Source organism: Merdibacter massiliensis (assembly GCF_900155395.1).
Lineage (GTDB): Bacteria > Bacillota_I > Bacilli_A > Erysipelotrichales > Erysipelotrichaceae > Merdibacter > Merdibacter massiliensis.
In genome coordinates, this window is record NZ_LT699711.1 from 1 (window position 1) to 57,671 (window position 57,671).

At 47.5% G+C, this 57,671-nt stretch carries 52 protein-coding genes and 2 pseudogenes (1 of these 54 running past the window's edge); 7 read left to right on the forward strand and 47 right to left on the reverse strand.

What is annotated here, in order from left to right:
• Positions 1 to 446: 446 nt before the first annotated feature.
• The 13 genes and pseudogenes from BQ9859_RS02050 to BQ9859_RS02110 form a co-directional block, all read right to left on the reverse strand.
• Entirely contained in the window at positions 447 to 587 is a 141-nt protein-coding gene (locus BQ9859_RS02050; protein ID WP_015574377.1) for a Maff2 family mobile element protein, read from the reverse strand.
• Between the two features lie 67 nt (positions 588 to 654).
• Positions 655 to 2,148 (reverse strand): annotated as a pseudogene (locus BQ9859_RS02055) (VirD4-like conjugal transfer protein, CD1115 family); the annotation flags it as partial.
• Between the two features lie 85 nt (positions 2,149 to 2,233).
• A complete protein-coding gene (locus BQ9859_RS02060) occupies positions 2,234 to 4,135 on the reverse strand; it encodes an AAA family ATPase (protein ID WP_075876638.1) in 1,902 nt (633 codons plus the stop codon).
• Positions 4,136 to 4,149: 14 nt separating this feature from the next.
• Positions 4,150 to 5,580 (reverse strand): MobQ family relaxase, encoded by a 1,431-nt coding sequence (gene mobQ / locus BQ9859_RS02065; protein ID WP_075876675.1) that lies wholly within the window; start codon positions 5,578 to 5,580, stop codon positions 4,150 to 4,152.
• A 116-nt stretch (positions 5,581 to 5,696) separates the two neighbouring features.
• Entirely contained in the window at positions 5,697 to 6,002 is a 306-nt protein-coding gene (locus tag BQ9859_RS02070; protein WP_002584968.1) for a DUF3847 domain-containing protein, read from the reverse strand.
• 121 nt (positions 6,003 to 6,123) lie between these two features.
• A complete protein-coding gene (locus BQ9859_RS02075) occupies positions 6,124 to 6,957 on the reverse strand; it encodes a methyltransferase domain-containing protein (RefSeq protein ID WP_002584969.1) in 834 nt (277 codons plus the stop codon).
• Between the two features lie 185 nt (positions 6,958 to 7,142).
• Positions 7,143 to 7,439 carry a P-loop NTPase family protein gene (locus BQ9859_RS02080; RefSeq protein WP_070087571.1) on the reverse strand — a complete coding sequence of 99 codons (297 nt, stop codon included), beginning with the start codon at positions 7,437 to 7,439 and terminating at the stop codon, positions 7,143 to 7,145.
• Between the two features lie 133 nt (positions 7,440 to 7,572).
• Entirely contained in the window at positions 7,573 to 7,767 is a 195-nt protein-coding gene (locus tag BQ9859_RS02085; RefSeq protein ID WP_022030172.1) for a transposon-encoded TnpW family protein, read from the reverse strand.
• A gap of 78 nt (positions 7,768 to 7,845) precedes the next feature.
• Complete coding sequence (locus BQ9859_RS02090; RefSeq protein WP_202613435.1) at positions 7,846 to 9,696, reverse strand: recombinase family protein; 1,851 nt, start codon at positions 9,694 to 9,696, stop codon at positions 7,846 to 7,848.
• Positions 9,697 to 9,743: 47 nt separating this feature from the next.
• On the reverse strand, positions 9,744 to 10,052 hold the full coding sequence (locus BQ9859_RS02095) for a hypothetical protein (protein ID WP_054352683.1): 309 nt from the start codon (positions 10,050 to 10,052) through the stop codon (positions 9,744 to 9,746).
• Positions 10,049 to 10,522: a PcfB family protein gene (locus tag BQ9859_RS02100; protein ID WP_002604484.1), complete on the reverse strand. Its 474-nt coding sequence runs from the start codon at positions 10,520 to 10,522 to the stop codon at positions 10,049 to 10,051. Before BQ9859_RS02100 ends, BQ9859_RS02095 begins: the two co-directional genes overlap by 4 nt.
• 36 nt (positions 10,523 to 10,558) lie before the next feature.
• A complete protein-coding gene (locus tag BQ9859_RS02105) occupies positions 10,559 to 11,503 on the reverse strand; it encodes a DUF6017 domain-containing protein (RefSeq protein WP_002604485.1) in 945 nt (314 codons plus the stop codon).
• 128 nt (positions 11,504 to 11,631) lie between these two features.
• Positions 11,632 to 11,850, reverse strand: a complete 219-nt coding sequence (locus BQ9859_RS02110; RefSeq protein WP_002604486.1) for a hypothetical protein — start codon at positions 11,848 to 11,850, stop codon at positions 11,632 to 11,634.
• Positions 11,851 to 11,927: 77 nt separating this feature from the next.
• On the opposite strand from BQ9859_RS02110, the gene BQ9859_RS02115 reads away from it, so the two are divergent.
• The 4 genes from BQ9859_RS02115 (at position 11,928) to BQ9859_RS02130 (ending at position 15,207) form a co-directional block, all read left to right on the forward strand.
• Positions 11,928 to 13,466: a DUF4368 domain-containing protein gene (locus BQ9859_RS02115; protein WP_235846373.1), complete on the forward strand. Its 1,539-nt coding sequence runs from the start codon at positions 11,928 to 11,930 to the stop codon at positions 13,464 to 13,466.
• 103 nt (positions 13,467 to 13,569) lie between these two features.
• A complete protein-coding gene (locus BQ9859_RS02120) occupies positions 13,570 to 14,271 on the forward strand; it encodes an SdpI family protein (RefSeq protein ID WP_083662610.1) in 702 nt (233 codons plus the stop codon).
• Positions 14,272 to 14,644: 373 nt separating this feature from the next.
• On the forward strand, positions 14,645 to 14,989 hold the full coding sequence (locus tag BQ9859_RS02125) for a DUF6442 family protein (RefSeq protein WP_075876642.1): 345 nt from the start codon (positions 14,645 to 14,647) through the stop codon (positions 14,987 to 14,989).
• Positions 14,990 to 15,000: 11 nt separating this feature from the next.
• A complete protein-coding gene (locus BQ9859_RS02130; protein ID WP_075876644.1) occupies positions 15,001 to 15,207 on the forward strand; it encodes a helix-turn-helix transcriptional regulator in 207 nt (68 codons plus the stop codon).
• Between the two features lie 280 nt (positions 15,208 to 15,487).
• Here BQ9859_RS02130 and BQ9859_RS02135 read toward each other — a convergent pair whose 3' ends face one another.
• The 6 genes from BQ9859_RS02135 to BQ9859_RS02160 form a co-directional block, all read right to left on the reverse strand.
• The gene (locus BQ9859_RS02135) at positions 15,488 to 15,946 is read right to left on the reverse strand and encodes a helix-turn-helix domain-containing protein (RefSeq protein WP_075876645.1); all 459 of its coding nucleotides are present in this window, start codon (positions 15,944 to 15,946) and stop codon (positions 15,488 to 15,490) included.
• Between the two features lie 470 nt (positions 15,947 to 16,416).
• The gene (locus tag BQ9859_RS02140; protein WP_075876647.1) at positions 16,417 to 16,974 is read right to left on the reverse strand and encodes a hypothetical protein; all 558 of its coding nucleotides are present in this window, start codon (positions 16,972 to 16,974) and stop codon (positions 16,417 to 16,419) included.
• A 404-nt stretch (positions 16,975 to 17,378) separates the two neighbouring features.
• The gene (locus BQ9859_RS02145; protein WP_075876649.1) at positions 17,379 to 17,684 is read right to left on the reverse strand and encodes an AlwI family type II restriction endonuclease; all 306 of its coding nucleotides are present in this window, start codon (positions 17,682 to 17,684) and stop codon (positions 17,379 to 17,381) included.
• Between the two features lie 119 nt (positions 17,685 to 17,803).
• Entirely contained in the window at positions 17,804 to 18,301 is a 498-nt protein-coding gene (locus BQ9859_RS02150; RefSeq protein ID WP_075876650.1) for an antitoxin, read from the reverse strand.
• Positions 18,298 to 19,155 carry a DUF3990 domain-containing protein gene (locus BQ9859_RS02155; RefSeq protein ID WP_075876652.1) on the reverse strand — a complete coding sequence of 286 codons (858 nt, stop codon included), beginning with the start codon at positions 19,153 to 19,155 and terminating at the stop codon, positions 18,298 to 18,300. The genes BQ9859_RS02150 and BQ9859_RS02155 overlap by 4 nt, the downstream gene beginning before the upstream one ends.
• A 318-nt stretch (positions 19,156 to 19,473) precedes the next feature.
• On the reverse strand, positions 19,474 to 20,745 hold the full coding sequence (locus tag BQ9859_RS02160; protein ID WP_075876654.1) for an ATP-binding protein: 1,272 nt from the start codon (positions 20,743 to 20,745) through the stop codon (positions 19,474 to 19,476).
• A 464-nt stretch (positions 20,746 to 21,209) separates the two neighbouring features.
• Here BQ9859_RS02160 and BQ9859_RS02165 point away from each other — a divergent pair, with 464 nt between their 5' ends.
• Positions 21,210 to 22,493, forward strand: coding sequence for an ATP-binding protein (locus BQ9859_RS02165; protein ID WP_075876656.1), 1,284 nt, complete (start codon positions 21,210 to 21,212; stop codon positions 22,491 to 22,493).
• A gap of 240 nt (positions 22,494 to 22,733) precedes the next feature.
• Here the strand turns inward: BQ9859_RS02165 and BQ9859_RS12550 are convergent, their stop codons facing one another.
• The 4 genes from BQ9859_RS12550 to BQ9859_RS02180 all read right to left on the reverse strand — a co-directional run bounded on the left by BQ9859_RS12550 (position 22,734) and on the right by BQ9859_RS02180 (position 28,765).
• Complete coding sequence (locus BQ9859_RS12550; protein WP_202613436.1) at positions 22,734 to 23,552, reverse strand: ATP-binding protein; 819 nt, start codon at positions 23,550 to 23,552, stop codon at positions 22,734 to 22,736.
• Positions 23,552 to 24,112, reverse strand: a complete 561-nt coding sequence (locus BQ9859_RS12555) for an AlbA family DNA-binding domain-containing protein (RefSeq protein WP_202613437.1) — start codon at positions 24,110 to 24,112, stop codon at positions 23,552 to 23,554. Before BQ9859_RS12555 ends, BQ9859_RS12550 begins: the two co-directional genes overlap by 1 nt.
• A gap of 141 nt (positions 24,113 to 24,253) precedes the next feature.
• A complete protein-coding gene (locus BQ9859_RS02175; RefSeq protein WP_075876657.1) occupies positions 24,254 to 27,244 on the reverse strand; it encodes a TOTE conflict system archaeo-eukaryotic primase domain-containing protein in 2,991 nt (996 codons plus the stop codon).
• A gap of 309 nt (positions 27,245 to 27,553) precedes the next feature.
• Positions 27,554 to 28,765: a tyrosine-type recombinase/integrase gene (locus BQ9859_RS02180; protein WP_002576318.1), complete on the reverse strand. Its 1,212-nt coding sequence runs from the start codon at positions 28,763 to 28,765 to the stop codon at positions 27,554 to 27,556.
• Between the two features lie 181 nt (positions 28,766 to 28,946).
• Here BQ9859_RS02180 and BQ9859_RS02185 point away from each other — a divergent pair, with 181 nt between their 5' ends.
• Positions 28,947 to 30,530, forward strand: coding sequence for an IS1182 family transposase (locus tag BQ9859_RS02185; protein ID WP_075876680.1), 1,584 nt, complete (start codon positions 28,947 to 28,949; stop codon positions 30,528 to 30,530).
• Between the two features lie 189 nt (positions 30,531 to 30,719).
• Here BQ9859_RS02185 and BQ9859_RS02190 read toward each other — a convergent pair whose 3' ends face one another.
• From BQ9859_RS02190 to BQ9859_RS12840, 8 genes are all read right to left on the reverse strand, one after another.
• Complete coding sequence (locus tag BQ9859_RS02190) at positions 30,720 to 31,940, reverse strand: tyrosine-type recombinase/integrase (protein ID WP_004800214.1); 1,221 nt, start codon at positions 31,938 to 31,940, stop codon at positions 30,720 to 30,722.
• Positions 31,941 to 32,015: 75 nt separating this feature from the next.
• Positions 32,016 to 32,246, reverse strand: a complete 231-nt coding sequence (locus tag BQ9859_RS02195) for a hypothetical protein (protein ID WP_002576320.1) — start codon at positions 32,244 to 32,246, stop codon at positions 32,016 to 32,018.
• A 476-nt stretch (positions 32,247 to 32,722) separates the two neighbouring features.
• Entirely contained in the window at positions 32,723 to 33,193 is a 471-nt protein-coding gene (locus BQ9859_RS02200) for an RNA polymerase subunit sigma-73 (RefSeq protein WP_002576321.1), read from the reverse strand.
• Positions 33,194 to 33,360: 167 nt separating this feature from the next.
• The gene (gene bcrD, locus BQ9859_RS02205) at positions 33,361 to 34,188 is read right to left on the reverse strand and encodes a bacitracin resistance undecaprenyl-diphosphatase BcrD (RefSeq protein ID WP_002576322.1); all 828 of its coding nucleotides are present in this window, start codon (positions 34,186 to 34,188) and stop codon (positions 33,361 to 33,363) included.
• Complete coding sequence (locus BQ9859_RS02210) at positions 34,188 to 34,937, reverse strand: ABC transporter permease (RefSeq protein ID WP_002576323.1); 750 nt, start codon at positions 34,935 to 34,937, stop codon at positions 34,188 to 34,190. Before BQ9859_RS02210 ends, bcrD begins: the two co-directional genes overlap by 1 nt.
• On the reverse strand, positions 34,930 to 35,847 hold the full coding sequence (bcrA, locus tag BQ9859_RS02215) for a bacitracin ABC transporter ATP-binding protein BcrA (protein ID WP_002576324.1): 918 nt from the start codon (positions 35,845 to 35,847) through the stop codon (positions 34,930 to 34,932). Before bcrA ends, BQ9859_RS02210 begins: the two co-directional genes overlap by 8 nt.
• A gap of 180 nt (positions 35,848 to 36,027) precedes the next feature.
• Positions 36,028 to 36,642 (reverse strand): bacitracin resistance transcriptional activator BcrR, encoded by a 615-nt coding sequence (gene bcrR, locus BQ9859_RS02220; RefSeq protein ID WP_075876659.1) that lies wholly within the window; start codon positions 36,640 to 36,642, stop codon positions 36,028 to 36,030.
• Positions 36,632 to 36,829, reverse strand: coding sequence for a helix-turn-helix domain-containing protein (locus BQ9859_RS12840; protein ID WP_009246557.1), 198 nt, complete (start codon positions 36,827 to 36,829; stop codon positions 36,632 to 36,634). Before BQ9859_RS12840 ends, bcrR begins: the two co-directional genes overlap by 11 nt.
• Before the next feature lie 165 nt (positions 36,830 to 36,994).
• On the opposite strand from BQ9859_RS12840, the gene BQ9859_RS02230 reads away from it, so the two are divergent.
• The gene (locus BQ9859_RS02230) at positions 36,995 to 37,348 is read left to right on the forward strand and encodes a helix-turn-helix domain-containing protein (protein ID WP_002576326.1); all 354 of its coding nucleotides are present in this window, start codon (positions 36,995 to 36,997) and stop codon (positions 37,346 to 37,348) included.
• Between the two features lie 80 nt (positions 37,349 to 37,428).
• Here the strand turns inward: BQ9859_RS02230 and BQ9859_RS02235 are convergent, their stop codons facing one another.
• The 16 genes and pseudogenes from BQ9859_RS02235 to BQ9859_RS02315 all read right to left on the reverse strand — a co-directional run.
• Entirely contained in the window at positions 37,429 to 37,725 is a 297-nt protein-coding gene (locus BQ9859_RS02235; protein WP_002576327.1) for a hypothetical protein, read from the reverse strand.
• 250 nt (positions 37,726 to 37,975) lie between these two features.
• Positions 37,976 to 39,388 carry a relaxase/mobilization nuclease domain-containing protein gene (locus BQ9859_RS02240; RefSeq protein ID WP_002576328.1) on the reverse strand — a complete coding sequence of 471 codons (1,413 nt, stop codon included), beginning with the start codon at positions 39,386 to 39,388 and terminating at the stop codon, positions 37,976 to 37,978.
• Positions 39,389 to 39,446: 58 nt separating this feature from the next.
• Positions 39,447 to 39,797, reverse strand: a complete 351-nt coding sequence (locus tag BQ9859_RS02245; protein WP_002576329.1) for a hypothetical protein — start codon at positions 39,795 to 39,797, stop codon at positions 39,447 to 39,449.
• Positions 39,794 to 40,642, reverse strand: a complete 849-nt coding sequence (locus BQ9859_RS02250; protein WP_002576330.1) for a nucleotidyl transferase AbiEii/AbiGii toxin family protein — start codon at positions 40,640 to 40,642, stop codon at positions 39,794 to 39,796. The genes BQ9859_RS02245 and BQ9859_RS02250 overlap by 4 nt, the downstream gene beginning before the upstream one ends.
• Complete coding sequence (locus tag BQ9859_RS02255) at positions 40,639 to 41,232, reverse strand: type IV toxin-antitoxin system AbiEi family antitoxin domain-containing protein (RefSeq protein WP_002576331.1); 594 nt, start codon at positions 41,230 to 41,232, stop codon at positions 40,639 to 40,641. The genes BQ9859_RS02250 and BQ9859_RS02255 overlap by 4 nt, the downstream gene beginning before the upstream one ends.
• Before the next feature lie 103 nt (positions 41,233 to 41,335).
• Positions 41,336 to 41,635: a CD1845 family protein gene (locus tag BQ9859_RS02260; RefSeq protein WP_026649250.1), complete on the reverse strand. Its 300-nt coding sequence runs from the start codon at positions 41,633 to 41,635 to the stop codon at positions 41,336 to 41,338.
• Positions 41,636 to 41,643: 8 nt separating this feature from the next.
• Positions 41,644 to 41,949 carry a hypothetical protein gene (locus tag BQ9859_RS02265; protein WP_002576333.1) on the reverse strand — a complete coding sequence of 102 codons (306 nt, stop codon included), beginning with the start codon at positions 41,947 to 41,949 and terminating at the stop codon, positions 41,644 to 41,646.
• 142 nt (positions 41,950 to 42,091) lie between these two features.
• The gene (locus BQ9859_RS02270) at positions 42,092 to 42,436 is read right to left on the reverse strand and encodes a plasmid mobilization protein (protein WP_002576334.1); all 345 of its coding nucleotides are present in this window, start codon (positions 42,434 to 42,436) and stop codon (positions 42,092 to 42,094) included.
• Positions 42,433 to 43,509, reverse strand: coding sequence for a DUF3849 domain-containing protein (locus BQ9859_RS12900; RefSeq protein WP_002576335.1), 1,077 nt, complete (start codon positions 43,507 to 43,509; stop codon positions 42,433 to 42,435). The genes BQ9859_RS02270 and BQ9859_RS12900 overlap by 4 nt, the downstream gene beginning before the upstream one ends.
• A 1-nt stretch (position 43,510) precedes the next feature.
• Positions 43,511 to 50,358, reverse strand: a pseudogene (locus BQ9859_RS12690) (SNF2-related protein); the annotation flags it as partial.
• A gap of 868 nt (positions 50,359 to 51,226) precedes the next feature.
• Positions 51,227 to 51,442, reverse strand: a complete 216-nt coding sequence (locus tag BQ9859_RS02285; protein WP_002576339.1) for a transposon-transfer assisting family protein — start codon at positions 51,440 to 51,442, stop codon at positions 51,227 to 51,229.
• Position 51,443: 1 nt separating this feature from the next.
• On the reverse strand, positions 51,444 to 54,392 hold the full coding sequence (locus BQ9859_RS02290; protein ID WP_002576340.1) for an LPD16 domain-containing protein: 2,949 nt from the start codon (positions 54,390 to 54,392) through the stop codon (positions 51,444 to 51,446).
• A 2-nt stretch (positions 54,393 to 54,394) separates the two neighbouring features.
• Positions 54,395 to 54,676 carry a hypothetical protein gene (locus tag BQ9859_RS02295; RefSeq protein ID WP_002576341.1) on the reverse strand — a complete coding sequence of 94 codons (282 nt, stop codon included), beginning with the start codon at positions 54,674 to 54,676 and terminating at the stop codon, positions 54,395 to 54,397.
• Positions 54,673 to 56,772, reverse strand: a complete 2,100-nt coding sequence (locus tag BQ9859_RS02300) for a type IA DNA topoisomerase (RefSeq protein ID WP_075876661.1) — start codon at positions 56,770 to 56,772, stop codon at positions 54,673 to 54,675. The genes BQ9859_RS02295 and BQ9859_RS02300 overlap by 4 nt, the downstream gene beginning before the upstream one ends.
• Positions 56,753 to 57,445, reverse strand: a complete 693-nt coding sequence (locus BQ9859_RS02305) for a hypothetical protein (protein ID WP_002576343.1) — start codon at positions 57,443 to 57,445, stop codon at positions 56,753 to 56,755. The genes BQ9859_RS02300 and BQ9859_RS02305 overlap by 20 nt, the downstream gene beginning before the upstream one ends.
• Before the next feature lie 193 nt (positions 57,446 to 57,638).
• A protein-coding gene (locus tag BQ9859_RS02315) for a DUF4366 domain-containing protein (RefSeq protein ID WP_075876662.1) crosses the window boundary here: on the reverse strand, positions 57,639 to 57,671 show its 3' portion. The gene runs 750 nt beyond the window's last position; the window shows 33 of its 783 coding nt (coding positions 751-783); its start codon lies off the right edge, out of view; the stop codon is at positions 57,639 to 57,641.

The following is a 57,671-nucleotide window of genomic DNA, read 5'->3' on the forward strand; positions in this document are numbered from 1 at the left end:
ACCCAAGTTTCCAATCTGTATCAATTTGAAAATTGACATTTTCAAAAATGTTATCATAGCTGGATGGATAGGCAAAGGTAAGGTTCTCGACTCGGATCATCGACATATCGCATTCCTCCTTTATTCCGGGGATAAAGAACATAAAATAAGAGCTGCAAGAAAGTCAATTCTTGCAGCTCGTCACAGCATAATAGTACCACTCCTATCAAGAGTGATACGCCTACGATATATCGAGTGAATAGACTTTTAACTTTCTTGCAATGGGTACAATGGTACTGTAAAACACAGTATCACTGTATATTCCAATTTATTTGCAAGAAAAGTTAATCATCTTTCCACCTCACTCATTTTTTCTAAAGTGTATCATAAATGGGTTAAAAAATCAAGTAAAAACAGATTTATACAGAATAGCAGCGGCTGTCATTGGAATTTGTTGTTCTGTTACTTTATGGTACATGAGCATTCGCGCCGGGGTTATCGTTGCCGTACCCCTCCATGAGGTTAATGCCGCCCCAAATGCCAAGTCCTGCGCCAAGCGCGATTACCAAAGTCTGCAATACGTCAACTGCGCTGTTGAAAAAATCCATATAAACCTCGCTTTCTGCCGCTAAAACGGCTCAAAAAATGTTGTTGGAAATAAAAATGCCGCCGTTTTTATTCGGCGGCTGCGTCCTCGTCGGACAAATCTATTTCGTATATGTCAAAGGGTTCGTCGGGCTTTACGATTGCCGGACGGGTGGACATATACCGTTCAACGTCAAAAGCGTTTTTCTTGTCGAAGTCGGAAAGGTATTTGTAGTTCGGGTGCTGCGTTATATCGTACTTATCGCTGAAAAAGGGGCGCACGCCGCGCAACTGCAAAATACATTTTCCTCCGTCCATAACTGCGATTTCGTCCTGTGTCATCAACTCCTTTCCCAATTTCTGATAATTGAGGCCATGAGAAACCTGCGTGCCGCGATTTTCGGAAGTGTTGAAACTGTCGATTGTTTCACGTCCCAAGTTCTCCGAAATATCCTTTGCATTTTTCCCGCGCCCTCCCAAAAACAAGGTGCTGTCGGCATTGTCAAGTATGATTTCTGCCGCGTCCTTGTAAATGGCTTTTAGCTGGCTCTGCGATTGCAGAATGATAGAAGCCGAGATTTCCCGGCTGCGGATTGTGGCAATCAATTTTTCAAACTGCGGGATTTGTCCAATGTTTGCAAACTCGTCTAACAGGCAGCGAACATGAACCGGCAGCTTGCCGCCGTATTCGTCGTCGGCCTTGTCGCACAAGAGATTAAATAACTGCGATTGCAGCATAGCGATAACAAAATTAAACGTGCTGTCCGTATCGCTCATAATCAAAAACAAAGCTGTTTTTCTGTCGCCTAACGTGTCAAGTTCTAATTCGTCGTAGGACATAAGATCGCGCAATTCCTTTATATCAAAAGGAGCGAGCCTCGCACCGCAAGAAATGAGGATTGATTTTGCGGTTTTGCCCGCCGCCAATTTATATTTTCGGTACTGCTTCACCGCGAAATGGTCGGGGTCGCGTTCTTCCAAGTCGGCAAACAGCAAATCGACGGGGCTTTGATATTCCTCGTCGTCCTCGCGGGCTTCGCTGGCGTTGATAAGTTCCAACAGGGTAATAAAGTTCATTTCCTCGGCGGGGGCTTCGTACCAGATGTAGCCCACCAACGCGCAATACAAAAGCCGTTCTGCCTTTACCCAAAAATCCTCCGCGCTTTTTTCTCCCTCACCTTTGGTATTCGCTATCAACGTATTTACCAGCTTCAAAATATCTTTCTCGCTGCGGATATACACAAAGGGGTTGTAGTGCATAGATTTTTTGAAGTTAATCGTATTCAGTACCTTAATGCGGTAGCCCGCCCGTTGCAGCAGCTTCCCGCACTCAATCAAAACCGTACCTTTCGGGTCGGTTAAGACGTAAGAGGAATGAAGCTGCATTAGATTAGGTTTGACAAAAAATCTTGTTTTTCCGCTGCCGCTGCCGCCGATCACGACGACGTTCTTATTTCTCGCGTACTTCGGCTGCTTCGGGCGGCTGTTCATGGTAAGCCGTTCCGTCTGCGTCAAAATGATGTTGTTTTGGAAATCCGGGTCTATGTAGGGCTTTATATCTTCGGCGTTTCCCCATGAAGCGTTTTGTCAAGTGCTTTTTTGAGTTATTGACGCAAATTCTTGTGAAAGTGCGAAAGTGCAAAGTGCAAAGGGTCTGCGTTTTGCACTTTCAGATTGCGGGTTCGGGTGGCTGCTTCTTCTTGATGAAGTTATACCATTGACCGCCGACACGCCTTGCGCCTAAAATACCGCCCATGTTGCGCTTGGCGTTCTGTACCGTCCTCTCGGATATTCCGGCTTCGGCTGCGGCCTTTACAATGTCCTCGCTGGCAAGTTCTTTCCCGTCTGCAAGCAGGTCAAGTATCAGCTTCTCGGCTTGCTCGGTCTTGGTGGCGGTGTTCCCGCCCGCGCCGGATAGCAGCTCGTCGGCGGTTATGTCATATTCGCCTATCCATGAAAAGCCTGTTTCCGGGTCAAGGCAAAAGGCAACGGGCTTGCCCTCCGGCGCAAGGGAAGATTTGTCATGGACGATAACGCGCACATTCGGCTCCCGCTTCACGCGCCCGATCAGCAGGACGCTCCTTGCTGCGGCGCGGAAGTCAATAGAACCTAAGCCCCGGTATGCGCTCTGTCCTCCGGCGGCTTTGTTCAAGTGTCCGATAAGGATAACGGCGCACCCGGTACGCTCGGCAACATCGGCAAGGCGGCGGAACATGGGGCGCACTTCGTTTGCCCTGTTCATGTCGGTCTTTTCGCCCATGTACGCCTGTATGGGGTCAAGGATAATCAACCGCGCCCCGTTCTGCGTGATTGCCTTTTCTATGCGCTCGTCGGAGAGGGTAAGCTCCCGTTTGGCTTCATCAATCACAAGCACGCGGTCAAGGTCGGCTTCGGCTTCTATCAAGCGGGGCTTGACGGTATCGCCCAGCCCGTCCTCGGCGGTCTGGTAAATCACTTGGAATGGCGGCAAGGGCTTCATTCCCGGCAGCGTTCCCCCGGTGGTGCAGGCGGCGGCAAGGCGTAGGGCAAAGGTGGTCTTGCCCTCGCCGGGGTTGCCTTGCACAATGGTTACTTTCCCAAAAGGGATATACGGCTCCCATAGCCATTCAACGGTCTGTGTGTCAACCTCGCTCATGCGGATAATCTCGACGGTTTCTTCCTGCGGCGGTTCTTTCAATCCGTAAACCGCTTCCCGGATATACTTCCCGTCTGTGATTTCTGCCCGGTGCTGCAATACCTCGTTCCAGTCCTTGTAAAGCGGCACAAGGCGGTGGACGGTCAAGCCCTCCGGCACAAGCTCCGCAAGGCGGCTGCAAGCGTCGTTTCCGGCTTGGTCGCTGTCAAGGCAGAGGTAAACGATCTTGATGTTCGGGCGGTCAGAGAGGAAACGCAACAGGGCTTTTTCTCCCACGCCGCCCAATGACAGGTAGCTTTGCTTCTGCCAATCCTTTTTGAACAGGCAGAGGAAAGAGAGCAAGTCAACGGGGGCTTCAAAGACAAACAATCTTTCGCCCTCGCCCCGGTAACAGAAGTTAAAGGCTTTGTCGCTGCCTTTCACATCAAGCCGGAAGTTTCCCGCCGTTCCCTTGCTGTGGGCGTAGCGCGGTATTTCGTCCTCGTCCCGCCCCACAAATACGGCGTTGTGGTGGGCTGCGTCCTCATAAATATCGCCGCGGGCAAAGAAAAAGCCCGTCACATCTTCATCAATGCGGCGGGCTGCTGTAAGGTAGTTCCTCGCTGTTCGGTTGTCGCTGTTTGGGGGTGGTAGCCGAAAGTCGGAAAGGGACGTGGGGCAAGGTCTGTCCGGCGGCGGTGCGGCTCCCTTTTCTCCTGTGAGAAGTTCCACGGCTTCGGTGAAGCTCTTGCCGAAAAACTCCATGACAAAATCAATGGGGCCGCCGCCCTTGCTCTGGCTGTGGCGATACCACTTGTTGCCCCGGACGGTCAAGCTGTCGTGCCGTTTCCATCGGTATTCCTGTCCGGCGCGTTCCAGCGGTTCCCCCTGCGATTGCAGGAACAAAACAAGGTCGGCTTGGTTCGCCCGGTCTATCTGTTCTTGGGTGTAGTACAAAAAACTCACTCCTTTCATCGGTCTATGTCGTGCCGCTTTGTGCGGGTCTGTGTCTGCTCCGGCTGGTCGGCGCGGTGGGCTTCCTCGTACTTGTCGCGCTTGTTTGTCCAGCCGTTTTGCAGCTTTTTCAGCTCATCGTGAACGGGCTTGTACTCGGTGTAGTTCTTCCCGTATTCAATCAGCTTTTGCAGCTTCTTCATGCGTTCCTCGGCGGTTTTCATTCCTGCCCGGATAGTGTCGGCCTGTTCGCTGACAGAGGAAAGGGCTGCGTCCAGCTCATCAAGGGTAGAGATACCATGCTCGGTCAGATAGTTGACCGCTGCCGCTATGGTTTTCAGTTCATCGGCTGTGTGCTGTTGTTGCCAACGCTGCGAATACTTCCGGCTCTTTTCTCTCTGAACGCTCAAATACTTCATCAGCAGATTTGCAAGGCCGGGGGATTGTTGCGGCTGTTCCGGGGCGGTTTCCCACGCTTTGAACAGGTCGGCAATCCATTCTTTGAGCTTTCCAATCTGCGCTCGGATTTCCCGTATAAGGCGGTTTGCCTTTTGGATATTCCGGTTCAGTTCGCCTTTCTCGGTGGCAATACCTTTCTTCTCCATCTGGCAAGCCGCCACGCCCATGTGGACGGTGGGTATCTCGCCAATGCCGCGCTCGGCGTTGCTGCGGTGGTCGATACGCTCCGGGCTTCCGGCTCGTTCAAGGTAGGCGTTTGAAATATCCGCCCATGCCTTACGCCACAAGAGGGCGTTGCCCTTGTCGTTCCAGCCGGTCAGGTCAACTTTGTGCGTCTTGTATCTGCCGCTTGGCAAGCGGATACGCTCGCCGTTTTCATCAAGGTCATATTCCTTTTGGGACTTTGCCGCCCATGCGCCGCGCTCGTCAAGGGGGCGCATGGTAAGCATGATGTGACAATGGGGATTGCCCTTGCCGGTGTCGTGAATGGCATAATCAACGCACATTCCTCTGGAAACAAATTGAGAGGAACAGTATTCCCGGACAAGCCGGATCTGTTCCTCTCTGGATAACTCTATGGGGAGCGCCGCGTCAATCTCTCTGGCAAGCTGGGCGTTCCCGGCTTTCTCGTAAAGCTCCACGCTGTTCCACAAGGTTGAACGGTCAGAGAAAGAGGGCGGGGCGTGGGGTGGCAGCATAATTTCCGTATGGACAACACCGCCTTTGCGGGTGTAGTCGTGTGTCATTCCGTCCCACTCATTTGTCAGCTTTTCGCCGCTTCGGTAGGCGGCTGCGGCAACGGCTGATTTGCCCTTGCCCCGGCTGACAATGCTGATATTACAATGATAGATGGCTATGGGTATCACCTCCCGGATAAAATGAAAACCCGCAAAAATGGTACAGACGCCAAAGGCGGGTATACTGTTTTTGTGGGTGTGCAGGGATAGCCGCGTAAGCGGCGCAAGGGGTGCAGCCCCTTGTTGCGGCAAAGCCGCCAATGTCGGTCAGAGAGGGAAGCAAGCGGCTTTCTCTCTGTGCCGACAAGCCCTCGGCAGAGCGCACGCACCCGTAAGGGTGTATAAGTGCGCCCTTTGTACCAAAGGGATTATTCGCTTTTCCCGCCCTCGGTGCGTTTTTTCAGATAGCCCCGCGCTTCCTCGCTCGTCAGGGCAAGCCGGAGAAAGGCGGCGGCTTCTTCGTCGGTCATGGTCTTTGCTTCTGGCACAATGCTCTCAAAGACCGCACCCCGGACGATCAGCCGATGGCTGCGCGTCCTGCGTTCCTCTTGGGATAACTTTTGCCGCAACACCTTTTCCCGATTTTCAAGCTGCCGGATTTTCTTCTTCCCGTCCTCAATCTCGGCTTGCAATTCCTCGCGTTTTTTTCTCTCGGTTTCGTCATGGGTGGTCACTCCTTTCTACCTGTCGGCACAGAAAAAGGACAGTCGATTTCCTCGGCTGTCCTTTTGATTAGGGTGTTTGGTTTACTCCGTTCTGCTCAATAAATGGGAATATTAAATATCAATACGCCCTTTAATACATTCCTATTAAAACATCAGCTTCGATTGTCAAATGTGTGAGAGTACGCCAATCAACGCAATCTTTTTCAACGCAAAAGAGAAGCGGCGTCATTTCAATAAACGACATTCTTTGTTCTGATGACAACTGTACGGTGGCTGAAACCGTTTCTCTTGAAATGGTTTTAAGATATTTCTCAAAATATTCAACGACAGACTCATTTGAATAATCTGGATTTTTCAAGTGTGCTTGCACTTTAGTCCTGATTTCCCTCAAATGATTTTTCGTAGGAATTACTTTCACAACATATCCGTTAGGAGATAGCAATCGCTGAAATTCTTTGTAGTGTGCAGGCGAAAATATGTCTAAAATACAATCCATACTTCCGTCTTTCAAAGGGATTTTTGATAAGTCAGTAACAAACCACTTCACTGCTTTGCGCTTGTCTTTTTTTGATGCAATCTGTATTGCCTCCCTTGACAAGTCAAAGGCAAAGATGTTTCGTTCTGTTCTTTGCTGTATCTGCCTTGCATAGAAACCCTCGCCGCAACCAACATCTAAAATGTTTCTTATAGATGGCGTATCAGAAATAAACTGTATGATTTTCTCCAACACAACATCATACATGCCATACTCCAAAATTTGGTGCCGGTTGTCAAAAGACCGCTTGCTGTAGTTGGTTTTGGGCGATGATTTTAACAACAAATTTACATACCCATATCTTGAAATATCAAAGCAATGTCCATGTCTACAAATTAGGCTATTGCCTTGTATATCCATTGATTTTGTGCAAATTGGGCATTGAAAATAAACCTTGCTGTCTGCAAAGCGTGATAAATTATTATTCATTTGTTTTTCCTCCGTAATTACATCTCTGCTTCAATAAGCGAGTTATGCAATACGGATAACCGCAACATAACTCGCGGTTTTATCTTAATCTCATAAATGTAACCATTGTGTTGTCCTCCAATCAATTCCGCAGTATTACTCTGCTTTTAGAAAAAGTATAGCACAAAACTATGAACATTTCAACTCTATTTCAGCCTGTCGGCGACGTTGCTCTCTCTGGCATACCGCCGCGCCGCTTCCCGCCGTTCCTCGCTGTATGGGGCGGTCAGACGGAAAGAGAAGCGGCCTTTCTCAATGTCAAACTCCATGCAGCCCGTTTCCGGGTCTGCGTCGGTCTGGCGGCACACATCGGGGTGCTGCTCGGCATAGGCGGCAAGCCGCTTCTTCAAGTCGGTGTTGTGGGTACGGATATGGATCAACGGGTCTTTCTCATCAAACCAGATGTCTGTGACCTTTTTTTGCTTGGGAAGCCCTGTTCGCATAAACTCTCCTTTCTGCGCCCTCGTTTGGAGAGAGGGGCATTTTTGAGGGAATTTTCCCGGCTCTTGACTTGGGGAAAATGGGGATTTTCAAATAGAAACCGCCCCGGCGAACCATTCTTCGTCCGGGCGGTTCCTATCGCGTGATTTTCGTTTTTTCCGGCTCTTGACCGTCCTGCAAGCTGTCGGCAAGTATCACTTTGAGCAGCTTGTCGCGGAATGTTTCTGTGCCGCTGTGGTTGAAAAACAACTCCGCAACGATGGTCTGTCCGTCCCTCTGTGTCGTGATAACACTGTCGGGGGATTGAGGTGTCCCGTTCTGTTCTGCCATAGGCGGCTCCTTTCTCTGGGTGCAAAAGAGGGATTTCCCGTAGCCCGGAAAATCCCTCTTGGTTGTCAGTATTCGGTTTTACTGTGCGGGTGCTGCGGCGGCTTCCTGTGCCTTTTTCTTTGCCCGGTATTCCCGTGCTTTCATACGGTCATACTCCCGTCGCTTTTCAAGGTTTCGCGCCCGGTACTCCCTTGAATACTGCCGGTGGTAGGCGCGGCTCTTTTTCTTTTTGGCTTCTTCGATTTCCTCCCGCATTTGCCGGATTTCCTGCTCGGTCGGCTCTGCAAGCTGCGTTACTTCGTTCTCAAACCTGCCGATATAGTTGAAATATATGCTGATGTGCTGGATTGCGTATCTCGCCCTTTTCTGGTCGCGCTCATGCACTTCAATCCTGCTGATAAACTCGTTGAGAATGGCGGGGGTGAGGTCGGTAAAGGCGGCATGGCGTTCCGTCAGCTTCAAAAACTTCTGCGCCCGCCCTCCCGCGTTCTCATAAGCGGATAGCTGCTCTTGGAGTCCCGCAAGCTCCGTTTTCAGTGTGTAGTATTCTTCCGAATATTTCTTCGACATTTGCTCATAGCGGTCTTGCGGGATAGCGCCGAGGGCGTTGTCCTCATAGAGTTTATTCAGAACCTTGTCAATCTGTTCAAGGCGCGTTGTGATTTGCGGGATACGTTTCTGCTGCTTCTTGGTCTGGTCGGTCTGCTGCATGGCAAGGTTCTTTTTCACTAAGGCTTCAAACTCCGCCCGGTTGCTGATAGAGTAGTCCTCGATTTTCTTCAGCACTTCCGCGACGGTCTGCATAAGCAAGTCAGCGTCAATGATGTGTGGGGAATGGCACTTGGGGTTTTTGGCTTTCCCCTTGTGGTACTCGCTGCAATAGGCAACGTGCCGCTTGCTGCCGTATCTGTAATCTATGCGGATGTGCATTTTTGCGCCGCAATCCTTACAGAAAAGCAAGCCCGACAAAGGGTGGATTTCCCCGTCCCCGTTGGGGCGTCTGACGGGCGCGTTTTCCAAAATCCGCTGTGCGGTTTCAAAGTCGGCGCGGTCAATAATCGGCTCATGCACATTTTCGGTTATCTGCCATTGGCTCCGGTCTACATAGTGGTTCCGCTTGTCCCGGAAATGCTTTGAAGTCTTGAAGTTGACTACATCGCCGCAATACTCCTGCCGCGTAAGGATATGGGTCAAGGTGGCTTTGTTCCACTTGTAGCGGTTATCCTCATTGAGCGCCTTATTTTTACACGTTCCCCGTCCCCGGTCTTTCATGTAGAATGTGGGAGTAGGGATTTGCTCGTTTTTCAGATATACGGCAATTTGGTTGCGGTTCTTCCCGCCGATAAACAAACGGAAAATAAGGCGCACAACCTCGGCGGCTTCCTCGTCGATTATCCAAAAATCCTTGTTGTCCGGGTCTTTGACATAGCCGTAGGGGGCTTCGGTGGCAATCGGCTTTCCGCTCATGCCTTTGGTCTTAATGCCCGTTTTCACTTTCTTGCTGATGTCCTTTGCGTACCACTCCGACATGATGTTGATAAAGGGCGCAAACTCCAATGTGTCGGGCTTCTCGCTGTCAATGCCGTTGTTGACCGCGATAAAGCGCACGTTGTTCCGTCTGAATATCTCCATAGCGTTGCCGACTTGGAGATAGTCGCGCCCCCAGCGCGTCAGGTCTTTCATAATGCAAACGCCGACTTTTCCGTTTTCAACGTCCTCCATCATGCGGGAGTAGGCAGAACGGTCAAAAAATCTGCCGCTTTCATCATCGTCGATGTAGTGCCGGATATTCGTCAACCGCTGCCCTCTGGCGTAGTTCTCCAAAAAGATTTTCTGGTTCTGTATGCTGTTGCTCTCGCCGCCGTCCCTGTCCTCGTCCCCTACGGAAAGGCGGGAGTAAAGGGCTGTGATTTTGTTGTAATCATTCATGTGCATATCCTCCTGTGCGTCCATGTAGGTGTCCTTTACACTTAAGATTATGCACTCCATCGGGCAGAGCCGTACTCCGCGCCCTTGCGGTATTTCTTCGCGTTTTTCCCTTTGACATAGACTATCAAGCGGATAATCACCGCACCGACAATGCCGACAAGCAAATCCAACGGGTAAACGCTCGGCAAGGCGTTTTCAAAGGCTGCGGAAAATCCTTGTGTGATATTCAGTATCTTTGCAGAAATATCCGCGCCGGGGGCAAGCCGCACCGCCTGTCCGACTTTATCAAAGAGATAGACAAAGAACACATAGGGGATATTCGGAAGTATCAGCTTTTTGTAGTTGATCTGCTTCATATCTCGCGCCCCCTGTCCATTTTCTTTACCTTGTCGCGGGCGGCGTTAAGCTGCTTCGCCTTGTCCTTTGCAGCGGCAAGGGCTTTGCGGATAGAGGGCTTTTTCTCCCGGTTCAGCTTCTTTGCGGAAAACTCTTGAAACGCTGCGGTCATAACGTCCGCGTCCCGGCCTTTGAAAAACACAAGGTAACGGGTCTGCTCGCCCTTAACCTTTTTTAGCGAAAAATCTATGTTGTATTTCTTCGCCGTACTCTCAAAGGCTTTAATATTGCTGTCGGTGATCTCGATGTTGGAAACACCCGCGTTCTGCTTCATAAGCTGCCGCATGGTCTGTTTCCCATGCGCGGGTTTGCTTTTCTGCTCCAAAAACTTTTGGATTGCTTTCTGTAACGCCTGTTCGGTAAGCCGCGCCGCGCCTTTTCCCACTTTGACGTATAGGGCAATCGTTTTTTGGGTTACTTCCTCCTGCAAGGTATCAACTCCTTTCCCGGTAAAGTGCGGCTATGCTCATTCGCCGCCGTATAAGTCGTGATTGACAAGGGCGGTATAGTAGCTGTCAATGGTACTCGGCGCGTTGAACAGCACCGCTTTTAGATACTGCTTGATGTTGCGCACTTTGGTTGTGTTCTCCCTCATGCAATCCAAAACAAACTCAATATGGCTGCTGTTCAGCTTCAAAAACTTGGATTTCACCAATTCGGCGGGGTAGTCGTCCCCGGCAATACGGATTGTCTTTCGGGCTGTGCAGACGGTTTCCAGCATAAGGTCAACAATCTCGTCCAAACGGTCTTTGTCAATTTTGCAGTTTTGAATGAGATGGTCGTATTCGATATTGTCCTTGATAATCTCCCTGTAAATCTCTACTGCGCTATTGCTTTTCGCTTCCGTTCTTTTCCTTTCCGGCGGCGTAGCCGCTTCGCCATGCGCAAAGGGCAAGGGGTTTAGGGAATGGAAAGGAATGGAATCGGTACTTGATAAATCAGTAATTGATTGTTCTTTACTTAATATATCTTTATTTAATTGCGTTGGATTTTCCAACGTAGGTTTTTCCTGCGTAGGTTTTTCCAACGTTGGATTATCCAATGTTGGATTTTCCAATGTAGGTAAATCCAATATAGGCGGCTGTCCGCCGCTGGTAGCTGCTTCCGGCTCTCGCGGCTGCGGCTGCTCGTATATGACGTAATCTGCGCCCCGCAAGCGTCCCTTTTCGTCGCGCTCCCGGCTGCGCACGATATATCCGGCTTTTTCGAGTTCCTTTACCGCTTCGCGGATTGCGTCGATCTTCTCCCGGTTGATATGGGATAAGCCCGCAAGGGTATAATCCCAATCTTCGGGCAGCGAAAGCATTTGCGACAACAAGCCCTTTGCCTTTAAGGACAATTCCTTGTTTCGCAAGTGGTGGTTGCTCATAACGGTATATCCCGTATTTCGCTCCACTCTGAAAACTGCCATATTTCCTCACTTCCTCTCTTGGTATGCGTGGACAATTAGAAAGCCGTTTTCGGCTGTTTTGGTATTGCAATATGCCCTTTGCCGTTTTCGCGTCTGCAAAGCCGCATGGCACAAGGGCTTTTGCCCGTCTATTTGTCCATGCTGGCGTGCGTTTTCCGCGTCCTTTTGCCGGGGCAATAGGGACACTCTTTGAAAACGCAAAACTCATATTTCCACCCGGGGCGGTAGAAACGGCAAGTGCCGCAATCTTCATCATCTCCGGCACAACCGGATTGATAGCGGTCAAATCCCGGCTTCTGCTGCATGAGCAATTCAAACGCCCGCTGCTTGCCCTTTGTGAAATACATTCCGGCTGCACCTCCTTTCCTGCGGGCATAAAAAAACGGCGTTACTTTCTCCCCCAAAGGGGTTAAGGTAACGCCGTTTGTGTGCGTATTCAGTTTTTAACACATTCCCTGTCTATCCGCTGTCCGCAAAACCATTGATTTTATTAGCTTTTTGCCGCTATCGCTATCACACCTCATTATTTGAACGCCCGGATTTTCAGCGCATGATAGACGATGTGGAAGCCGGAAAAGTAAACTGCATTGTCACGAAAGACCTTTCCCGTTTCGGGCGGGAACATGTGATGATGGACTACTATCTGGAATTTCTGTTCCCGGAAAAACGGGTGCGCTACATCGCCGTTGCGGAGAATGAGGACACAGAGAAAGGGCTTTCCGATTTTGTCCCGTTCAAAAACCTGTTCAATGAATGGTTTGCGAAAGATACAAGCCGCAAGGTAAAGGCCGCTTTCAAAGCAAAGTTTGCCACAGGACAGCGTATCGGCGCTTATGCTCCCATCGGGTACAGGAAACACCCGGAAATCAAAAACAAGCTGATAATCGACGAGGAAACCCGCTGGATAGTGGAGAAGATTTTTGACCTCGCCATTCATGGCAGAGGGGCGGCCAGTATCACAAGAATACTGATTGCGGAAAAGGTTCCCACGCCGGGATTTATCAACTTCCAGCGTGACGGGACTTTCGCAAACATCTATGCGGGTGCGCCAGAGGAAAAAAGCTACGCATGGACGATAGCGCAGGTCAAGAGCATTATGAAAGACGAAACCTATATCGGCCATACCATCCACTACCGGGAAACAAACATTTCCTTTAAGAACAAGCGGAGGATACGCAAGCCCCAAAGTGAATGGGTGCGGGTGGAGAACACGCAGGAGCCGATTATCAGCGAACAGGTTTTCCGGCAGGTACAGGAGCAGATAGCAAACCGCCGCAGAAAATGCAAGGACGGTACAACACAGATTTTTTCCGGATTGGTAAAATGTTCGGATTGCGGCTGGTCGTTGTCCTATGGGGAGAACAGGCAGAACAGCAAGCCTTACGGCCATTATCATTGTAGCAAGTACGGACAGGGCACACGCCAATGCTCCATGCATTATATCCGCTATGATGTGCTTTACGCCTATGTCCTCTCCCGTCTGCAATACTGGTCGGGGCTGGTACAGCATGATGAAGAACGGCTTTTGAAGCGGCTGTTAAATGCCAATGACAAGGGACAGGCCGCCGCAAGAAAGAAGCAAGCCGCAGAGTTGAACAAAGCGGAGAAGCGGAAAGCCGAAGTCGATACCCTGTTTGCCCGGATGTATGAGGACTGGGCGGCGGGGCGTATCACAGAATACAACTTCTCTATGCTGTCCGGGAAGTACCAGAGCGAACAGGCTGAACTGGACACAAAGATTGAACAGCTTCAATCCGCTATCGCCACTGAAAGCCAGAACGCCGCAGACGCAGAAAAATGGATTGCCTTGATGAAAGAGTGCGTCAATCCAACAGAACTGACCGCCGAACTTTTGAATACGCTGATTGAAAAAATCGTTGTCCATGAAGCGGTCAAAGGTGAGGACGGAAGCCGGGAACAGGAGGTAGAAATCTTCTACCGCTTTATCGGCAAAATTGATTAAATGACACCAATATTTTTAACTATGTGATACCGGCATCTCTATTCCAGATGCAGACGTTCTTATTCATATTGCAGATCTTTTAGAAGTTTCAGTTTATCAGTTATTGGATTTAAATGAAACAAGCTTAAAGGAAGAGTCTTTATCCAATGAACTAGAAAAATTAAACCAACTGCTTGCTGAAAATAACAAAAAAGAAAAACTAATCAAGGAAGCATATAAAAAAAGAAGTATGATCATCTCTCTATCCTTCTTATCCTTGATTCTTGCTCTAACGATTAAAAATGAGATAATCTCTATTTTATCGATAGCAATATGTTTGCTTTTATCAATAATCATATTATATCGAAATTTGGCATTGTTTACTTCTTTAACAACCAATGATATAAGGATACATGTTATGCGTATCACAACAATTTTCAACATATCTATTTTTCTTATCTGCACGATTCTTTCTTTATTGATAGGATTGGATTTTTTGAGATTAAGTGTAGCGAGTGAAAAAATTTTTGCAATGTCCATCATCTCTTGTGTAATTCTATTTAGTGGCATTATTTCTCCCAAATTGCCATTTACCAAGCATACTGGCTTGCGCTTGCCTTGGACCATCCAAGATGAAGACACATGGAATCTTGCCCATCAAATCATAAGATATATCTCTTTTCCGATTGTTATCTTATATCTTGCCGCTACATTTAGTTTTGAAAACTTTGAAGCAGTAACTTTGGGTGTGATAATCATCTGGATAGGAATTCCAGGCCTGCTATCTCTCATTTATTATTGTAAAAAAACAATTGGTCATATTTAGATTTATTTAAGAGGAATGAACACTCTAAGACGTTCATCGTTACTATTTACTAATCTAGAGATATCAAATCAATTGAGAACTCTTTTTTAAACAAAGAAAGGCGCATTCCAAATAAAAATAATTCAAGATAATGAATTAGTATTCAGCAGTTTGATTTAGTATCGTACTATAATTAAGAAAATTGCTGTTATCACAACGTAGATTATCCTTTTTCAGCAAGTATTTAGAAAGCTATTAAATTGCAAACATAACGAAACCATCAGTATAATTGACAAGAAAGCTTAGCAAAAAAGGGAAAATTTTATTGACAAGAAAACTTGGCAATAGTATAATTTTATTGACAAGAAAGCTTGGCAAAAAAAAGGAGGTTTTTATGAATAAAGAAGATATTCTAGAAAGAAGCAGGGAAGAAAATCGCAATGGAGACGAGTTTGAAAAAGCAAAAAAAGAAACAGCTCTTAATAACAGTTATTTTATTGCTGCCTTTTGTTTATTTTCATTAGCTATAACTTGTTATTTAGGCATTACAACTGGAAATATAATCATTCTATCAAAACAATTTAATTTAGCAGACATATTATGGTCTATTTTCTTTTTAACAAGTGCTGTAGAATATAGTACGAAATTTGTATATCTAAAACAAAAAAAGCATTTGTTCTTAGCTTTATTTTGGATATGCAGTCTGGTTATATGCCTGATTTCTATAGCTAGATCATAAGTGATAGAACCATGAACAAGCCATTGATTCTAAAAAATAATTTAAAAGAAGCAAGAAACGAAAAAGGTTTCTCACAACAAGAATTAGCAAAACTGGTTGGTGTTTCAAGAAATACAATTAGCTCTATTGAAACAGGACAGTTCAACCCTACTGCTAAACTAGCACTTATTCTATGTATTGCACTTGATAAAAAGTTTGAAGAATTGTTTTATTTTTAAATCATAAAATAGTTGAAAAATAATCTATATTTGAGTTAGAGAAAAGTATCGCAGAAACAACATGTCCCTCCTTACTGGTAAACCAGCAAGGAGATTTTTTTTAAAATTTAGTTATGAATTCAAGGTTTTTCTCAAACTATTCATTCACATTTTAAATTTATTTTATCACTTCCTAGTCGTATATTTAAATAACCGAATACCACACAACTGTCTGCTTTCTTATCTTCTCTAATCATAAATATTAAACTATAAAAGATGATTTTTTTACATTATACAAATGTTATTTTCTTAAATATTTCCCAACGACAAAGAGACCTACCAACATCTCCGCAACAGATAATCCCAGCAGCAATCCAGAAAGAAAATCTTTAAAATCAGATCCACCAAAAGCATAAGACAATGCCTGTAAAGCAACACTCATTATAATCAACAAGATGCCATACTGCAGATTTTTTTGTTTTTCAAGTTCTTGTGTTCTTCTTATCAGTTCCAATATTTGTTCTTCCATAAACGAGGGAACACTGTTCTCTGAAACTTTACCATCCATTAGTTCAGCAATAGTTATACCAAGTTCCTCACATAAAGTTCTGACGACTGAATAATCCGGCATGCATTTCCCGGTTTCCCATTTCGAGATAGTTTTGTTAGAAACTCCTAATTTTTCTGCAAGCTGTTCTTGTGTAAAGTTCTTTTCTTTTCTTCTTAGTGCAATAAATTTTCCAATCAATATCTGATCCATAGATGAACCTCCATATATTTTATATAAATATAATATAGTCTTCTTAACTATTATAAAATCCATTATTTGTAGAATGAAAGTAGAAATCCTATTAACTATAAAAAAAGTAATAGTTTAGAACTATCATAATATGATTTAATTATAAGTTCTTTAATAGATACTAGCTATATTTCTTTAACGTATTCTATATTTTTCATTCTAAAAGAAGTATCTAAACTTCTCATAAAGTCTGAACACTTCTCTAATCTTCTCACAATAATTAATACTAACAATAATATCAATTTGTTTTTTTATCTCTATATAAATTCATTCAAAATATTCATAATAACTATCCTCTTTACTAAAAAAACAACTAATAATAGATTTTAAGCTATTATTATAATCTTGTATCTATTATCTATATAATTCACTAGCTACTATTAAGATAAATATTTATTAAATAATATCCGAACAATAAATTAAATTTTAATTCAATTCTTTTTCATTAATTCTAAAAAAGTTTTTTTAGTATTTATTCTTTTTTCTATCAATTCAAGATCATCACTAGGTATTTTAACTCGCTTTAGTATTTTTTCATCTTCATAAACAAACTCATATGAATCAGCTATTTTTTTATAATTGAATACAGATTTATAAACTCTATTGTTTGACTTAGTCCTAATATTTATTTCGTCAACATAATACCACCTACGTATTTTTACATACACAGAGATAAATGAACAATAAACTGCTTCTATACCTAGTGTTACATATGATAATGTAACCATCTCTAAAAAAACATAATCTTGCTTTAATTTGAAGATATACATAATCAAGAAACCAACTAGATAAATGATAATTAAGAAGTAATTGATATAGTTTGAAATATATGAATTATCAATAGGCCTTATTTGCATTTTCTTATCCAAAAATTTGATATTGCCAAAAGCCACTATAGCATTTGATACATACTGCCCTACAGCTAAAAATAATAATAAGAATAATCCTATATTTTTTATCTTTTCTGCGATAATACCATTAATTGGCAATGTATATATATGATTGTTAAATAAAAATATCAAATGTATAGAAAATAAAATGATAATTAATATATTACTTTTAATCTTATTTTTTTTAACGAATTCTTCATCTGATAAAGTTATGTAGGAATAAAAACAATTTTTTCCTCCGTTTTTCTGTTTGTAATAAATGATGCAACTAATGGTATGATTATACTTGCAACAAACTCATAAAACACCTTATCTAATTCATTCATATACCCGCCATATTTCTTAATTCATATACAATATTATTTTATTAAATAAATTACTATATCAAAAATACTTTTAGTTAATTTTATATTAACATATATCTTATTAAGTAAATTCTTTAAATATTCGAATAATACTATAGTATATGTTATGAAAACTATTTATTATTTGGAAAATTTTGATTAGATATCTATATGTTTTACACCATTACGAACCAAATATGCTCTCTCTGAAACGATAGTATTGATATGTTGTTTCCATTCTGGAGCATTTAATTGATCTCTCTTTATTTCACATTCCATTATTAAATCTCTCAGATGTTCTGGCTTAGCTCGATTCCCTTCAAACATCGCTACAAAGTATTTCTGAAATTGTTCCAAGGTAAATGGAACAATATTTAGTCGTTGTTTTATATCATCTTTCGTATACCAAATACCATGCCTAAATGTTTCAGCTGTATTAGTATCAATTTTGATAGTAATGAACATTTTGAGAGCTCCGAAACCTTATATAATAAGGCTTTTAATGTCTTTTTGTCGCTTACTTGTTGCATTCCCAAAACCTTTCAGAACAACTCAAATAGTTATCAAAATAATTTATACAACACTTAATTCTTCAATCTTTTTATTCTTCTGAGTATTTTTACCCCCTCTTTAGTCAATTGGTCACTATCTTTATCTAATACTAATGATTTTGCTTCTAAGATCCTATCTATTGCATTCATTGGATCTAGGGAATGATATGCAAAGAATAAATGCCTAAGCTCTGTACCTTTTATAATCTTATAAGCATTTTTACTATCAATTTGATAAACATATGATAGATATCTATAAATATACCCTATCCAATACATCTCATTAATTGAAAACTTTATTTTTCCATAACTGGTTTTACCATATTCTATATCAAGTTCTTCAAAAATTTCTTCAATTGTCATGCTTTCGTTTATAAAGGTTAAATTATCCATTCTAGAAACAAATTTAGAATTCATAAATCGGCGGATAAATATATTTGAACTACATTCTTCTCTAGTAACAGATTGTTCAAAAATTTTACCTTGTATATCACATAGTAACAAACCTACTTGATCCATTTCTCTTTTCATAATATTTCGTCAATATATTGACCTCGCCCCCTATACTGTCTTCGAGCCATTTTAATTTTAGTATCTCCAACTTTACTATCCTCTAATCTTTTGATTTGATACTTTTCTTTTTCTTTACCACATAAATAGCATCTTTCAACAATTTTTACCTGACTCAACGCTCTCTCTGTTTTAAAAACATATTGAAATCCTAAATTAGTAGCTGCCAAACAATGTATACATTGTTCATCAGTAATTTCACCTTCAATAAAACTATCTATAATTCTAAACATCCTGTTATCAGCAATTGGTGCTACTAAATAATCTATGTCTTCTAATTTGTTAATTAACTTTTTGATAATCGAATGATCTTCATAACCACTTAGCTTTCCTCTAAAATATGCTATTGTCAGCATCCATTCTTGATTGACTTTATATTCAATGCTAGAAAGGTTTTGTGGATTAAAACTTAATATATAAACGCTAGATGTATCAAATCCACTTACAAATAATGATGACTGCTCAAAACTTTCACCGCAGTAAAATCCTTTACCAAAATCATTATTGTTTTTTGAATGCTCAATATCAATATTACCCTCTATAATGTTCTTGGCGCCATGGTATAATACTAATTTATTCTCATTTGCTAAATCTTCATAATAAAGTTGTGCTTTAATCTCATTTATAAAGATATTATTATTTAATGCAAAAGTATATATTTTTTCGATATTATTTTCATTTGTATCCATTTTGCCAGTTTCCCATCTTGCTACCGTAATCGCATCAACATCTATTTTTTCAGCAAATTGTTTTTGAGATAAATTAAGTATCTCTCTAATTAATTTAACATCCTCATCTATTCTATAATTCACCATAGATTCGATATCACCTCACAACTTTATTATAGCATACGCTAGTAACAAGTTAAATATAAACTTTTTATTATCATACGCTAGTAAGAAGTTTTTTATACTCTTTACAGTCTGCATTTTTAAAAAGAAAAAGAAGTATCTAAACACTCACTGTGTCTAAATACTTCTCTAATCTTCTCACAACAATTATTACTAACGTTTTGAAAACTACGAAACCAAGATAAAATAAGGATTTTTGAGCTATTTTGTTGCATACTTATTGCATTGCCAAAACATTTTATTACAACATGATACTATTCTTTAATTAGAATAGCAGGAGTTTTAAAAGATCTCAACTCTGTTTAGCAAGAAGTCAATTAAACTGCAATGATAAATTCCATGATTATCATAATAATTATGAGATATATCATTTCTAATGATAATTTTTTTAAAGAAGTCATTTGTTAGTTTCAATGAATTCAATTCAGAATTTATTTTTTCTTCTTCATCCATTCTTAATGCTGATTGAATATATATTCTTTTATCACCATCATTTACCACAAAGTCTACTTCTTTTACAGCTGTAGTTCTATTTGCACGATCATATACAACTCCTACATCAACTGAGTAACCTCTTTTGATCAACTCAATATATATAATATTTTCCATTAAATGACCAGGATCAAATTGTCTAAAATTAAGTCTAGCATTTCTAAGCCCAACATCTGTAAAATAATATTTATTCGGATATTTAAAATATGATTTCCCTTTTATATCATATCTTTTTGCTATTAAAATCAAAAAAGCATTAACAGAATGATTGATATAATGACTAACAAGAATATTATCTATTTTTTCTTTCTTCTCATGAGAAATTGCATTTGCAACTTTTGTAGGATTTGTTAAAGATGAGATTTGTGAAGATAAGTAATCAAGGATTTCTTCTAATATATCTTCTCTTTCTATACCATTTCTTTCCTTAATATCTTTAATATAAACTTCTTCATAAAGTGATAGCAAATATTTTTTCTTAGCATTATCATCTTTTAATTGCGTTAACCTTGGCATTCCGCCATAGAGCATATATTCTTCTAAACAATTTCTTTCATCTCCACCTCTATATGAGTAATATTCTTCAAAAGATAGAGGATAAACATGAATTTGGGTTGATCGTCCTCTAAATTCAGTTAAGATATCACTTGCTAACATTCTAGAATTTGAACCTGTAACATATACATCCAGATTTTTATATGATTTTAATTCATTTAACATATCATAAACAGTTACTTCCATATCGCCATTTTCTTTGTCAACAGTTTTCATGCTCATTTGAATTTCATCAATAAACACATAATACTTGCTGGCATCATCTGTTATGATTGATTCAACATAATCACATAAAAGAATAGGATTACGATATTTATAATATTTTCTTTGATCCAATGAAATAGTAATAATATTTTCGTCTGATACTCCTGTTGATAATAGATAATCTTTAAATAATTCAAATAGAAGAACTGATTTCCCACATCTTCTAAGACCTGTTATCACTTTTACTTGTCCATCCCACATACTAGATTTAATTTCTTCTAAATAAAAATCTCGGTTAATCATATTCTACCTCCATCTGTAATCAATAACGTTTGTACTTATAGATATAATATACTTTTTACCTTATAAAAACAATTATTATCTATAAGTATAAACAAATATGTTTTAACTTATAGATCTATTATATACACTTTTCAAAAATATATTCATAAATGATTGATATTTTATTTAGACGGAATAAAATATCATTAAAAAAGATCCAAGATTAGTCTTGAACCTTTCTTCGTATTCGTTTTGATTAAAGTTTTGAGAACTCCTAGGTACGATAAAATAAGGATTTTAGAGTGGTTTTGTTACATACTTGTTGCATTGGCAAAACTTCTTAAAATAATCCATATCAATTCTCATCAATATCTTTCACAAGTATTATTACAAATGTGTTAACTAATTTTCAGCAAATATGTTAACTAAAAATTGACAAATATGTTAACTATCATTTATCATTTTATTAGATAGAGGATTTACTAATGAAAGAATACAAACCAAGGATAGCAGACGAACAATTAAAACTAAAGCTAGAAGCATTTGGTGCTACGTTGATTGTAGGTCCAAAAGGCTGCGGAAAAACAACAACAGCCAAGCAGCAAGCAAAAAGTTTTATAGAATTTCAAGATGAAGACGAAAGAGAGAACTATTTACTAATCGCAAATACGCATCCATCTGATTTGTTGATAGGAGATAAACCTCGATTATTCGATGAGTGGCAAGATGCTCCAAAAATATGGGGAGCAATTAGAAAAGATGTCGATGATTCAGGAGAAGTTGGCCAATATATATTAACAGGGTCAAGTTCAGAAAGAATTGATACTCCTCATACCGGAACACTTAGAATATCTAGAATTAAGATGTATCCTATGAGTCTTTATGAAAGTAAAGAATCAAATGGTGCAGTTTCGCTTCAAAAACTATTTGATGATCCTAATTCATTTTCTGGATGTCATTCCGATTTAACAATTGATGGCATAAAATTTGCAATATGTAGAGGTGGATGGCCAGCGAGCTTAAAAGGTAAGACTGATAAAGCAAAACTGGAAATTGCAAAAGATTTATTTAATCAAACTTGTAATGTAGATATTTCTAAAATAGATAATATTAAAAGAAACCCTTTATGGGCTAGAACATTGTTAAGATCATATTCAAGAAATCTTTGTACATTAGCTGAGACCAAAACAATTTATGGAGACACTGTTTCAACTTGTGAAATGTCTAAGCCTGTTTATTATGAATATATATCAGGGCTTGAAAAACTGATGATTATTGAAGACATAGACGCTTGGTGCCCATCTATACGCTCAAAAACAGCAATACGTTCATCAAAAAAAAGAAACGTAATTGATCCATCTATTGCAGCTGCTGCACTAGGGGTTTCCCCTGAATATTTTGCTAAAGATTATAAAACACTTGGATTTCTTTTTGAATCATTGTGTATCAGAGATTTAAAAATTTATTCTTCTGCAAACAACGGAACGGTTTCTTACTATCGTGATAGATATGGTTTGGAAGCTGATGCAGTCCTTCATTTAGATGATGGAAGATATGCAATCATAGAAATTAAGCTGGGTCAAAGTGAAGTTGATGAAGGAGCTAAACATTTATGCGAAATTGAAAAATTAATCAAAAAATACAATAAAGAAGAAAAACAAATTCCATTGCGCTTGCCTGATTTAAAATTAGTAATAACTGGCACTCAATACGGTTATAGACGTGATGATGACGTATTTGTAATCCCTTTAGGCAGCCTAAAAGATTAATGACTGTGAAACGATATCAAGCATCTAATACGATGCTTTTATTTTGCAAAAGAAAAAGATCGCCCGATAATGAGCAATCTTGATTTTCTCTTGACGATAAAATTGATTAACGTTTGGGTAACCGAAAACAGCGGGAAAATCACGGGTTATACGGAAATTTGTTGCAGATACGTTACAAACCCACGATGCCTCACCATGATCGATTACACCTCTACCATATAAAATTTATAGTACCACTTTTTATTTCACAATTATCCAGATACCATTTCTTTTTCCACCCTCACGCTGTATTATTCCTTGTTCTGTCATCTTTTTCATAGTTCTTTTAATTGCAGCAATCGAACTTCCTGTAATCTCAGCCAATTCTATTTGCTTACTTCTAGGGTTCTTTTTTATCTGTTCTAAAATCAAAGTTTCTAAAGTATCATTTGGGTCCAAAGTATCATTCAAAGTATCTCCCTGATACTTTAAATCCTCTTGGTTTTCTATATTTCCCACCTGTACAAACGACAGCGTCAAAATTGTTCGATCAGGATTATACTGCTCTTCAACCACAGGAGTTTCCCATCCTTGTGTTTCCCATACATCATAAATATCCGGCACGCCACTTCCAGCCTGCTCTCCAATACCTATGATATTAAACATTTTCATCAGGGCCTTATTTCTAGGATCAGAAATACCTCCTTTTAACATCTGATCTTTTCCGGTACGGATATAGCCAGGATTCTCCATAATAATTCTATCAGTATTTTTCCGAATAACAACACCACGTGGCACGAAGAAATCGGTGTTCGTGAGACAATTAGCTAATGCCTCACGCATAGCTCTATGAACAGGTGTATCATCAATCCGAGTAATTCCTTCCAGTTTAAACGGAATCTTCAGATCTTTAACAAGCTTACTGTTTACACGAAAAAAGAAATCAAAGAGATTTCCCGTCCAATCACCGGAACTGGACTGTAAACGATCAGTCCAACGGATTGCCGGATCAAGCATCTCACGGTAATCCAGAAAATATTCTGGATACTCATATAAAATCTTATATTCCTCACCAAACATTAGAAGTCCTGCCCCTGTGGGATGCATTTTTTATCATCTCGTGATCGTTTTGCTGCACCAATCTGTTCCAGATAATCTTCATCCGTCAGTTTTTCCCACACATGATTCGGCCGCAAAGCAGCGTGTCTGCTGCGATACGCATGAACAGTATCCATGTTCAAATCACTGATTTCCATATCATCCAAAATTTTCATATCTGATGTTTCTTCCGTCTGATCCCGAAGCATAGCTCGAATCTCACTTGGCGTACAATGATAATCTCCTTCGCCGTTACGTCGAAAAGTTCCACCAAACAAATTATCATTAATATAAACTGGTTTTTCTTCACGTGTCGCTCTCGGCACATGGATTACCATGACAACATCTTCGTCCATTTCGTAAACTTCCACATTATCATCCGTAAGAAGGTTAATACTGACTTTCTTACTGTTATTGATACTATTCCAAAAATCTTTTTTCAATTTCTCAACATCTTTTAGACCAGTTGTTGCAAAACTACCATCTTCTTTTTCTATCACGCCTAATAAAATGATACCGCCATAGAAGAATAAGTATCCCATAGGCTATTTGGCAATCCGCCTTTGGCTTTTTTAACTTCCAGGCGATTATTTTCGCGGTATTCATCAAATTTTTTTAAATCAAAATCCATCTCTGTTTTCGCACTTCTTTCTTATTCAATACGCTTAATTTAACTTTCAATGTCAAATCGGCAGCCGATATTCTTTCAGCTCATTTTCCTTTTTAAACGTTATCTCCAACAATTCTGCCGCAATTTCTTTGCTGACAACCCGCATGATATTGTCTTCTACATCATCCTTGGATAATAAATTCATACTTCCGTACCAGACAATTTCATTATCAATTACTGCATAATGTTCACAGTTTTCTTTCATAAGTTCAATATGAAAACCGGCATTTCTCAGTTCTTCCATCAATTCTATTCTATGTTCTTCACGCCCGTACATATAAGCATCCGGATGCCAGGTAACAATTGTGACTTTTACTCCGGCTTCCTGACGTTCTTTTAAAATCCGTATCATCCGCATAACCTTATATTTTCCAAGAGTCTGGCTGGATATTACTATTTCCTTTAATGCTTCTTGCAGATCTTTCTCATAAATCGAAGTATATGTGTCCGAATCGTAGATTGCATTCACGTCTTGTTTTTCCTGTATATGATTGGTATAAAGTTTATACCCTATTCTCTTATACGCCTTTAATCTCTTTGCATACATTCTATCAAAAACCGGAATATGTATATCAACGTAATCATATATCATTACATTCTTTTTTCCTCCATAATCTCTATCCAACCGTCCGGCATATTGCTCTACAATGCCTTTCCAGGCAACCGGAGTCGCCATAATCAAAGTATCAAGTCTTGGATAATCAAATCCTTCACCCACCAACTGTCCTGTCGCGATCAAGATCATGGTTTCTTCAGGCTGTATTTCCTCCATTTGGGCACGCAATGCTCGCTGCTCCTTTTTTGATTTTGTTCCTATCAACAAAAATACTCTATCTGCGTATTCTTTCACTCGTTCATATAAAACAGCAGCGTGTTCTGTGTATTTTGTTAAAACAACTGGCGTCCTTCCATTTCTAATACAAAAATTTATATCTGATGCTATTTGATCATTACGTATTTCACTTTTTCTAATAATCTCATATGCATCATTAACATGAAGTTTATCACGTCCATGCGGGCTTACTACCCTGGTAAAACGCGGAATGACAAGATGGTCTATCCCCTGCTGCTCCGCTTTTTCTTTTGCAGAATACTGGAACCGAACTGCACCAAGCAACATATAATTGATTTTTTCCAGTCCGTCTCCTCGAAATGGCGTAGCCGTTACACCATAAACATATTTTGCATTCGTTTCACGCAATACTGCTCTTGCTGTTTCTGATGCACTATGATGACATTCATCGACAAGCACAAGGCCATACTCTTTTAATCTTGGATGAAATTTACCTTTTTTACAAAGAGATCCCACCATTGCTATATCTACAATACCAGTGGAGGTATCCTTTGCGCCTTGAATCGTTCCGATCAGGCTTTTTCGTTTCTTTATTCTTCCTGTTTTTGTGGTATACTCCGGAAGTTCCTCATCAATATTTAAAAATCTGCCTAACGCTTTTTCCCACTGTTCAAACAATGCAGAAGATTCTAACAGAATCAATGTACTTGTTTTTTGCTCCGCAATAATGTTACTGCATACAACTGTTTTTCCAAATCCTGTTGCAGCACTCAAAATACCATTATCGTATTTTAATAACCGTTCAACGGCTTTCCTTTGATTATCATGCAGCTCACCAGTAAATTCAGCGGAAATATGTTTTCCCCGGCAACGTTTGTCTTCAACAATATATTCAATGTTGCTTTCCTCACAAGAGTCAATCAACTCATCATATAACCCTCTTGGAATGCATATATAACCATTATCATCTTCTCCAAGATATATATACCTGGGATTGTCATAATTCGATAATCCAATAGCATTATTCTTGAAAAAAGTCGGATTTGAAAATGCTGCCATCCTTCTGATCTGATTCTGAATTCGCGGCTTTAGATTTCTTGTTTCAATATAAAGCAGATTGGAACGTATAATATGTAATTTACCTGACACATCTTCTTTATAAAAAATTCTATTTCTATCCCATGGTTTCATATCATCTTGTAGATCTGTGCCTTCATTAGAAGTATTTATTTTATCCATAGCGCCTTTCCATAACCGCACATAACCTTCAATTCTTTCACGCGATAATTTTTCCGTCGACAGCAGTATTTTCCATTGATCAGGATAAGCATTCCAATTTTCATCCACAAAAGCACTGTTCCCATCCCGTAAAGCCTTTCCTTGCAAAGGCAATGCAATTAAATTTCCTAAACCACCCGCTTCCAGTATATCCTGTGCGGGAAGCATACGATCATAAAAACGAAAAGATGTCATATTTACAGACTGTGCACCTTTATCTAACAGCGCAAACCCAAATTTTCTTGCAAGAGAAGCTTCTATCGGTCCATTAAAAAATATCCAAAGATGTGCACCCTTTCCTGAACGAGAACGCTCTACAAGTACAGGAATATCATTTTTTTCACATATAATCCTTAAAGCATTTACTTCATCAATCCACTTATCATCTTCATTTGCAAAATCTTGTTCTGCGGCATCTTTCCCATGATAATCAAAATCAAATACAAGAAAACGGCATGTACCATCTGGAAATAATGGATAAATTCCTATCACATCGGAAGCATCGGATTTATTTCCCCTCAGATGTGCTTCTATTTGATATGCACCAAGTTTTGTCCATGCGCAACATTTACATTCTGTGCATTTTATCTTTTTACCGGAAGTTTTCGGACATATACCTCGTTTCCAAAAATTATCACATTGAGGGAAATACCCAACTTTACCTGTTGTTTTATTTTGAAATCGCTTACTATAAACATCCATACGTCCCCAAAAATATGAGAAAAATCTTCTGGCATGATTATGTGTTATTTCAACAGGAATAATACGTTCTCCCTGATTCGGATTATACATTTCTTTTTTATAATGCTTCTGCTCATCTAAGGAATAATCTATTCCTGCTTTATCAAGAAGAGCTTTTAAACGTGCATTTTCTTTCTGTAAAACACTGATTTTTTCTTCAAGTTGGTTAATCTTTATAGAATCTATCTCCATCTTTACGTTCTCCTAAAAAGACGTTATCTCGACCAGAAATTAATATAATAAAATTCTACCACAGTTCTCTATAAAAATATACGAAAAACCTCCCAGAACAAATGTCCTGAGAGGTTCTGAAGCATCCTGAGATGCAATAAAACGTATTGAGTTGTTCCAACGATTAACGTTTTGAGAACTGAGGTGCACGACGTGCTGCTTTTAAACCATATTTCAATCGTCTGAGCGATGATTTTCCTTGATATTCCGGGCTTTTTTGAGCCTCGGCCCCTCGGTTGTCCTATTCCTTAACCAAAAAACAGGCCACTTTTACGAGGGGACAGCTTGATGAAATGCAGAATTTACTACATCGAATAGCTGTTCTGGTTTATTATACTTTACTCTTGCATAGATGTCCATAGTTGTCTTGCTGTTCTCATGTCCGGCAAGGTACTGGACCGTCTTGGGGTCAACACCTGCATACAGAAGATTGGTGATGTAGGTATGCCGCAGCAGGTGCGGTGTCACATCGAAGTCCAGGCTATACACAATGTTGGGATTGTTTTTCTGATGTCCTCCCAGACTCGGCTGAACAGTGTACTTGATGCTCTGTCCGTTCACATACTTATAATAGGTACGCTCCTTGGTAGACCGAACAACGATGTACTGCCAGACACGTTTGAACTGCGAATATGACAAGGGCTGTCCCTCACTATCGGCAATCACATATTCCGATTTGGAGGCAGCCTTGGCTTCCCGCAGACAATTCACAAGGCATTTGGGAATGGGAATATCCCTTCTTGCTGCTTTCGTCTTAAGCGTTGTAGAGATAACCGGTCTGTTATGCTCTGATCGCCATGCGCGCCGCACAGAGATATATGGAGTGGGTGCATCGAGGAACACACAATCCCATTGCAAGGCGAGAGCTTCTTCTCGGCGCAGACCGGCATATAAGCCGATCATGGTAAACAGATACGGCGGAAGTCCTTTGACGGTTTCCAGCAGCACTTCCACCTGCTGGTCTGTCAGCGAATCTTTCTTTTGGGTCGGTTTCCCTCCTTTTGCCGAAATCCCCTCACACGGATTGTATTCCAGCAACTGGCTCCGCTCTGCCGAGTAAAAAATGCACTTGAGGAGCATATTCACCGTATTGTGCAGGCTCTCGGACTTATTGGACAATGGGATCAGCGCCAGACGAATATCATCCGCTGTTACTTCCTCCATATACATATCTCCCAAAGGCTTGATAATGTAGTTCTTCATATTGGAGGCGTAGCCCTTCAGTGTAGCCGGCGACACTTTTGCGGATTGCATCAACAGCCACTTCTCACAATACTCGGCCACAGTAGGATGCTCCCGGTGGAAGATGATCTCCGCTACCTGGCGTCTCGCCTCCTGCTCTTTATCGTACAGTTCCTCGCAGGTAGTCCCATACAAGCTCACCTGCTTGCCGTCTGCGTCCAGAATCCGGGTTCTGTAATACAGGACACCCTTTCGTGTGACGGTTCCATATTGAGGTATGTTTTTTTTCTTCTTTGCCATAATTAATTTCCTTTCTCGCGTGGTGATGTATCTACACCTCCTTTTTATCAGAGATTTCAAATTGAATCAAAGATACGGCCAAGGAAAAACTAAGAGGCTGTAACGAATAAGGAATAGCCAAAAATAAAAAATGCATCTAATCTCGAAAGAGAAAGGATGCATTTTTTGGTATAATTTAGCTATGAAAAACATCGAAGTGTTAGAGCTAAATCATTCCTATTTGAGCAATAGGAATTATACCGCATTTCAGATGATTTTACCACTGGATTGTGAAAAAAAGATCGATTCTTCTGATCCGGTGTACAGTTTTCTTGAAGTGATGGAAGGAGTCAACTGGAACAAATATCTTGATCACCCTGCTCACAGAGGGCGTGAAGAATATAATCCCTTCAAGATGATCAAAGTCATCCTGTTTGCGTTCATGAATCATATTTATAGTCTAAGAGATATTGAAAAAAGCTGTAGAACGGACATCCGTTTCATGTTCTTGATGCAGGAGGAAACGCCAAGTCACATGGCATTTCATCGTTTCATCCAAAAGTATTTAAAATATGACATCCAATTCATTTTTAGAGATATATTTGAATCAATTGAGATATTAGATCCGTCAATTGATCATGATACGGTTTATATTGATGGAACCAAGCTTGAGGCCAATGCCAACAAGTTTACTTTCATCTGGAAAAAGACCGCAATCAAAACAAGAGATAAAATATTCACTCGATTAAACGAATGGGTCAAGAAACTGGGTGATCGTATTGAAGCATCTCAAAAAGAGGAGTGGACAATAAAAGACATAGAGAATATGGCTAACCAAATTTTTCATATCGTTGAACAAGAGGGAATCACTTTCATTTATGGAAAAGGTAAGCGAAAAAGCCAGATTCAGCGTTATTATGATGAATTGATGAAATACAAAGAAACACTGCAAAACTGTTTGGAAAGAATTGAACTATGCGGACCTGACAGAAACAGCTGTTCGAAAACAGACCACGATGCAACGATGATGCACATGAAAGAGGACCATTACATGAAGACAGGAATCTTCAAGGCAGGATACAATGCACAGATAGCAGTAAGCAGCGAATATATCCAATTGGCTTGTATCTATCAGGATAGAACCGATCAAAAGACATTTATCAAATTTCTTGAAACATTCAGAGCACTTTATAACAGGATGCCTAAAACAGTAGCAGCGGATGCAGGATATGGATCCTATGATAATTATTTCTTCTGTTTAGAAAATGATATGGAAGCCTATATCAAATATATGATGTATTCAAAAGAAAAAGAAACGAGCTACAAGAAAAAAACATTCATCAAATCAAACTGGAACAGAAATGGAAATGGAAGATATATCTGCCCGGCAGGACATGAATTTGGCTGTATCAATGAAACGGTTGATAAGAGAAGCAAATATTATCGAATCAATCAAACGCACAGCTGTGGCAAATGCACGGATTGCCCACTCAAATCTCAATGTACGAAAGCCAAGGGAGATCGAACGATAAGCGTGAATCCGATACTTGAGGAGTTTGAAAGAACAGCGAGAAAAAAACTAAATAGCGAAGAAGGAATCCATCATCGAGTGCAAAGATCCATACAAAGCGAAGGAGCATTTGGAGTGATAAAAGAAGATTATGCTTATGACAGATTACATAGGAGAAGCATCAAAAATGTAGAAATGGAGTTCCTGTTGGTGTGCGTAGGCTTTAATCTGATGAAATATCATAACAAAAAAACAAGAAAAAAAGCACAAGCATAAATAATGTTGATGGGTTTTCCACAATAGGTGTTTTCATAATGCCAAAAAACAGGGATAATTGGGAGAATTGAAACAATTTCAAAGTAAAGAAAAGAAAAAAGAGGTCGTAACCTCAATAGACAGATTCGTTTAATTAAAATCTTCTATTTCGTTACAGCCTCTTACTTCATTTTCTGAATTGTTCGGAACTTACACAGCGTCCCATAAGTCAAAGGCACAGCCCATTGCTTTGACAAGATCATCCGGCCTGTTGTATTTGACCTTTGCGTAAATGTCCATCGTGATTTTGCTGCTTTCATGGCCCGCCAAATATTGTACCGTTTTGGGGTCCACCGAAGAATGAATCAGATTGGTGATGTAGGTGTGCCGCAGCTGATGCGGTGTCACTTCAAAATCCAGGCTATATACCACATGGCCGTTATTCCTGGCTTTTTCTCCAAGTTTCGGGTAAAGCATATATTTTACATACTTTCCGTCCACAAGTTTTCTGGCCATTCTCGGCTTTGCAGTCCGCGTCACAATATACTGCCACAGCCGCTTAAACTGTGTATAGGATAGCGGATCACCGTCCCGATTGGCAATCACATAATCCGAAGTGGATTTTTTCTTTGCATCTTTCAGACATTCAACCAGACAGACCGGGAGAGGAATGTTTCTTTGTGCCGCTTTGGTCTTTAGCTCGGTAAGAATGACCGGCCTGTTATGTTCTGTGTGCCATGCCCGCCGTACCGTTAAGTACGGAGCCTCTGCATCCAGATACACAGAATCCCATTGCAGCGCCAGGATTTCTTCCCGGCGCAGACCGGCATATAAACCGATCATCACAAATACATAGGGCGGCAAATCCCGGATCGTGTCCAAAAGCCGCTCAACCTGTTCATCCGTCAATGCCTGTCTTTCTTCCTGGGGAACTCCTCCCTTTGCATCCAGGTATATGGTCGGGTCCTCGTCAATCACATGGCTCTCCTTGGCCGCCCGGAAAATGGACTTGCAGAGAATCACCACAGACTTATAAACCGAAGCCGACTTCTTGGAAACAGGTACGAGGGCAAGTTGGATGTCATCCAGGGATACATCAGCCATTCTCTTGTCTCCCAGCCCTCCAATAATGTGCCGCCGCACCTTAGAGGTATAATCTGTCAAGGTGGTGGCCCGAACATGGACGGACTGCATCAGCAGCCACTTCTCACAGTACTCAGCAACCGTAGGCGATCTTCGACGAAACGTAGTACTGTCAATCTGCTCTAACGCCTCCAGTTCCTTGTCATAAAGCTTTTCGGGCGTCTTTGCATAAAGCGCCACTCTGTTTCCATCCGAATCTTCGACTCTGGTTCTATAATATTCAATGCCGTTAAGCACGACCGTACCATATTGAGGAATTGCCCTTTTTCTTTTTGCCAATTCCGTCACCTCCTAAGAATAATGTCCAGCGCTGTACCTTTGTTTTATCAGACATATTAGGTTCCAGCAAGGATACGGAACAGCTCAAGCTCGGACACTTCGCAGCTTGCGGTATGTAGCGCTTTTTTCCACTGGCTTTGCACGATGGGTGCATTTTGCGATATACTCCTGAAGGCCAGCATCTGTAAAGTACACGCAACCATTTTGCACATACTGAACATAGGAAATTAGCCCACTGTTTCGAGCTGCATCCAAAGTGGCAATGCTAATCCCCAGTAATTTGGCAGCCTCTTTCCGCGAAATCAATTTTTCCATAGGTGGTCCCCCTTTCTGTCAAAGATGTGGTTGTTGCTTTCAAAATCACATGAATGCGCTGGCAACCGAAGCTGCCAGCGCATGGTATCTGACTTTGAAAAATTTACTCGCCACATTTGCCACGCACCCCTGGCGATGGGGACATTCCGGTCTCCGCTGGCGCGGCTGTCATAACTCCACAGCGTCGTTTTACTCGTGCGCCGCAGAGTTCCCCCCAAGTCTTTAGGAGGCCGTGAGGAAGTATCTTTAACCCCTATGCAGTCATCGCGCCCTGAAATGCCACTTTCGGGTATCAGGCTGACGTGGATCGCTCGGAACAGTCCTATTCATCACCTCCTGGGGCTGTCCATCTTCGCGGCGTGCCTGATTCGCTCGTACATAGGTTATGTACCGGAAATGCCGTCTATGAAATTGTCAAGCTCCACATTGGGAGAATGTTCTTCCCTCAATGGGTAGGCACTGATACGCTTCATTTGTTAAGTGTTATTCAAAAATTTTTTTATTTTTTTAAATCTTTGTGCAACAGCACTTCTGGAACAATGCCAAAGACGTGCTACATCAATTTGACGATAACCATCCACAAAAAGTAATGTCAATAGCTCCAAATCTTTCTTCGACAGCTTCTTCAATCTCAACAGTAGTTGTTCGTTTTCCACCGAAGCCAACCATCCATATCGCGTTTGATCAATCTTATCAACATCCCATTGATAAGATAACGATGCAAACTTTCGGAACAGCTGTGATTGACCACATACTTCATCATATTGTTCACAAGGTATTGGTTGCGTATGGTTTTGAAAAACCCTTTGACTGCAAAACCATGCCCAGTCATATTCTTTCATGGCAGCAATCTGTTCTTCGCTCATCCCTGCATCACAATACTCAACTTCTAAACGCTTCCATCTACTATCAAACTTCTTTTTCTCATATCCATAATTAAATCCCATTATTAACCTCCTGTAGATTCAATTTGCAAAATTCACCATGCAAACTAAAATCAGGAGGAGATCGACAACGAGAATCTCTGGGTTGTTTTCCATCCCCAGAAACAAAAATGCCAGCTGATCTTAAGGACCAACTGGCATTTTTATTCGCGCACAAAGAAAACGCATTATTAAGATTTTATAAGTACAACAAGTATACCAAGCACAATTCGATACCAACCAAACACCTTAAAATCATGTTTTTTGATAAAGTTCATTAGGAATTTAATTACTAAGACAGATACCGCAAATGCCACAGCCATACCGAGAACAAGAGCGAGCAGTTCTGCACTTGTAAATTCAAACCCGAATTTTAACAGCTTAAAAGCACTTGCTCCAAGCATAGTAGGTACTGCGAGGAAAAAAGTAAACTCTGCTGCTGCCACTCGTGAAACTCCTATGAGTAAAGCACCTATAATCGTTGCTCCCGACCGTGATGTGCCGGGTATAAGTGATAACACTTGAAATGCCCCTATCAAGATTGCTGTTTTATAGCTGATGTCAGAAAGTGCCATAGTAGTAGGAGTACGCTTTTTATTCCAATTTTCTATGAGAATGAATAACAAACCATAAAAGATTAACATGATTGAAATCACAATGGGGGTTTGGAGGTAAGCATCCAAATAATCATCAAATAGAATCCCCATAATAGCTGACGGTACACAAGCTACCGCAACCTTGAACCACAACGAGAAAGTATCCTTTTTAACAATTGACTGTGCTTTGTTCTTAAATTGAAAGGGAAACATCTTGTTCCAAAACATTACAACCACTGCGAGTATAGCTCCAAGTTGAATAACAACAAAAAACATTTCTTTAAATGCTTCGCTCATATTAAGTGTGATAAATTCGTCCACAAGAATCATATGTCCTGTGCTGCTGATAGGTAGCCACTCAGTAATACCCTCAACAATTCCAAGAAAAATAACTTTTAAAATTTCTATAAAATCAAGTACCATTATTTCAAATCCTCCTTTTTAAAATGATGAAAGGTCATAAGAAAACCAACTGCTGATACAAGAATAATAATAGATACAGACAGCAGTGTAGGATAGCCGGTACTCTGAAGTTTACCCTGCACCAAGAAATAGGTGGCTGTCCACGGATACAACGCTCCCCATTCTTGATTTGAAAGTGCGGCACTTCCCATGACAATCACGGCAGAGCCAATCATCGGGGCGACAAATCCTTTTGTTTTCATAGCAACAAACACAAAAGGAGAAACTGTTAAAAACATCAGGATACTGCCAAACAAAAACTTGGGGAGCCATACTATTGCCACTAGTAAGCTATATCCCTCCAATGTAAAGACAGCGTCATATAGCCCACAAACGATAAATATACCTGCCCATGTTACAAGGGTTAGCATAACAATCCAAAGAAGCAGGGTGCAAAATTTTCCAATTAATAGTTTTGTCCTTGAAATGGGTATGGGCAATATGGTTTTGAGGGTGCTTTCTGTGTACTCTCTGCTAAACAAGTAAGCTGCAATTGCCACATATATCATAATGTTTACCAGCAGCATGATATACAGTACACTGTCGCTGTATATGTCAGACAAGGTAAAGATAATCTCCGGCTTATCAAAATGTGTTTGCAAGGCTTCTATTAACATCAAAAGTGGGGTAGATAATACCCCTGCCACACTAATTAGCACCATTTTTGAACGCTTTAGTTTTAATAATTCACAAGAAATAAGATTAAGCAATACCGCCACCTCCAATCAGTTTAGAAAAGTAGTCCTCTAAGTTTTCCTCACTATCATTTATCCTTGTCACGAGCAGTCCATTTCGTGCAAATTCTCGATTGATTTCTCCAACACTTTGGCTAAAGTCATAAATTCTCACCGTACCGTCCTGCACTGTAAAATCCGTCATGTGGTAGTGGTTTTCTAAAATCTTTCCGGCTATCTCACTGTCAGATAAATCAAATTGAATGTATTTTCGATTCCTTTTGTGAAGCTCGGATATATTCACTTCCTCTACTAAATGCCCCTCGTGCATAACGCCGATAATATCTGCTATCTGTTCAATCTCGCTTAAAACATGGCTTGAGATAAAAATGGTAATGCCATGATTGTGACTAAGTTCAGATAAAAATGAGCGTATTTCAACTATTCCAATGGGGTCAAGTCCGTTAATCGGTTCGTCAAGTATTAAAAGCTCCGGCTCGTGCATAATGGCGGCGGCAATACCAAGCCGTTGCTTCATTCCGAGGGAATAATCGGAAAAGACTTTTCTTTTCTCCTTATGCAGCCCCACAACTTCAAGAGCTTTTTCTACTCCACTTTTAGATACTCCCCCTCGCAGTTTAGCGAGAATTTGCAAATTCTCATACCCTGTTAAATTACTGTAAAATCCCGGTGTTTCGATAATAGAGCCTACTTTGCTATAAAGGGTATGGATATTTTCCTTATAGTTTGTGCCAAACAAGCGTACCGTTCCCTCCGTTGGGAAAGCAAGCTGCAACATCATTTTCATTGCTGTGGTTTTGCCTGCTCCGTTTCTGCCGAGCAAACCATAAATTTTGCCCTTTGGCACATGAAGATTTACCTTATCGACAACGGTGGCTGTTCCGTATCGCTTCGTAAGATTTTCTGTTTCAATGATATAATCCATATTTGATTCTCCTTTCCGTGGGTTGCTGTTCTTGTTTTCGCTGACCACAATCTTATTATCCACGAGTATTGCATAGAAGCCAAGAAATCTACCGTCACAATGCCGACACAATAGATGTCAGCACGAAAAAAGCTCCGACACTTATCGTGTCAGAGCCTATTTTAAAGGGTTTATGGCATTTTACTTTGTTTGGGTTTGCTTTATCCAGACAAATATTTTAGCAACAAATAGCAGAAACATAAGGGCGGTTACATAGGGTTGTCTTGCCGTAGCGAAGAAGCAGATAAAAAGCGTACTCAGCACGAGAGAGCATTTTGTGATTATGTTGCTCCATGATTCCTTTTCAAAACAAACACACATCAGTTTCGCTATCCCAAGTGCAATCAAAACAATAAAAACAATCCAATAGATTGCAAGATATATTGGGGTAGTGTCTGTAAATGAAAGTAGATTGACAGAATAAATATATCCGTCAACAAGGTTACCATACAACGGCAAAAGTATAAAAGTAACCGCCATCATATCTAATATTCCATAAATGAAACTGTAAATTTTTTTCAAGTTGGAACGATTTTCAGTTTCGGCAAGTGTAATCAGTTCTTCGCCCGATAGCAGTTCATCTATGGTCACAGAAAAGAATTTAGAAATACACTTGAGCGACTCAATGTTAGGGTAACCCTTGCCGCTTTCCCATTTTGAAATGGCTGTTCTTGATACATATAATTGCTCCGCAAGTTGTTCCTGCGTTAAGTTCTTTCCAGTCCTAAGCTGTTGTAGCTTTTCATTAAATTCCATGATTCTCCTCCTGTTTGTTCCTTGTTTTCATACGTCCATCAACGGGTTTTTCTGCATCTTTTGGTATCATCCATGCACGACCAAATTTTTCAGTTCCGTCAATGCGATTTTCCTCACATAATTTTTGTATCCGTCTTTCCGATATGCCCCATTTTTCAGAAGCGGCTTTCACAGAAATGTAATTCATAATATCAACTTCCTTTCGCAAAGAGTATATAATTATTATATACGGAATGACGAATAATAGCAAGTTTCTCTCCACTAATACGAAATTATACACTACTAAACATAAAATCATACTTCGTTCAAATATCATCACCCGAAATGTACAATGATATAGGATGATATTAAAATGTACCAAGATGAAAGAAAACTTGATTTTAAGCCGTTAGGTATAGCGATAAAAAAAGCTCGGGAAGCAAAAGGGTGGACACAGGAATATCTTGCCCAACTGGTAGACCTTACGCCACGCTCTATTATGTATATAGAGAACAGGGGGCAGCACCCAAGGCTTAACAAATTTTATCTCATTACTACCTTGCTTGACATCTCTGTAGACCAGTTCTTTTTTCCATGCAATGAAGATGGCGACAACAATCGCCGCAAACAAGTTGATGTACTGTTGAATGATATGGAAGAAAAGGAGCTTATCGTGATGGAAGCTACGGCTCAAGGCTTGAAAAAGGCAAGAGAAACTGCGGAATAATTAACGCTGTTTTCGTAAGCCAAGCCAACTGAAAAAAGTGCGACACCTACACAGGCTATCGCACTTTTTAGGTTATTTTTTTATTCTCCACACAAATCATAAAGCTGTTCACATCGGTTTTGAATATCTAAGATTTCTGTTTCGGTTAAACTCCTGCGGTTATGAGTAAGTTGTTGCTCTAAAAAATCACGATAGCCATCAAGTAAGGCATCCCGTAAAAGCTCGGGGGCTTTGCAATGTTCCACACCAAACCATTGCTCATCTTTTTCATCCCAAATCATAACGGTGTATCCTCGCTTAGTGTTCACCACCTCCAAAACACTATCTTTATTTAGGTAATCGTTGAATACTTCTAAAACCTTTTCAAAGGTCATCATTTTATCAGCCCTTTCATATTTTAGGTGCTTATATGTAAGTAGTTTATATACTTATTACGACTATGATAATAAAAGTAAATCATCGTGTAAAGGATACGGATATTGTTTGCGAACAAAAGTGGCAAGCGATGCCTGTGGCTATCCAGATAGCCCCACGCGCTTGTTGAGGGAAGTCCCCCAAGCCCCCTTGGAACACAGATTTTCAATCTGTGGCTGCGCGTTCTTGTGAACGCTTTTGACTGCGACCAGCTCACCGCTGGCCGTGGTCTTTTTCTTTCTGTTGCGGCTCGGTCTGCTCCATCGCCAGGACCCGATCCACGTTATTCTTGACCGTCAGCAGCTCCCGCATGGTGGCGCGGGCCTGCCGGTACTCACCGTAAGCCTTTTTCTTGTCCGCCAGTAGCTGGGCGTACTCGGTCTGAAGCTCCTTGATGGTGGGCAGCTTCTTCACATTCAGCTCGTTGAAGGCTTCCTTGGCGGCCTGGTGCAGCAAGATTTCCTCCTCATGCTCCTGCCGGAATTTCTTTGAATACCCGGCCTTGCGGTAGGCCACATAGGTCTCGCGGGTCTTGGCGTAGTTGACGATGTGGGTGCGCAGCACGGCAATCTCGGCCATGCGCTTCTCAGCGGCCTTGATCTGATCGGACAGCGCATTATAGCGGGCCGTCGCCTCTGCTGTTTTGGTTTCCAAATCGGCATAATCCAGCAGCCCATGTTCGGACAGGTAGTTGAGGGTCTGTGCCATCTGCTTGAGGTTGAACACCTTGGCCCAGCGGGCGTACCCGGCACCTTTTCCGGCCTGGAGTTTTGCCTGGATGTCCACCAGCAGATTGACCTTCGGCGGAGCGGCCTGCGGGACGGCTTGCTTGCGGGGCATATGTTCTTTCTGGCCGGAGAGGACCGCCAACAGATCGTCCAGCGTGTAGCCGTCCCCCAGCCGGTCAAAGCGGACATTGTTGCCCCAGCCCTCCGCGCCGATGGAGATGTTTTTTCCGCGCCGGTGAACGGTGAAGCCGTCCTGTTCCAACAGGCGCAGCAGCTCCTCCAGGCTGGCCGGTTTCTGCGCCAGTGCCCGGTCAATGGCCTGACGCAGCTGCTCCTTGTGGGAGGGCTTCGCCGCGTCACCCAGCCACTTGTTGTAGCTCTGGCCGCGCCGCTTGGGAGCCTCCACAATGGAGTAACCGTTCTCAACGCAGATGGTATCGCTCAGACGGTGGACGGCGCGGGTGCTGCCCCAAAAGTTGCGGAACTTGCGGTCACACTCCAGCGTGGTGGAGTTCCATATAATATGGTTGTGGACGTGAGCCTTGTCAATGTGGGTGCAGACGATGAAAGCGTGCTTGTCCTTGGTAAATCGCCGGGCCAGCTCTACGCCCAACCGGTTGGCTTCCTCCGGCGTGATCTCGCCCGGCACAAAGGACTGCCGCAGGTGGTAGGCAATCACATCGTCCGCACCGCGCACCCGGCCGGTGCGGGCGGCGTAGGTCTGCTTGTCCAGCAGGAACTGCGCATCGGCCACGCGGCTGTCACACTGGTAGCTGGTGATGAGCCTGCCGTGGTCGGTCTTTTCTGGATTTTTTACATAACCAATGATATCGCTGATCGCCTTGCCGACCGTGCGGCCCTTGCCGGTGTGCAGCGGTATAATGCGGGTGGTGGCCATGTGGGGTCCGCCTCCTTTCCAAAAAATAAGCGGCCTGCTTATCACAGACCGCATCGGTTTACTCTATATCAGTTTCCTCGTCCATATAAAAATCGAAATCTTCCTCAAAGTCATCTTCCAATTCATCCAGTTCTATCCTGGGCGGGAACCGCATTTCATATTGTTCCGTCGCCAAGGTCCGCACGGCATCCCGCCGGTCTTTCATCCGTTTCTTCAACCACGAAAGCTGTTCTTTGGATAATCGCCAGGGAAGGTTGACCAGCCGGGTAAGTGCCATTTCTTCCGCCTGCTTTTCTGGCGGGAGGGCGGCGCAGGTTTTACAAATGTGCGCGGCGTGACCCTTGCCGGAAAACTTTTCGTTTGCCTTATACTCGCCACAGACCTTGCAGTAGTGTCCACGCTTTTTCATGCCGTGCCCTCGCAACGAGCGAACAGCTGACGGACCGCAGCCATGACCGTATTCCAGCCAAGGTCGGACGCATAGGAAAACTTTTTCTGATAGGCCACCCACAGGTCCTGCATGACCGGGCTGGCCTCCACTTCATCAAAGACTTCGGCGGCCTCGGCCAGATGGCGCTCGGTGCCGCGCTTGTGGGCTGTCGCCAGAAGCGCGTCATGGAGAACGTGCGGGTCCAGAGTGCTGCCATAGAGTTGTTGCAGGATGGCGATGTCGTAAAAATCTCTCATACGGGTGTTGGTCGTGGTCCGGGTGATGATGGTTTCCAGCTTTTCGGCCAGCACGGTCTCCAGGTTATAGGCCCAAACGTCGATGGAACGGTCCTCCAGCATGAGCTTGAAGCTGTACCGCACCTCTTTAGGGGTGATGGCGTCGCCGGTAGAAATGTCGATTTTCAGCGGGGTGCGCACCCCGTCAAAGAGCGTTGTCATCGTCACCCGAATGCCGGGATATTCCGCTTCATCCATGATTTCCGAAATGCTTTTCACCTGGAAGGTAACGCCGTCGTCAATGGGAACGGCGATGATCTCGGCCATCATGTTCTCCACATCCTCCACGCTGACGTTGGCCCCCTTGACCGTTGCGTCCAGGTCCATCGTGGAGCGGGCGTCCAGACCGACCATCGCGGCCACCAGCATACCACCCTTGAGGATGAACTTGTCCCGGTATGAGGAAAGAGAAATACGTTCAAGAAAACGCTCCATCATATAGTTGCGCATCAAAACCTGCGCATCCGCAGCATTTTTCTTTGACAGGTTACGGATCAAATCTTTCAGCTGTCTGGCTGTCTTTATCATAGCAGTACCTCCAAATACTGGCGTAAAATCTTCTCGACCCGGAACAGCTTGGCATAGCGCACCAGCGTCCGCAGGTCCTTATCTTTCCGGCGAGCATACGCTTTCAAAGCGTCCTGGAATGTCTGCATCTCGATATGGCTCCGGCTGCGCAGCACATCGCAGATCGTCCGTTCCATATCATATACCGGCACATCGTGACCGAAGGGGGTCTGCGCGGTTGTCAGGCCGACCTCATGCAGCTCCGCCTTGATGGTAAAGACCTGAACGCCCTCGTCCTTGAGCCGGGTCGGATTGTAGCCCGTCTTGACCGTAATGGAATAGGCCAGCGGCTCCCGGTCGGTCAGGTCATGGAAAAACAGCGCCGTTTCATGGGAAAAAACTGCCTGCGGACAGCGAAGATGCAGCAGATACATGGCGTCCACCCAGGCGTCTTTGGAAAGATAAATCCCATGCGCCGCCTGTTCCAGCCCACGAGACTGCACGAATTGATAAAAAACAGGTTTTGAGATCCCGGCCGCGAGGACCTGCCCGGTGCGCAGCATCCCATCCTGACGTTCCATCAGCTGGTCCAGCTGTTGAAATTGGCTCACGTTCTTCACCTTCCTTTCATGCTAATATTATACGCAAAATTAGCACGAAAGTAAAGTCAAAAAATTGCCGGGCACTCACTCCCGGCAATTCTTCGCTTCCTATTCAGCCATACACCGCGTCCTGGATCGCATACCGCAGGTCCTGTACCTTGCCCACCAGCCAGACGGCGGCCATCGGCAGGCCCAGCGGGCTGACCAGGAAGGCGATCACCAGCAGGATTACGCCGTTTTGCGGCGAGTAGGTCACAAGCACCGCGATCCCCAGCAGCGCCACCACCGTGGAGACCAGGCCGAAGATGAAGCTGGACACATACAGCAGCCAGAAGCACAGCCAGGTGAACAGCGTCAGCGCCAGCACCACCGGCACGGCAAGGATTTTCAGCCCCAATTTCAAAATAAACAGCACCGCTCTCATTTCAGCGCCTCCTTCCGCCAGTCCAGGTAGGGCTGGCACAGTTCTTTCACGGCTTTTTCATCGGCTTCTGTAACTTCCCGGCGGCCTTTCGTCCGGCGGAGCAATTCAAAGTCCTGGTAATCCGTGAGCAACAGGTCAAACAGTTCCTCCGGGATTCGGCAGAGGATACCGTCCACACAGTAGCGGGAATCCTTGTTCCAAGTCAATCGGACATAGCCGCGTTTACAAGGGAGAACTTCTTCCTCCGGGTCGTGCAGCAGGTACTCATGAAAAATCTCCAAGACGTTTTCAAACGTCAACATCAGCCATCACCTCGTTTCTGACTCCATTATCAATCACACCCCACCAAAACGCAACGATACGGGCAAAGAAAAAAAAGAGGGAGGCCCGGCGATGCAGTCTGCACGCGCCGGACCTCCCTCACAGCCGGGGCGTATGCCCCTGTCACGACAGCTTTGCCAGCTGGGTCAATACCTGATGCACCCCATCCCACAAAGCCTCCTGCCTCCGGGATATATCCTCCAGGTCGGCGTCGTAAATGCGCCCGGTTTCATGCGCACGGCGGGCCAGCTGGTTTAAGTTGTTGCTGGAATAGCGCATCAGGGACACCAACTCCTTCAGCTCCGGCAGTTCCAGGCGCACCACATAACCGTCCAAGGCCATCTTGCGCAGGTAGGCTTCCCGGTTCGTTGTTCCCAGCTGGGCCATCTTCTGTTCGATCAACGCCAGTTCTTCCGGCGAGACCCGGAAGTTCAGCTGCACCTCCCGCTTGCGCTTGGGGGCGCTCATCGCTCCGGCTCCTTTTTCTTATAGATGGGGGATTTTTTCTCCGGCTTTTCAGCGGGGCGCGGCTCCTGTTTCAGCTGGCGGCGGACCGAGGGGCGGCGCTGGCGCAGCTCTTTGGAACGGTCCTCGCTGGCCAAGATGGTGACATAGGTGCCGGGCAGTTCCTTCATGCCGGTGATCGCCAGACTGCGGAACGGCAGCAGCGTCATCAGCTGGTCATGGGCCTGGGTGCCTGCGCGGGCCAGAAAGTCTGGCGAAACGCGGGCCATGTAGTGGGTGCCGTGGGGGCTGTTGGGTGTACCCGGCGCACGAAGCTCCTGCAAAAGCCGGGCGGCCTCGGCACGGATTTCCTCCGGCGTCAGCGGCTGGAGCCGCAGATAATCCTGCCGCGCCTGGCTCAAGAACAGATCGACCAGGCCGGAGTGGCTGTCCACCACAAAGTCCAGGTTGCGTTCGCCGCCAAAGCCGTCCGGGTTGGGCGGGATGTCCACCGTCCTGGCCCACGCCTTGTTGGCCGGGCTGAAACGCTCATCCCACTCTTTCTGCTGCACGGTATTTGCCAGCACATAGAGGATGCGGGTGTAGCCGAACTGCTCGATCACCTGGGGTACCGCGTCCTTGTCCAGCCGGTTGTCCCGGTAATGTTCCGAAATGGCCGCCTCGATGGCCTCCTTGCAGGCGATGTTGGCGCGGCGGGACGCCCGGTACAAATCCAGGTCGCCCTGTTCGCGGGCATAGGCGGCGTCGTGGCGGTAGAGCGGCAGTTCCCGCTGGGCGTCCAGCGCCGCATCGGCCCGCTGCTCGATGCTGTCCCGCACCACATCCATGTAGGAAGTCTCCCGGTCAGAAAACTCCTTGTAGACATCGGCCAGCGGGGACGACGACGCCAGCAGCGCGGCGGCCCGGCTTTGGGGCAGATCCAGCTCCTCCATCGCCATCAGGATGTCCTCCCGGACCGTGTACTCATAGGTATGCTTTAGAATTTCCTCCGGGGGCTGGCTTTTCAGCCAGTCCCGGAACTTGTCCTGTTCGGCGGCCATCTTCTCATAGAGGGCCGTGTTTTTGTCGGTATTCATGTTATCGCACCTCCTGTTCGTGGTGTTTGGGTTTCTTTTCGGGGCAGCGCGGCGGCACCGGGCGTTTCAGACCCTCCAGCACCGAGGGGCGGCTGCTCTTGGCAAGCACCGCCTCCGGCGCAGGGCGGCCCCGGCCGTCCATGTTCAGCAGTACATCCAGCTCGGCCAGCCGGGCGGATTTGTCCCGCAGCTCCTGCTCCTGTGGGAAGGGCTTACCCACCTCTGCCTTGGCGGCGGCCTGCTGCTGGTAGAGGTTGTCCAGCTGGTTCTTCACCGCTTCCAGCCGCTGGGGCATCTGACTGAGCGCATTGTCGATACGGGTTAGATTTCCACGGGGGTCTGTGCCCAGCGTCGCCCGGTGGGTCATCTGGCCTTTCAGCAGGAGCATATACTCCTGCCGGAAAGCGTCAAACGACACCGACATAGTGAAGCCCCGGTAACTGCCCACCGGCACCGGGTCGGCCCCTTTGACCTCCTTGCAGGCGTCCAGCAGCGCCGCACCGGCGTTCTCCTTGTCGGTGAGGGTGTCGCCACGGACTTCCATCCCGGCAAAGCCGTCCTCCGGGTGAGGATGAGCGGCCAGGGTCGCCATATCCGCTTCCAGCCCGGCGATAAAGCCCTTGTTTTTCTCGATCTCCTCCGGGAAGGTTTTGAGCAGCTGGTCCTCCAGGCGGTACTGCTTGCTCTGGTGGTCGGCCTTCATCAGCTTTAACCGCGCCACGTCCACATCCAGGTCCATGCGTTCCTTGATGCGCGGGTCCCCGGCGCACAGCGCCTTGATCTCGGCAAAGGACAGCGCGGTTTCGTCCACATCGTCGCAGCTTCGCACCGGCGATTTGGAGGTCATAATCTGGCTGATGAATTTCTGTTTGTTTTCCACCGTCTGCCAGAGGTAGGCGTCAAACGTCCCCTCAGTGACATAGCGGTACACATGGACAGTCTCGTTCTGGTTGCCTTGGCGCTCAATGCGGCCCTTTCGCTGGGCCAGGTCGCCGGGCCGCCACGGGCAGTCCAGGTCATGCAGCGCCACCAGGCGATCCTGCACGTTGGTGCCTGCACCCATCTTGGCCGTGCTGCCCAGCAGGACGCGCACCTGGCCGGTGCGGACCTTGGAGAACAGCTCCTTTTTGCGCACCTCGGTGTTGGCCTCATGGATAAAGGCAATCTGCTCGGCGGGCACACCTTTAGCGATGAGCTTCTGCCGGATGTCCTCGTAGACCGTAAAGGCCGGTTCCGGCTCGTCCAGCGGCACCGCGTCCTCCAAAGCGTGGAGGGTCGGGTTGTCCAGCGCCTTCGCTACCTTTTTGGCAGGCCGGGCCTGGGGCGTGGAGATGTCGCAGAACACCAGCTGGGTCAGCTTGTCGGCCTCGCCGTCCCGCCAAATCTGCATGATATTGTCCACGCATTGATTGACCTTGGTGCCCGGCTCATCCGGCAGCAGCTGGTTGATGATCCGTTGGTCCAGCCCCAGCTTGCGCCCGTCGCTGGTGATCTTGAGCATATTGTCCTGGGACGGGTCCACCGTGCCGCTGTGTACCAGGGAAGCGCGTTCCGAGAGCGCCTTCACCATTTCCTGCTGCTGTTCGGTGGGCTGGGCCACGATGTTGTGATATTCTACCTCCGGGGTGGGAAGATGGAGCTGGTCGGCGGTCTTGATGTCTGCCACCTCTTTGAACAGGTTCATCAGCTCCGGCAGGTTGAAGAACTTGGAGAAGCGGGTCCGCGCCCGGTAGCCGGTCCCTTCCGGGGCAAGCTCCAAAGCGGTCACTGTCTCCCCGAAGCGGCTGGCCCAGCAGTCAAAGTGCGCCATGCCCAGCTCTTGCAGCCGGTCATATTGGAGATACCGCTGCATGGTGTAAAGCTCGGTCATGCTGTTGGAAACCGGCGTGCCGGTGGCAAAAACTACACCGCGCCCGCCTGTGATTTCATCCATGTACCGGCACTTGGCAAACATATCGCTGGATTTCTGCGCGTCCGTAGTGGAAAGGCCCGCCACATTCCGCATTTTTGTATAGAGGAACAGGTTTTTATAATTGTGCGCCTCGTCCACAAAGAGCCGGTCCACGCCCAGCTGTTCAAACGTCACCACATCGTCCTTGCGGTCCTCGGCTTGCAGCTTTTCCAGCCGCGCCTCCAAAGACTTTTTCGTGCGTTCCAGCTGCTTGACGGTGAACCGTTCCCCGCCGCTGGCCTCCACCTCGGCGATACCCTCGGTGATTTCCCAAATCTGCTCATGCAGCAGCCGCTCCTGGCGTTCCTTGCTGATGGGGATTTTCTCGAACTGGGAGTGACCCATGATGATGGCGTCGTAGTCGCCGGTGGCAATACGGGCACAGAACTTCTTGCGGTTGTGCTTCTCGAAGTCCTTTTTGGTTGTCACCAGGATGTTCGCGGACGGGTACAGACGCAGGAACTCCGAAGCCCACTGTTCGGTCAGGTGGTTGGGCACCACGAATAAGCTCTTTTGGCACAGCCCCAGCCGTTTGGCCTCCATCGCGGCCCCTACCATTTCAAACGTCTTGCCCGCGCCCACCTCATGGGCCAACAGCGTGTTGCCGCCGTACAGCACATGGGCGATGGCGTTTTTCTGGTGTTCCCGCAGGGTGATGGCCGGGTTCATGCCGCCAAAAACAATGTGGCTGCCATCATATTCGCGGGGGCGGGTGGCGTTCATTTCCTCATTGTACTGGCGCACCAGCGCCTGCCGACGTTCCGGGTCGCGCCAAATCCAGTCGCGGAAAGCATCCCGGATGGCCTGCTGCTTTTGGGCGGCCAGGGTGGTTTCCTTGGCGTTCAGCACCCGGCGTTCCTTGCCGTCCGCGTCCTCCACGGTGTCGTAGATACGCACATCCCGCAGATTGAGGGAATCTTCGAGGATTTTATAGGCGTTGGCGCGGCTGGTCCCGTAGGTCGAATAGGCGGCCACGTTGTTTTGCCCCACGACATTTTTGCCGGAGATCTGCCATTCCGCCGTAAAGGGGGTGTAGTGGACTTCAATGCTGCGCTGGAGGTAAAAAGGCGTGTCGAAGGTCTCGTACATGAATTGCTGGATGTACTCCTTGTCGATCCACGTCGCACCCAACCGCACCTCGATCTCGGAAGCGTCCAGGTCTTTGGGCTGGGCAGCGGTCAGGGCCTCCACGTTGACCGCAAAGGCCGGGTCCTGCTCCGCCGCCCGCTGGGCCTGGCGCAGCTTCCGGCGCACGTTGCCGGAGAGGTATTCATCGGCGGTCACATAATGGGGCGTTCCGTCCGGCTCAGTCTGGCCCGGTACACGGAAGATGACACCGCGCAGCTCGTCAGCCAATTCTTCGCCGGTTTTGCCGGTGAGCTGTTCCATGTAGGCCATATCCACGCAGGCTTTTTCAGAAATGGAGACCGCCAGGGCCTCGGAGGCGGTGTCTACGGTGGTGACGGCCTCATGTGGCTTGATCGTGCGTTTGGTGAACATATCTGCCTTGCGCTCCAACCGGCCATCCTCGTCCAGCACCTCCAGGGCACAGAGCAGGTAATAGCTGCTGTCATCGGCAAAGGCCAGCCGGTTCGCCCGGTCATTGATAAGTCCGTACTTGGCGGAAAAATCGTCATAGCGGCGGTTCAGTTCGGCTATCTGCGCCCGGATGTCGGCATCCGGCGCGGCGGCGTCCATCTCCAGGTCGATGAGCCGCTGCACACAATCCCGCAGCCCCACCAGCCCTTTGACGCGGGCCTCGGCGGTGGCGTTCAGGTCGGGGCGCACCATGCGGCTGTTTTCCCGGAAGTACACCGCGCCGTCCACCACCGTGTAGGAGTAGTTCTTCACATTGGGGTCAGCCGGGAGGGATTCGTCGATGTCCTCGCCCTCGCCCAGCTCCGGCAGCGCGGCCTCCTGGTAGGTGCCGCGAATGTACTTCACGGCATCGTGCAGCTGATCGGCCAGCTCCAGCCCCTCGATGGGGGCCACGGTGTAATCCTGTTTGCCGTATTGGGTGCTTTCGGCGGTGGGCCGCCCCAGCACCATCTCCGGGTGATCCAGAAAATACTGGTTGACCGTGAAGCCTTCCTCGGTCCGGCCGGTTTGGGTCCAGTCCGGGGCGATGTCCAGCGGGCGGTCCCGCTTTTGCAGAAACAGGATGTCGGACACCACATCGGTCCCGGCATTGGCGCGGAAAGCGTTGTTGGGCAGGCGGATCGCCCCCAGCAGCTCGGCCCGCTGGGCCAGATACCGGCGCACGGTGGAATCCTTGGCGTCCATTGTGTAGCGGCTGGTGACAAAGGCCACCACGCCGCCGGGGCGCACCTGGTCCAGCGCCTTGGCAAAAAAGTAGTTGTGGATGTTGAAGCCCAGCTTGTTGTAGGCTTTGTCGTTCACCTGGTACTGGCCGAAAGGGACGTTACCGATGGCAAGGTCATAGAAGTCCCGCCGGTCGGTGGTCTCAAAGCCCGCCACGGTGATGTTAGCCTTGGGGTAGAGCTGCTGGGCAATCCGCCCGCTGATGGAATCCAGCTCCACGCCGTACAGCCTGCTCCCGGCCATGCTCTCCGGCAGCATCCCGAAGAAATTACCCACGCCGCAGGCGGTTCCAGAATGTTGCCGGTGCGGAAGCCCATCTGCTCCACGGCCTCATAGATGGCGCGGATGACGGTGGGGCTGGTATAGTGGGCGTTGAGGGTGGAGGCCCGCGCCGCAGCGTATTTCTCTGGGGTCAGCAGTTCTTTCAGTTCCGAATACTCGGCATCCCACGCGGGTTTGTCCGGGTCAAAGGCATCCGCCACGCCGCCCCAGCCCACATAGCGGGACAATACCTCCTGCTGTTCCGGCGTGGCCTGCCCGGTGGTCTCTTCCAGATATTTCAGCAGCTTGATCGCCGCCACATTGGCCTGGTACTTGGCCTTGGGGCCGCCCTCGCCCAGATGGTCGTCGGTGATGCGGAAGTTCTCGGCGTTGCGGCGCAGGTTGTCCCGGTACTCCTGATAGGCCGCCTGTTCGGCTGCCCTCTGGTTGGGGAAAGTCTGCCACTCACCGTTCACCGGGATGGCGACCGGGTGATCCGGCTTTTCCTCCGGCTGCGTGTCCGGCGTCGGTTCAGGCGGCGTGGGTTCCGGCCGGTCAACGTGCAGCCGTTCCACCACCACGTCATAGGGAAGTCCGTTTTTGTCACCGGGGTAGACGGCCACCGTCTCGGAGTGGAACGCCGGTGCCTCAGCAGCTTCTTCAATGGGCTTGGCGGTTTCGGCAGGTTCTTCCACGGCGGCAGGGGCTTCCATATACGGTTCATCCTGCTCCTGCACAAAGCCGTCCAGCTGGCGGGCATATAGCCCGCGCAGCAGCGGTGCAACCTCATCCCAGCGGAAGAACAGCATGGCCAGTCGCTTCTCGTCCGCGTCCAGCACTTCCAGCTCGATGCCTTCGGGTATGGTTCGGTAGTCGGCGGTATCGCCGGTCTCCAGCTCCATCGTCTCGATGATGTCAGGATAGGCCCGGCTCAGCCACAGGGCGACCTCCCGGTTGCTCTTGCCGGTGCGCAGCAGTTCGGAAAGCTCCGCCTTGTTCGGCGCGCCGATCAGGCCGTGGGCCAGCACGTCCCGCAGGTCCTGGTCCGCCGTGTCAGGGTTGACGGGCAGGAACTCGGTGTAGAAGTCGTTGCGGTTGTCTGCCCGCAAAAGCTGCTCGAACCGCTCCCGGCTCTCGACCCGGTAGATGGGATAGCTCATGCCGGTGGGCAGCAGCTGCACCGTATCCTCCCGCAGTTCGGTAATTTGATGGGCGCGGTCATCCAGATAGACGGTATTGCCCACATTGTAAACCGGGGCGGACGGATCGTAGGCGGTGCGCTCCGGGATGGTGCCCCGGATGGCGGCATATTCCTCGTCCGACACCGTGATGTCGATCTCATGGGTGGGTTCGCCGCTGCCAATGGTGAGGGTGTCGCCCTCGCGGGTGACGGGCTGGCCGGATAAGTCCGGCACAGGCGGCTTTGCCGCTGCCTCGGCCTGTTCCTCGGTTGCGACGGCCTCCACATCCCGCATGACCTGCCGGATGAATGGATCACTGTCCAGCTTTTCCGGGTCCACCACCTGGCCGTTCACGATGCCGCGCTCGGCCAGGGCCTCCCGGATGGCGATGGAGTCGATGTTGTCAAATCGGTCCTGCTCCGCCTCGGTGTAGAACCGATCTTCCTTGATGAGCTGGACGATCCGGCGCTGCACCTTGGGCCAGGGCACGTCGCCCGCCGCGCCGTCCACCGTCACAGGCAGGGCCGGGAGATCATCGCCGTACTCCTGCCGCAGCCAGGCGGCGGTATCCTTTTCACGGGCATGGTCCTTCATGTAGCGGACAACCGCGTGCTTACTTTCAATATTGCCGTTCCATTCCTGGATGGCGGCGTCGATCTCCGCCTGGGTCAGCGCCCGGCGCACAGGTTCCGCCTGCGCAGCGGGTTTGGGCATAGAAAAAGCAGAGGGCGTTTTCACACTCTCTGCTTCGTCGATTTTATGGATTTGTTCCGCTTCGGAGAGGAACAGGTTTAAGGTCAGCTGTTGATAAGTTCCGCCAGCAGGATCTCCTCCGCCTGGGCCTTGCAGGTGTTCATCAGGCCCACCCACTGCATGGGGTCGCTGGCTTTCAGCTGCTCCGTCGCGCCCGCTGCCTCCGCCAGCCGGGGCATCATCTGCTCCAGACGGCTGTTCGCGGTCTCGTCGATCTCCCGAAGGTGCGGGTACAGCTTCTCGCTCATCAGCAGCTGGTTGTAGAGGATGGGCCGGTGTTCCTTCAGGTACGCTTTGCGCATCCTGCCGTACTTGCCCAGGGGCTTCTCCGGCTGTTCGGACAGCTTCAGGTCGGGGATCAGGTAATCGCCGTTCCTCGTGTAAGTCAGGTTGTTTTCCATGTGTGGCACTCCTTTCCGCGCCCTTGGCGCGCTCATAGTTCTGGATGGTGACGCCGATCTGCCGCAGTACCTGCTGGTTTATCTGGCTGACCGCCGTGCCCAGCGCCCCCACGGTGGCGGGGGTGTTGAAGTCGAAGATCGCCATGAAATCCTCATGGCTGAAATACTGCTCCGGCTCCAGCCCACAGCGGGACATCAGGGCATAGGTGATGCTGACAGCGGCGGTGGATTTGAACTGGACTTCGATGTTGTACTCATCGTACTCTTCCAAAAAGGAACCGTCAACGATAGGGAGAATATCCCGCCGGTGGTCGGCCCAGTATTCCTCCGCCAGCTTGGCGGCCACATCGTCCAGCTGCTGGGCCAGGTCGCCGCCGCTCACATCATAGTTGCGTTCCAGCATCGCCATGACCGGCGCGGTGTGTTCCTCGTTCATCGTCCACAGCCAGGGGGTGCGGGAGTGTTCACGGGTGCCGGTGTCGGAAATGTCGAATACATACCGCAGTCGGGGCCGGTCCCCGGAATCATCCACCAGGGCGATGCCCTTGGACCCGCGCCGCACATACCGGCCCATGCGGTTGTTCCACAGGTCGTACTCGGCGCAGGCGGTAGCGTCCGGGCGCTGGGCGTAGATCATCAGCTGTTCATGGAACGGATATTTGTAGAGGCGGGCGGCGGTGGTGAGAAAGCCCGCCCACTCCTGCCAGCTGCCGGTGAGCTGCCGCGCCACCTGGTCGGCCATCTGCGCGTATTGTTCTGCTTTGGTTGGCATGGGATTCTGTCCTCCTTCCTGGTCTTATATAAAAGCAGGGCGGCACGGTGGCCGCCCTGCGGGTCAAAACAGTGTGTTATTCATCAAAATCCGGGTACAGCTCCAGCTCGTCAAACTCGGCGTCGGTCATGGCGCGCAGCTTGGCGAGGGTACTGTCGGTCAGGGCCAGCAGCTCGTCCTCGTCCGCCTGCAAGTGGCCGCGCATCTCGGTCAGGGCCTCGATGGCCCCCTGGCGGGTGCCGGGGTTGTAGATGCACAGCAGGTTGGTTTCCTCAAAAGTCAAAGCGTTCATATCAGATCTCCCTTTCCGCGCTCTTTTTGGGCGCTGTCTTTTTATGTTCGGGTTTGGGCTGGCTTTTCAGCTGCTCCACAACGGACTTCCGTTTTTCCGGCAACTCCCGTTGGGGCGGCTGCCGCTGGCCGTTGTTGAGAATGCCGTCGATCATGCCGTAGTCATCCTCCACGGCCATTTCCGCATTTTTCAGCGGGTTGTCCGGCAGGAAGCCGGGAACCTCGGCAAAGCCGAAGCTGTCGCAGTAGTGACAGGATACCTTGCCGTCCCGCTTGATGGCAACGATGTCGCTGACGCTCATGGACGGGTGACGGTAGTCGGCGGGGTGTTCATTGTTGAAGCGGTAAAAAAGCTGTTCGGCAGTATCGCCCTTCAAATCGGAGGGCAGCAGCGGCGCGGTGTAGACTAGATCGTAGTTGTCCCGCTGCGCCGTCTGCCCGATGGACTTGAGCCATTCCAGCCCCTCATAGCGGATGTCCCGCAACTCGTCGGTGTGCTTCACCTGATAAATAGCGAAGCAGTCGCCCTTGTGATCGAGGAACGCCTGCTCCCGTTCCTGCTGGTGGTCCATGCGCTCCTTGACCTGAGCATCGAAAGCCGGGCTTTCCTCCCATTCCTCGCGGGTGACGGCGAAGATCCCGTCGTAGGCGTCCAGGTCGGTGGTATCAAAAGCCATCGCCGGATTCTCACCCTGCTGGACGATATAAACGGTCAGGTCGCGCTCCATCAGCTCATAGGCCCGCTCTTTGGAGAGGGGCAGAAGGTCCCCGTCCAGATAGCCGCTCTTTTCCAAATCGTCCTGGGTCAGCGTGGGGTCCGGCATGGGGTACTCGTCCAGGTGCTGCTCCGGGGCGTCCGGCAGCATGGTAGTTTCCGGGGCGGCGGCCTGGGCCGCTGCCTGCATCTGCTGGACAGCCGCCTCCTGCAAAGTTTCGATCATGGACAGCGGCGCATACTGAATGGATTGGCCGCCCATGTCGTGCATCTCGCAGATTTTCAGCGCGGCGGTGGACAGGGGCAGCTCCGGGGCGTCCAGCTGGCCGCCGTCCAATGCCCGCATTGTGCCCTTGTCGTAGATAGTGTAGTCATAACCGCCGTCACAGGGCTGGACGTGGAGGTACAGCCGTCCGTCCAACTCATAGAGCTTTTCCGCCTGCGCCTGGGCCTTGACCTGCTCAGCCGTCATACTGCCATCTTGAAGGGCGTTGTGCAGTTTTACACACTCGTCATAGGTTCCCGCATAAAGTACCTCTCCGGGGATAAGGGATAAATCATCCGCAACGGTATATTCCTGGATATAGGTACTGTCTGCCGGTGAGGTACGCTCAAAATTGCTGTGGAGCTTGTAAGCATGGCGGGCGGGAGCCTGCATGGGGACCTCCGCCTCCGATGCGGCTTCCTGCTGCGGCACTGTCTGTTCCGACTGGGCGGCCAGGTCAATACCGCGCTCCTTGCAGATAACCTTATAGTGCCGGTCAATGTCCGCGATCAGTTCCCCGGCCGCCTTGTTGATGGTCTCCAGACTGGCCCGCAGCTCCGGTAGCTCCTTACCCTGGCTCCAGTTGGCGATGTAGCCGAAGCTGTTCTCGCCGGTCTGGATACCGTAATACTGGCAGACGGCATAGGAAATGCTCTCGGCCTCCACCTCCTCGGTGTTGCGGTCTTTCTTCTTGGGCGGCTCCTTATCACCGGCCCTGGCCGCTTCCTCCTGGGCCTTGGCGTAGTTGTGCAGCTTGCTGTGGGCGATCTCATGGACGGCGGCGGAAACGGTCTGCACCTCGCTCATGCCTGCCCGGATGGCGATGCGCTGCTGGTCCGGCGAGAAATACCCGTCCATGTTGGCGGCCATCGGCTCCACGGAGAGCGGCACCGGCGCGGACCGGCGCAGGGCCTCCATGAAAGCCTCGTAGTTCTGGACATTCCCGGACAGGGAGGACGCCAGCTCCGGCAGGGGCTTGCCGTCCGTCTGGCTCACATCAAACACCTTCACCGGGCGGAACATGGGGATCTCAACTTCCCGTTCCTCCATGACCGCCTTGCCCTCTGCATCCAGGATGGGGGCTTTGGTGTCCGGGTCCAACTTCTGTTCCTCGATCTTTTTCTTGAACGGCGTTGGCGCGATGATGGTAATACCATGCTCACCCTTTTTCACATGGCGCTCAAACTGATTTTTCCACTTGTTATATCCGGCTACCAGCGTGGCGTCCGGCTTCTGCATATAGATGAGCATGGTGTTGTTGACGGAATAGCGGTGGAACCGGGACATCACAGACAGGTAGCGCATATACTTTTCGCTCTCGAACAGCTCCTTGATGCCCTGTTCAATGCCCGCCGTGATTTGCTGCAACCGTTCCCGGTTGGTGGGTTTGTCAGCCATGATGTTCACTCTCCCTTCTATGGCCGAAATTTCAGCGGTGTGTTCTGCGATCCACTGGTCCTGTTCCTCGGTGCTGCTGTCGAGAAAGGTGTCCAGCAGATAGCCCATGTAGTCTTTTTTTTGGACGGCCTCCAAAAAGCGCGGGTGCGGGTCCTCGTCCGCCGTCTTGGGGGAATAGTCGGCCTCCCATTTTCGGAGCAAGTGATAGTAGTCCGTCAGGACGCGCCAGCCGTGTTCTCGTTTTTCTTTCCGCACCTGCGCCTCGGTTTTCTGCCGGACATAACTTCGCCGGATCGGGGCCTTGCTGTCATAAGAAAGGCCAAAATCCTGGGCCAGCTTTTCAGCGGCCCCCTTGGGGGACAGGTCATAGAGCCGGGCGGTGAAGTCGATCACATCGCCGTCTGCGCCGCAGCCAAAACAGTGGAAACGGGTGTCCACCTTCATGCTGGGGTGGCGGTCATCGTGGAAGGGGCAGCAGGCCATACCGCCGCGCCCCACTGCGATGCCGTAAAGCTCCGCCGCCTCTCTGGCGGTGACGGACTGTTTTACGACTTCAAAGACGCTCTCGCCCATGCTTACTTGCCGCCCGCTTTCGTGACGGGTGGTTTGTACCCGGCGGCCTTGGCCCGTTCGCTGGCGGCCTTGCGGCGCTCGGCGCTGTACGGCTCCCGCACCGATACGCAGCGTTTGGGCACCGTAAAGGTCTGACGGTCCTTTTTCACGATCTGGTCCGGGTATTTTTCCGCCAGCCGCCGCAGCTTTTCCAGCAGGCGCGGGTCGTGGGAATAGACCTCGGCGGTGGCCTCGGCCTGGTTGTAGAGGATAATCGTTTCCTGTTCATACAAACTCAGTTTCATTTGCCGCCGCCTTTCTGCCGGTCAAATTCCAGCTTGAAGTTGACGTACTGGCCGGTATCTTCCAGCACCACGGTGGCGTCGTAGGTCTTGCCGCTTTTCTCGGAGTACAGCCCGGTCACATGGGCGCGGCCATCTTTCAGCAGCGCCGCCACAATGGCCTTGGTGGGTTGTTTGCGCTTCGCTGCCCACCAGTTGTTGTTCTTCCAGATCGCAAATTTGCAAGATTGGTCCTGACAGAAGAAGCCTTTTTGCATTTCTGCAATTTCACCGCCGCAGCGGGGGCATTTGCCCACCACCTCGCGGGGCGGGGCAAACAGGTACTCGCTGCCCTTGATGACCTGATAAGTTCCCACCAGCTCCTTCAGCATGGCGGTGATCTCAGCCATGAAGTCCTCCGGGGCCAGCTCGCCGCGCTCGATCTCGCCCAGCCGGTACTCCCACTCAGCGGTCAGCAGCGGGGATTGCAGTTGCTCCGGCAGGACGGTAATCAGGGAAATGGCATCGTGGGACGGCAAAAGCTGCACGGTTTTCTTGCTCTTTTTGCGTTCCAGGAAGCCGGTGGACACCAATTTCTCTAAAATTCCGGCGCGGGTGGCGGGGGTGCCCAGCCCCTTGCGCTCGGCGTCCTCCGGCATATCGTCTTTTCCGGCAGTCTCCATCGCAGAGAGTAAGGTATCCTCAGTGAAGTGCTTGGGCGGGGTGGTCTTGCCCTCCTTGACGGCGGCACCGGCAACCGGCAGCGCCTGGCCCTCGGTTAGTTCCGGCAGGGCCTTGTCCTCGGAATTGCCGTCCGGTTCCACATTTTTCATGCTGGCCCGGTAGGCGGCGTCCAGCGCCCGCCAGCCGGGCTGCTTCACCGTGCGGCCTTTGGCGGTAAACTCCGCACCAGCGCAGTCCACAACAACGGCGGTTTCTGCAAAGTTATAGGGCGGGGCCACCGCGCACAGCAGCCGCAGCGCCACCAGCTCCAGAATGGCCCGTTCACCCACCGGCAGAGCGGACAGATCCGCCTCGCGGATGTTCCGGGTGGGGATCACCGCATGGTGGTCGGTCACTTTCTTGTCGTGGATGACCGCCGCCGCATCGCAGGAAATGGCGATGCCTTTGCGAAACGGCATGGCGTTGGCGACCAAATTCACCAGCACCGGCAGGCCCTCGGCCATGTCGGAGGTCAGGTAGCGGCTGTCCGTCCGGGGATAGGTGCAGAGCTTCTTTTCATAGAGGTTTTGCAGGTAGTCCAGTGTCTGCTGCGCCGTGAACCCCAGCAGGCGGTTGGCGTCCCGCTGGAGAGTGGTGAGGTCATAGAGGGCGGGCGGCTTCTCGGATTTGTCCCTGCGCTCCACCTGCTTGACCGTCACCGTACCGCCCTGGCAGGCAGTTTTCAGCTGTTCGGCATCGGCTTTTTTGTCCATGCGGGCGCTGGCAGCGGTAAAACCGGGCAGGTCCAGAGCCACAGAATAGAACGGCACCGGCTTGAAGGCGTCGATCTCTGCCTCCCGCTGGACGATGAGGGCCAGCGTCGGGGACATGACCCGCCCGATATTGAGGGTGCGGTGGTACAGCACCGAGAACAGTCGGGTGGCGTTGATACCCACCAGCCAGTCGGCCTTGGCCCGGCAGAGGGCCGCCTGGTGCAGCCCGTCATAGTCCGCGCCGGGGCGCAGGTTGGCAAAGCCCTCCCGGATGGCGGAATCCTCCATGCTGGAAATCCACAGCCGTTTCATGGGCTTCTGGCAGCCCGCCAGGCAGTAGACCGTGCGGAAAATCAGCTCGCCCTCGCGCCCGGCGTCGCAGGCGTTGACTACCTCGGTCACGTCCTCCCGCCGCAGCAGGGTGCGCAGCACATCGAACTGATCCCGCTTGTCTTTGGCGATGGTGAAGCGCCAGGACTCCGGCAAAATGGGCAGGTCATCATAGCGCCACTTGGCGTAGTCGGGGTTGTAGGTGGCGGCGTCCGCCAGCCCGGCCAGGTGCCCCAGGCACCAGCTCACCAGCCAGCCGCCGCCCTCCAGGTAGCCGTCTTTGCGGGTAGCAGTGCCCAGCACGGCGGCCAGGGATTTTGCCACAGAGGGCTTCTCAGCGATCACCAATCGCATCTTCCTCTACCTCCATTTCTTCGTTGGATTTTTTCAGTTTTCTGGAAACGCTGTTGCCATCGTCCAGAAGGCAGTCATAACCGACGTTGTAATCATAGCGGTACAGCTTTCCCAGCAGGTCGTTGATGATGACACGGCAGGCCAGCAGCACCCGCGTCTTATCCACCTGCATGAGCTGGTAACGGCGGTAATCGCTGAAATATTCCTCGCGCAGATGTGTCCGGGCGGCGGTTTCCTCCATCAGAATGTCGATCACGTCCTTGTCGCCGTCCTCTTTCGCGCCCTCGGCATAGTTCAGCATCTCCATCACCATCGGGAAGCTCTGCTCATCCTTCGGGGCTTCCTCTTTGAGATAGCCGATCAAGGCGCAGAACAGGAACCGGGCCGCTGTCTGCTCCGGCTCGGTCAGAGCGGAAAGGGTTTCCTGCCCGCTGGGCAGAAGTTTGTTGCAGACAAAATCGTGGACCTCGCCGCGGAACAAGTGGCGGATGGCGTCGATGGACAGCGCCGGTTTGGAGGTGTCTGTATCGTCCTCCACTTTGTAGATTTCAAATTCTTCTTCGTCTGTCTTTTTGCGCACCTTGGCGAGCGCCGTGCAAACGATGTCGCCGCCAAAGTAGACGCCGAAGCAGATCAGGTCGAACACAATGAGAAATTGGATAAAATAATTCATTTTGCTTTTCTCCTTTCGCGCAGCCACGCAGTCAGTTCTTTGTGGCAGAAGCCCACGCAGGGCTGGCCGGGGCGGTAGGTTCCGCAGCCATAGCAGGGGGGGCCGGGAGATAAAGAGGGAGGACGGGAAGCTGCCTTCCCGCCCTCCGGCCTGCGCGTCATCATGGGTTCATAAGGGCTGTCGGTGAACCGGGTCATTGGGCCGGGTTCTCGCTTTCCTCATCGCC

What these genes read in the sequence shown, in the direction of transcription:
- BQ9859_RS02050 (WP_015574377.1), bottom strand. Translation starts at nt 587, where the DNA reads ATGGATTTTTTCAACAGCGCAGTTGACGTATTGCAGACTTTGGTAATC.
- BQ9859_RS02075 (WP_002584969.1), bottom strand. Translation starts at nt 6,957, where the DNA reads ATGAATAATAATTTATCACGCTTTGCAGACAGCAAGGTTTATTTTCAA.
- BQ9859_RS02080 (WP_070087571.1), bottom strand. Translation starts at nt 7,439, where the DNA reads ATGCGAACAGGGCTTCCCAAGCAAAAAAAGGTCACAGACATCTGGTTT.
- BQ9859_RS02085 (WP_022030172.1), bottom strand. Translation starts at nt 7,767, where the DNA reads ATGGCAGAACAGAACGGGACACCTCAATCCCCCGACAGTGTTATCACG.
- BQ9859_RS02090 (WP_202613435.1), bottom strand. Translation starts at nt 9,696, where the DNA reads ATGAATGATTACAACAAAATCACAGCCCTTTACTCCCGCCTTTCCGTA.
- BQ9859_RS02095 (WP_054352683.1), bottom strand. Translation starts at nt 10,052, where the DNA reads ATGAAGCAGATCAACTACAAAAAGCTGATACTTCCGAATATCCCCTAT.
- BQ9859_RS02105 (WP_002604485.1), bottom strand. Translation starts at nt 11,503, where the DNA reads ATGGCAGTTTTCAGAGTGGAGCGAAATACGGGATATACCGTTATGAGC.
- BQ9859_RS02110 (WP_002604486.1), bottom strand. Translation starts at nt 11,850, where the DNA reads ATGTATTTCACAAAGGGCAAGCAGCGGGCGTTTGAATTGCTCATGCAG.
- BQ9859_RS02125 (WP_075876642.1), top strand. Translation starts at nt 14,645, where the DNA reads ATGAATAAAGAAGATATTCTAGAAAGAAGCAGGGAAGAAAATCGCAAT.
- BQ9859_RS02130 (WP_075876644.1), top strand. Translation starts at nt 15,001, where the DNA reads ATGAACAAGCCATTGATTCTAAAAAATAATTTAAAAGAAGCAAGAAAC.
- BQ9859_RS02135 (WP_075876645.1), bottom strand. Translation starts at nt 15,946, where the DNA reads ATGGATCAGATATTGATTGGAAAATTTATTGCACTAAGAAGAAAAGAA.
- BQ9859_RS02145 (WP_075876649.1), bottom strand. Translation starts at nt 17,684, where the DNA reads ATGTTCATTACTATCAAAATTGATACTAATACAGCTGAAACATTTAGG.
- BQ9859_RS02150 (WP_075876650.1), bottom strand. Translation starts at nt 18,301, where the DNA reads ATGAAAAGAGAAATGGATCAAGTAGGTTTGTTACTATGTGATATACAA.
- BQ9859_RS02155 (WP_075876652.1), bottom strand. Translation starts at nt 19,155, where the DNA reads ATGGTGAATTATAGAATAGATGAGGATGTTAAATTAATTAGAGAGATA.
- BQ9859_RS02160 (WP_075876654.1), bottom strand. Translation starts at nt 20,745, where the DNA reads ATGATTAACCGAGATTTTTATTTAGAAGAAATTAAATCTAGTATGTGG.
- BQ9859_RS02165 (WP_075876656.1), top strand. Translation starts at nt 21,210, where the DNA reads ATGAAAGAATACAAACCAAGGATAGCAGACGAACAATTAAAACTAAAG.
- BQ9859_RS12550 (WP_202613436.1), bottom strand. Translation starts at nt 23,552, where the DNA reads ATGTTTGGTGAGGAATATAAGATTTTATATGAGTATCCAGAATATTTT.
- BQ9859_RS12555 (WP_202613437.1), bottom strand. Translation starts at nt 24,112, where the DNA reads ATGGGATACTTATTCTTCTATGGCGGTATCATTTTATTAGGCGTGATA.
- BQ9859_RS02175 (WP_075876657.1), bottom strand. Translation starts at nt 27,244, where the DNA reads ATGGAGATAGATTCTATAAAGATTAACCAACTTGAAGAAAAAATCAGT.
- BQ9859_RS02180 (WP_002576318.1), bottom strand. Translation starts at nt 28,765, where the DNA reads ATGGCAAAGAAGAAAAAAAACATACCTCAATATGGAACCGTCACACGA.
- BQ9859_RS02185 (WP_075876680.1), top strand. Translation starts at nt 28,947, where the DNA reads ATGAAAAACATCGAAGTGTTAGAGCTAAATCATTCCTATTTGAGCAAT.
- BQ9859_RS02195 (WP_002576320.1), bottom strand. Translation starts at nt 32,246, where the DNA reads ATGGAAAAATTGATTTCGCGGAAAGAGGCTGCCAAATTACTGGGGATT.
- BQ9859_RS02200 (WP_002576321.1), bottom strand. Translation starts at nt 33,193, where the DNA reads ATGGGATTTAATTATGGATATGAGAAAAAGAAGTTTGATAGTAGATGG.
- bcrD (WP_002576322.1), bottom strand. Translation starts at nt 34,188, where the DNA reads ATGGTACTTGATTTTATAGAAATTTTAAAAGTTATTTTTCTTGGAATT.
- bcrA (WP_002576324.1), bottom strand. Translation starts at nt 35,847, where the DNA reads ATGGATTATATCATTGAAACAGAAAATCTTACGAAGCGATACGGAACA.
- bcrR (WP_075876659.1), bottom strand. Translation starts at nt 36,642, where the DNA reads ATGGAATTTAATGAAAAGCTACAACAGCTTAGGACTGGAAAGAACTTA.
- BQ9859_RS12840 (WP_009246557.1), bottom strand. Translation starts at nt 36,829, where the DNA reads ATGAATTACATTTCTGTGAAAGCCGCTTCTGAAAAATGGGGCATATCG.
- BQ9859_RS02230 (WP_002576326.1), top strand. Translation starts at nt 36,995, where the DNA reads ATGTACCAAGATGAAAGAAAACTTGATTTTAAGCCGTTAGGTATAGCG.
- BQ9859_RS02235 (WP_002576327.1), bottom strand. Translation starts at nt 37,725, where the DNA reads ATGATGACCTTTGAAAAGGTTTTAGAAGTATTCAACGATTACCTAAAT.
- BQ9859_RS02240 (WP_002576328.1), bottom strand. Translation starts at nt 39,388, where the DNA reads ATGGCCACCACCCGCATTATACCGCTGCACACCGGCAAGGGCCGCACG.
- BQ9859_RS02245 (WP_002576329.1), bottom strand. Translation starts at nt 39,797, where the DNA reads ATGAAAAAGCGTGGACACTACTGCAAGGTCTGTGGCGAGTATAAGGCA.
- BQ9859_RS02250 (WP_002576330.1), bottom strand. Translation starts at nt 40,642, where the DNA reads ATGATAAAGACAGCCAGACAGCTGAAAGATTTGATCCGTAACCTGTCA.
- BQ9859_RS02265 (WP_002576333.1), bottom strand. Translation starts at nt 41,949, where the DNA reads ATGTTGACGTTTGAAAACGTCTTGGAGATTTTTCATGAGTACCTGCTG.
- BQ9859_RS02270 (WP_002576334.1), bottom strand. Translation starts at nt 42,436, where the DNA reads ATGAGCGCCCCCAAGCGCAAGCGGGAGGTGCAGCTGAACTTCCGGGTC.
- BQ9859_RS12900 (WP_002576335.1), bottom strand. Translation starts at nt 43,509, where the DNA reads ATGAATACCGACAAAAACACGGCCCTCTATGAGAAGATGGCCGCCGAA.
- BQ9859_RS02285 (WP_002576339.1), bottom strand. Translation starts at nt 51,442, where the DNA reads ATGAACGCTTTGACTTTTGAGGAAACCAACCTGCTGTGCATCTACAAC.
- BQ9859_RS02290 (WP_002576340.1), bottom strand. Translation starts at nt 54,392, where the DNA reads ATGGGCGAGAGCGTCTTTGAAGTCGTAAAACAGTCCGTCACCGCCAGA.
- BQ9859_RS02295 (WP_002576341.1), bottom strand. Translation starts at nt 54,676, where the DNA reads ATGAAACTGAGTTTGTATGAACAGGAAACGATTATCCTCTACAACCAG.
- BQ9859_RS02300 (WP_075876661.1), bottom strand. Translation starts at nt 56,772, where the DNA reads ATGCGATTGGTGATCGCTGAGAAGCCCTCTGTGGCAAAATCCCTGGCC.
- BQ9859_RS02305 (WP_002576343.1), bottom strand. Translation starts at nt 57,445, where the DNA reads ATGAATTATTTTATCCAATTTCTCATTGTGTTCGACCTGATCTGCTTC.